This window comes from Actinophytocola sp. (assembly GCF_035942955.1).
In the GTDB taxonomy this organism is placed as follows: domain Bacteria; phylum Actinomycetota; class Actinomycetes; order Mycobacteriales; family Pseudonocardiaceae; genus DASYTH01.
The window spans coordinates 1-55,224 of sequence record NZ_DASZCQ010000042.1 but is presented as its reverse complement, the minus strand read 5'-3'; the positions used below and the strand labels follow the sequence as shown (position 1 = coordinate 55,224).

Below are 55,224 nucleotides of genomic sequence, written 5' to 3'. Positions count from 1 at the left end.
TCAAGGTCGTCGACAACAGCACAACCTCGATCAAGCTGGAGTATCAGACGACGGACACCACCCCGTAGGTGCCTGTCTCATGGTGGCGGTCAAGGTCGTCGGCACGCAGCAGTTCACCGACCTCGCCCACGACTTGAAGCGGCTCGGGCGCCGGGACCTGTTGCGGGAGCTGAGTCGGTCGCTGCGCGCCGGGGCGAAACCGGTCGAGGACGCGATGCGGGCCCGGGTGCAGGGCATGTCCAGCACCGGTTCACGCGGCGGCGCGTCGGCCCGAGCGGCCCGGGCCGCGCAGTTGGTGCGGCGCCGCAAGAACCTCACCGAGAAGGTGAAGCTGGCCGCGCACCGCAGGTCCGGGCTGCGCGCGGCGGTGGCCCGCACGGTGCAGACCCAGGTGCGCACTGCCGGGTCGACGGCGTCGGTGCGGATCCGGTCCAACTCCGCGCTGATGCCCGCCGATCAGCGCAAGCTGCCGCGGCATATGAACAAGGGCCGGTGGCGGCATCCGGTGTTCGGCAACGTCGAGGTGTGGGTGACCCAAACGGTGTCGCCTGATGAGTGGTTCGACCAGCCGGCGCGCCAGGGCGGCCCGGGGGCGCGGGACAAGGCGATCGACACCGTCGGCGACTACGTCGAGAAAACCGTGGGGTAATGCGCATGTCGAAGTTCGTGATGGCCGACGGCCGCGAGTACGAGATCAGCATCCGGCAGATCACCAATCGGGAAGCCGAGCTGCTGGAAACGGTGACCGGCAAGCGGTACCCGCAGCTGAGCGTGGACCTGGTGCAGGGCGGGCCGACCGGCAAGACGGCGTTCCTGTGGCTGGCGATGCGCAAGAGCGGCCGCCACGAGCCGTACGAGGATCTCGAGTTTCCCATGGGGGACACGGTGTTCCACCTGGAGGAAGTGGACCCTACGCAGGCGTCCCCCGCGACGCCGACGGACGCATCGACCTCGCCGGAGTCGACCGGGTCACCGAATGGCCCTCCGTCGCCGCCGAGGTAGCCGCGTACAAACCGCACGCGCTTCGGCTGTGGGGCTGGCATCCATCCGCTGTGGACGACCTGACCCGCGACGACTTCCGGATGGTCAAGGCCGCCATCGACCACGTGCTGGCGAAGGGCCGACAAGGCGGGGGGTGAGATGGCCACCCGCGACCTGATCTTCACCATCCTCGGGATCGACCGCGCCAGCCCCACCTTCGACAAGGTCGGCCGCTCGGTCGACCAGACCGCCAAGAAGCTCGACTCGTTCGGCAAGACCTCGACGGCCGCGCTTGTCGGGACGGTGGGCGCGGCCGCGGCGGCCGGCGCCGGGATTGCCGCGGCCCTGGGTGGGACGGCGCTGCTGGTTGGCGGGCTGGGCGTGGCGGCCGCGGCGTCGAACACCGCGGTGAGCGACTCGTTCACCGACCTGTGGCACAACATCCAGACCGGGACCCGCGAGTCGGCGCAGGTGCTGGTCCCGGGCCTGGTCGGGATCTCCGACCAGCTTGCCGACACCTTCGACGAGGTCCAGCCGCGGCTGGTCGGCATGTTCGCCGACACGATGCCCGGGCTGCAGCACCTGACCGACGGGTTCACCGGGTTCATCCGGGAGACGATGCCCGGGCTGGAGAAGGCGGTCGCCTCGTCCGAGCCGGTGCTGGAGGCCGTCCGGGATGTCGCGATCGACACCGGCAAGGGCGTCACGGACTTCTTCACCGGCGTCTCGAGCGGCTCGGAGTCCTCGGCGCAGATCCTGCGGGTGTTCGGCGGGATCGCCCGCGACGTGCTCGGGTTCACCGGTGACCTGCTGGCCCGGTTGGCCAACGAGGGCGCACCGTCGGTGCAGCGGCTCGGCGAGGTGATCTCCCAGCTGCTCGGTGTCATCACCCAGCTGTCGGCCGGGGCGCTGCCGGTGCTGTTCCAGGCCGCGGGCGCCGGCCTGAACGTGTTCTCCGGCCTGCTGACCATGATCGGCGGGTCGTCGGCCCAGCTCGGTCCGCTCATCGGCCTGGTGATCTCGGCTGGGGTGGCGTTCAAGGCGCTGGACGTGATCACCTTCGGTGGTCTGTCCGCCCAGTTCGGCCGGCTCAAGGCCGAGATCGGCGCCGCGCACACCGTCGGCGGCAAGCTACGCGCCGGTCTGGGTGGCCTGCTGACCGGCATCGGCCCGCTCGGCGTCGCCGCCGGCGGGCTCGGCGTGATGCTCGGCGTGCTCGGTGCGCGCCAGCAGGAGGCCGCGCAGCGGGCCGCCGAGCACCGGGCCCGGATCGAAAGCCTCACCGACGCGCTGGTGGCCAGCGGCGGTGTGATCAACGACAACATCGCGCAGGGCCAGGTCAAGGCGGCGCAGGATGCCGGGCTCTACGAGGTGGTCGGCCGGCTCGGCGTGTCCTCGCGGACCCTGACCGAGGCGCTGCTGGGCAACAAGTCGGCCATCGGCGAGGTCAACGCCGGGTTCGACCGGTTCGGCATCACCATGGGCGGCACCAACCACGTGTTCGCCGAGTCGCTCGACCGGTTCAAGGGCATGAAGGGCCAGGACAGCCTCGGCGGCCTGGCCCGGGTGGCCGTCGAGGCCAAGGGCAAGTTCGGTGAGCTTTCCGGCGGGATGCTGGAGGCCAAGGACGCCGCCGGCGAGATCGCCACCAAGCACCACGAAGCCGCATCCGCCACCGACCGGCACACCGCGGCGATGGCGCGGCTGCAGGAGCAGCTGCTCGGGTTCGTCAACAAGGACCTGGCCTACCGGCAGGCGGTCAACGCCGAGCGGGAGGCGGTCGACCAGGCCGCCGAGGCGGTGCGCAAGAAGGCCGAGGCCGACACGGCGGTCACCGAAACGGTCCGCCAGTACGGCGAGAAGAGTGCCGAGGCCGCCGCGGCGGTCGAGAAGCAGAAGGAGGCGGCCGAGGCGGTCACCGGCGCGAATCTCGGCTGGGAGCAGTCGATGGTCAACACAGTGGCCCGGGCCGGCGAGCTGGCCGAGTCCCAGTACCGCGGGTCGGACGCCGCCGAGGCAGCGCGGCTGCGGGTCGACGCGCAGAACCGGGAGATCATCCGGCTGGCCGAGCTCGCCGGCGACGCCGCGCCACCCGCCCTCCGGCAAATGATCTTGGGGATGGACGCCAGTACCCGGGCTGCGTTGGGTGTCACGTCAACGGTCAACGCCGCCGGCCAGGCCGTGCTGCGGCTGCCCAACGGCAAGGAGATCGTCCTGACCGCCGCCGACCAGGCCACCCCGGTGGTGCGCAACATCAAGACGTCGATGGACCTGATCAAGGACAAGACCGTCACCGTCACGGTGCGGCAGGCCATCCTCAAGGAGGCCCGGTACGGGGGGCTGGAACCCAGCGAGCGCGCCGAAGGTGGCCCGGTCAAGGCGAACCTGCCGTACTGGGTGGGCGAGCGCGGCCCTGAGCTGATCTTCCCGGATCGGGACGGGTTCGTCGCCACCGCGGCGCAGAGCCGGGCGATCGCCGGCGGCCGGGTCGGGTCGGCCGTCGCGGCCGCCGGCGGCGCCACGGTGGTGCTCAACGTGTACGCACCGATCGGATCGCAGCTGGAGCTGCAGAACTGGTTGGCCAGGGGCGTCGACGAGCTCAAGCGGCAGGGCCGGGTCTGATGCTCGCCCCCACCTCGTACAAGGTGCTGGTCGACTGGGACTCCGACGGCGGGCTGCTGCTCGGCGACTGGGAGCGCGACCTCGACGGGTGGACCACCGCGGCCACCGGCACCACGGCGCCGACGGCGGCGCGGTCGACGGTGCGCAGCTACCACGGCTCCGGGTCGCTGCTGGTGACCTGGAGCGCCGGCGGAACCCTCCAACTGGTACAGCCGGCCGTGCTGCCCACGTTCGTCGTCGGCCGCCAGTACACGATGTCGGCGTGGGTGTGGGCGCCGTCATCCGGCGGGATGGGCGCGCTGTGCGCGGTCGCCGGCGTCGCCTCGGGTGTTGCGTCGTCGGCGACCGACCAGTGGACGCAGATCACGCTGACATTCACCGCCACCGCCACCACCCACCAGCTGCAGATCCGGTCGGGCACCACCCCGGCCGGCGGCGAGCAGACCTGGATCGATCACGTCCAGGTCACCGGGCCTGGTGAGGACGTCACCGACCGGGTGCAGTACGGGTCGATCACCATCGAGTACGGCCGCGACCAGGCACGCAGCCTCGCCCCGATCACCCCGGGCCGCGCCCGGTTCGACCTGGACAACAGCTCCCGCGACTACTCGCCGGAGAACGCCTCGTCGCCGCTGGCCGGGCTGCTCGGTCCCGGTCGGGACCTGGTCGTGCAGGCCACACACACCACGCTGCACTCGATGTTCCGCGGCCACATCGACAACTTCGAGATCATCCCCGACCTCGACACCCGGCTAGCCCGGTTCACCGCGCTGGACGGGCTGGCCCGGCTGCGCGACATGCCGGTGTCCACCGCGCTGTACCCGGCGGTGCGCACCGGCGAGGCGGTCGGCCACCTCCTCGACGCGATCGGCTGGCAGGCCGACCGGGACATCGACCCGGGCGCCACCACCATCCGCTGGTGGTGGGAGGAATCCGACGACGCCTACGCCGCCCTGCAGAAGATCGTCGTCGCCGAAGGGCCCGGCGCGTTCGCCCACATCGGCCCCGGCGGCGAGTTCGTCTTCCGCGACCGCCACCACCGGCTCGTGCGCACCGCGTCGACCAGCGTGCAGGCCACGTTCCGCGACACCGGCGCCGCGCCGCTGCACGACCCGCCGCTGTCAGTCGACCTCGGCTGGCGCGACCTGGTCAACCAGGTCACCGGCACGGTCACCGAGCGGGAACCAGCGGGCGAACCGACGTCGGTGTGGACCGACCCGACCGGCTACACCCTCGGTGTCGGACAGTCCCGCACGTTCACCGTCCAGGCCGACAACCCGTTCTGGAACCTGCGCACCCCCACCCAAGGGGGCGTGACCGACACCCCGGCGCCGGACTTCATCCGCACCGGCGGCACCGTCACCGTCACGTTCAACCGCACCTCCGGCCAGGCCGTCGTGATGACCGTGCGCAACGCCGGCGGATCGGCGGTCACCGTGCACTCGATGCGGCTGCGCGCCCACCCGGTCACCACGGTGCGCACCCTGCAGATCAAGGCCGAGGACACCACCAGCATCCAGCGCACCCGCGGGGTCCGGCCGTACCGGCTCGACACGCCGTGGTTGAACCGGGAGGACGCCGCGGCGGTCGCCGACCTGATCCTCGGCCAGCGCGCCGAACGGCTGCCCGTCGTGACGTTCACCGTGGTCAACGCCGACAGCGCCACCCTGACCCAGCAGCTGACCCGCGACCTGTCCGACCGGGTGCACCTCGTCGACGCCGAGACCGGGTTCGACGACGACTGCTACCTCGAGCAGATCAAACACGTGGTGTCCGACCAGGGCGCGCTGGTGACCACCACGCTGTCGTGCGAGAAGGTGCCGACCCTACCCGGCAGCGTGCTCCGCTTCGACGTGGCTGGCGCGGGGTTCGACGACGGGGTGTTCGCCCCCACGGGCATCGACGACCCGACCAAGATCTTCCGGTTCGACACCGCCGGACAAGGGTTCGACCAGGGGCTGTTCGCAACATGACCCGGGGGGAAGGTGATCATGTGGCGACGACGGTGGTGACCGCGGCCGCCCGGGCCTACGTCAACCACGGGCGGTGGCTCGCCGACTGCCCGCGGCCGCACTGCGGCAACGCCATGCTGCTGCAGTTTCAGCCCCGGCAGGAGTTGTTCCACTGCGGCGGGCTGGGCGGCTGCCAGCTGGTCACGCCGGTGGACTGGCCCATCGACGCCGAGGCGATCACCGCCGTGCTCGCGCTGCGCCCGGTTCCGGTCACCCGCAACTGGGCGCCGGCCGGGCACCGCCAGTCGGTCACCACCGGCACGCCGGACGGCCAGACCGTGATCGACCTGCTCGAGGAGAACGTCGAGCACGGCGTGATCTCGTGGGGAGACGAGCGATGACCTGGACCGCTCCCATGACCGCGGTCGCCAACTCGACCCTGACCGCGTCCCAATGGAATATTCACGTCCGGGACAATTTCAACGAAACCGCCCCGGCGAAAGCCACCACCGCCGGCCGCATATTCGTAAGCACCGGGGCGAACGCCATTGCCGAACGGGAACCCATCACCGCGCTCACCGCGGCAAATCAAACCACCACATCGACCAGCTACACCGACCTCGGCGGGACACCCGGCCCGCAAGCGTCCGTGGCGACCGGCACCCGTGCGATGGTGTGGTGGAAAGCCCGCTGCTGGAACAGCACCGCCACCAACTCGGTGCTTATGTCCATCGACGTCTCCGGCGCCAGCACCATCGCCGCGTCCGACACGATCGCCCTGGTGAACACCATCGGCGGCACCGCCCTGGCCGAATCGCAGTGCCAATTCCATTTCTTCGACACGCTCACCGCCGGAACAAACACGTTCACCGCGAAATACCGGGTCGACGCGTCCACCGGGAACTTCATCGACCGGCGGCTCATGGTCATCCCCCTCTGACACACAGCGAGGTGTGAGTGGATGCGGTGCTCACAGCGGCTCTGCAGTCGCTCCCCTCGCTCGGCGTCATGGGTGGCGTCGGATTCGTGCTGCTCCTGCTGCTGCGTCGCGAAGCGTCCACAGAGGAACGGCACACCGCCGAGTTGAAGCGGATCACCGCGGCGCACGACGCCGAGCTGGCCGAACTGAAAGCCGATCTGGCCGATGAGCGCAGGCTGCGCCGCGAGCTGGAAGCCGAGAACCGAGACCTGCGTCGGGGAGGCACCGCGTGACCGATCAGCAGCGCCGCACACTGGTGCGCCGCGTCGGCGAGATCGTGGTCGTGGCCTTGATCGTCTACGTCGCCGTCGACCTGATCGGCGCCCAGTTCCGGGCGGACCGGGCCACCGACGAGAAGACGGTGGCGCAGCGGGACGCCAAGAGCCTGGCCGACCAGGTGGCCGAGGCCTGCGCCAAGGGCGGCTCCACAGCGCTGGAACTCGGCGCGGCCTGCCAGAAAGCGGCCGAGGTGCAGACCGCGATCCCAGGGCCGCCGGGCGAGCCCGGCCAGGCGGGTGCTTCGGGGCCGGCTGGGCCACGCGGTGCACCAGGTCCTCCTGGGCCGATCGGGCCGAAGGGTGACCCCGGCGAGCGGGGCCCGCCGGGCGCACCGGGCACCGATGGGCCGGCGGGTCCGGCAGGCCCACCAGGGGAGGCCGGGCCGCCCGGGCCGCAGGGCGAACCAGGGCCAGCTGGTCCCGCCGGTGAACCAGGCCCGGCCGGCGCCACCGGTCCACCCGGGCCGCCCGGCCCGGCCTGTCCCGACGGCTACGAGCAGCGCGAGGTGCTGCTGATCCCGGCCGACGGTGGGCTGCCGCAGCCGGGCGTCGGCTGCGTACGCACGGAGGAGGGCTGACCCCGATGTTGCTACCCGGCGCCCGATTTGTTGATCTTGGCCCCGACGGCGGCCCGTACGACGACATGCACAACCCCAAGATCTGCTGGCACACCACCGAAGGCACCAGCCTGGCCGGCGCCGAAGCGGCCTACCGCAACTACCCACCGCACCTGGGCTATGACCCGCGGATCCGGGATGTGCGCCAGTACGTCCGGTTGGACCGGCACTCCTACTCGCTGCGCGGCGCGGAGTCCGACGACGAGTACGTCATCCAGATTGAGGTAGTCGGCCGCGCCGCCGAGACACACGCCTGGCCGGACGAGTGGTACCGCAACATCGGCGAGGACCTGATCCGGCCGCTGCGTGACCTGCTCGAAGTGCCGGATGTGCATCTGCGGTTCTACCACGCCGACGAGGGCATCGTGCTCGCCCGGGCCACGTCGCCCATTCGCCTGTCCGACGCCCAACTACGAACCTTCTCCGGGCACATGGGCCACCAGCACGCACCGGCACCCGATGAGCACTGGGATCCGGGCGGGTTCCGCATCGACAAGGCAATCCACTACTCCCAGGAGGATGACATGGGCGGAGAACTCGTCGACGCTGAGGTCAAGTTCGCCGGCGAGCGGCTGGCCGCGGCCGGCGGCGGACGCCTCGCCGACTACTGGTTGGACGCCGCGATCTGGAGTCGGCGCAACAACGTGCTGCTCAACCAGTTGGCCGCTGCGGTCGCTGAGGGCGACCTGGATCCCGACGTGCTCGCCGCCCGGCTCGACACCGCCGTGCGCGAGGCCACCACCACGGCCGTCGTCGAGACGATCCTGCCCGAGGTCCAGCGGATCCGGGCCGCGCTCGAGCAGGACGACACCAGCGAGGCCAAGGCGTTCCTCGACGCACTCGCCGAGCGGCTGCGCCCGGCGGCGTGACCTGAAGGGACAACCGGGGATGTTCACCGCCGTGTTCTGGAAAGACACCGCCGAGCGGGCCCTCAAGACCAGCGCGCAGGTGCTGGCCACCGTGCTCATCGCCGCCGGCACCGGCCTACTCGACACCGACTGGACAGCCGCCCTGTCCACGGCCGGGATGGCCATGGTGCTGTCCGTGCTCACCTCGCTGTGCAGCGAGCTGGTCCATCCCACCGGGACAGCATCACTGCTCATGCTCGGCACCGCCCGGCACAACCGGACAGTGAGAGGAGGACCCACCTGACCGAACCCGATCCCACGCTCGGGCCCCCGGCGACGTCAGTTGACCGACCACTGATCGACCCGCCCACCCTAAGACGCGCGGGGGAGGACGGTGAACATGACGACGAACGCTCCAGCGATCAAGCTGGCAATCCGGTCCGCAGTCTGCTCGCTGCGCGCGACCTGCTCGGCCTGCTGCGCCCGGATCTCCTCCGGAGTCGGTTTCTCGTCTGCCTTGCCAGATACGCTGCGGGTCACGTCGACACCTTCGCGTCGACCTTGGCTAGTTCGGGCTGGTCGTCCAGCGGTACGCCAAATTCCCCGTTCGTGAGGTGGTGCAACTGCGACACGGCCAGCCGACAGGCGTCGTGTCGGCCGCGGTGGTAGGCGTCACCGGTCCGGTCGTATAGCCCCCGATGGTCGTCCCGCTCGGCGACCAGCACCCGCTCTACGGCGGCGGCCATGGCCTGAAATCGGTCGAGCTTGGCCCGCAGGTGTCGTAGCTTGCGCTCGACCGGTTGATCACTCATGCCACTCATGTCATTCCTCCCGCTCGTTTGTTCATCAAGGGGCGGGACAGCTGCCGCCTGAGGCGCCGTCGCTGCCTGGCCATAAGCCGGCGACCAATTCTCTGATGCCGCCGTGCTTCCGGCGTGCCCAGGTCGGATCGGCTCACCAGCTGCTTGAACTCGCGCAGCCGCCGCCACCTACGCCACCACGCGAACAAACCCGTCATCCTCCTGCCAATCGCATGTCTGCGTGGGCTAGCCCATCACGCTCCTATCGGTGCCAGTCCTCAACCATGGTTCCGCAATCGGTACACTTCTGGCCGAACTCATAGAACCCGTCGTCATCCCGCCGATTCACATTGGTGACCTTCTCGTGCGGACAGTCGTCACCCATCCAAACCTTTCTCCAAACTATTGGGTTGATCGACCGAGCTGTCGCTGGAGAACAGCCCTCGGAGTGGGAGTCCGAGGGCTGTCCGGATGCTAGCCATCTGATTTCCGGGGGGAGGGATAGTCCCCATTGTGTGCACTTCACCAAAGGACCCTCGAGTTGAGGGCTCAGATGACTAGCGAAATCGCGCTCCTATGAATGGACCAATGAATCACCTCCCTCACAGCAGAGGCTCGACGACCGTGGGTGTCCATGACACGCCTGAGGTCCGCGCTCTCACGCGGTGATCATTTTCAGGAGCGCGCGTGCCGCGGTCGCCGGAACCAGCAGGACCGGCCGCTCGGTCTCCGGCAATGCGGCGTGTTTAGTGTCTCGGTATCCGACGACCCCCCCGGACGATCCCACCTCCACACAGGCGTCAATCTCGCCGCAACTACAACGTGTTGACCTGCGCCAATTGGTAATCATTGCGTCACCCTCCTCACAGCGATATTTTGATTCCCTTCACGGCCCGCTGGCCGAGAAGTCCCCGCGCACCAGGCGCGACGACGTGCCGGCCGGGCGCAGCGGCTCGGCGTGCGGCTGCACCGGGCTCTCTCCCGGTTGGCCGGGTTGCCGCAGCTCTCCAGCTATCCCCTCGAGCAGGTCCGAAAGCTCGCCGCGCTTCGCATCGCTGAACCGACCGGCCAACCTGTCCTCGGCCGCAGTAATGACACGCAGGACGAGCAATGCCAACACCGCAGCTTCCCGCTCGGCCTCACTGAGTTGATCACCGTTCATCGCCGCGGCCTCACATACTTCGCCCGGCGGGACGACCAGGTGATCTCTTCGCAGTCGTCGCACGTCGTCCACATCACCACCTCCAGGCCCTGCACCGTGACGTGGTTGATGGTGTCGATATGCGGGCACACAACCGGTGGGCGCCGGTAGCTGCCCGGCGGACACAGCGGCTCGGGATTGCCGCCCCCCGCTGTGTCCGCCGAGATCTGGGCGCCGATGGATGCCGCAGCCGCCTGTTGGGCACCCACCGGCGCGAAGGCCGAACCAGAGGAGGACTCGGCTCGGCCCGCCACAGATCGAGCCGGGGGGAGCTCGACTCGACCGGTCATTGGTGGCACCGCATGCGGTGGTTGGCCAGCCGGCCGGCGGCCTCGGTAGCCGTGTCGCCGAACACCGTGGTGTGACACCGCGGTTCCCGGCAGTCCAGCGCCACCCGCTCACGCAGATACACCGGCCGGGCCACCCCCGTGCCCGCCAGGATCACCGCACCATCGCGCCACGCCGCGAACAGATTCTTCGCCAAGCTGCACGTCATGGCCGCCACCGCCTGTGCAGCCGCGAGCCGCGCCACGCCTGAACCCGCTGAACGACACGCCCAGCCGCACATAACACCGGGATGAACAGCACCGCGCCGAGCACCGCGATCACCCGCCACGCCGGGTCCATCTCGATCACGACGTCTCGCCCCCGATGTGCTCACCGGTGATCTTCAATCGCTCGGCCACAGTTTCGCGGATGTTGACGATCAACTGGGTGGCGATCTCATCGGGTAGGAACACTTCATCGCCGTTGCCGATCTTGAGTGCCGCCGGGAGGATGCTGCCGGTGCCGGCCTCGATTAATCCGACCCTGATCGGCACGATGCTGCCGGTGCGGCTGCGGACCTGCACGACGTGTGCTGTTCGCCATCCGGGTGCACTCACGTCGGATCTTCTCCTCACAACACTAGAATCGGCGCTATACGTCTGTAGACGTCATCAGACGTATCGTATCGTTTACGCAGGTCAGACTACGTCTACTGTGCCGGGCATGGGATGGGGCAATCGCGCTGACCGCATCGACCGCGACGGCCCGCAGTTCGTCTGGCAACAGATCGCCGACGACATCACCGCCGAGATCACCGCCGGCGAGCTGCCCGCCGGCAGCAGACTGCCCGCCGAACAAGACCTCGCCGAGATCTATGGCGTCGCCCGCACCACCATCCGCCGTGCGATCGCCGCCCTGGTCGAGCAGGACCTGATCACCGTGCTGCACGGCCGCGGCACATTCGTCTCCGCGCAGCAGTAGCAGGCACGGCCAGCCGGTTGCGGTCACGGCCGGCTCCCGGTGCGCCGTCCCGCCCGATCCGCCGTCACCACCAGACCGACGATGCTGACGGCCAACAAGACCAGGCCGAGCACGGGCCAGAATAGGTCAAACATCTGTCACCTCCTGCACGAGAAGGTGACGGTAAGCCTTAATGCTGTGCAGCCAGTTTGCTAACTGCTAACCCCGCCTATGACCTGGCCTAAGCGGATACTCCAAAGCGGTGACGAAGGCTGCCCAATTCCCACACTCGGGTCCTGAGGCGACCATCCAGTTCGAGCAGAAGCTCCCGGGCAATCGGATCATGGTGCAGTCGTTGCGGCGCGGTGCGCTCGGCAGTGTCGAGGTAGCGGATCGCCTCAAGATCGCAGCGACCATCTTCTTGGGCGTAGGCGCGCGCATGGTCGAAGTGCCAGGCGGCGACCCGGTTGGCGCTATCGAAGACGGTCAGGTCAACGGGTGTGCGGTGTGCGCGCTCGATGGCGGCCGCGCCCTCGCCGAGCTCGACGCCGACTGCGAGCGACCAGGCGGTTACGTTCGTTGGTCCGAAGTGCATCAGCAAGCTGTTCCGCTCGCCGGTCCGGTCGGCGATGCTGCGCGCCTCGGCGACATGGGCCCACGCGTCGTCAGCACGCCCGGACCGGGCGGCCTCGAGCGCCGAGGTGATGTGGAGCAGTCCATAGACCTCGGCGCTGAGCGTCTGGTTCGCGGTCGGATCGGCGACGCTGGCCAGGTCGTCGACCGCGCTGGAAAGGGTGCCGGCGGCGCGGCGGCGGGAGCCGAGGCGCATCAGTGCCAGTGCGTAGTACCAGCGGGCGAATCCGAGGAGGGTTGGATCGCCGAGTCGCCGGGCGGCATCGAGGCCGCGGCGTGCCGCTTCGACGGCCAGCTGCGGGTGACCGAGGTTCTTGGTCATCTCGTAGGCGACGATCCCGGCCTCGACGAGCGCGGTGAGTGCGCGGCGCCGCTCGGATTCATCGCCCGTGGCCGCGGTGATCTGCAGCTCGACGAGCAGCTGGCCAAGCTCGCGGCCGGCGAGCTCGTAGCGCGTGTGGTCGCGGTGTCTGTTGGCGTCGCGAACCGCGAGCTCGAGATCGGCGAGCGGGCGCGGCCGTTGGTCAGGCACGTCGTCGAGGTCGCAGTCCAGCAGCGCGAGCTGGATCGGGGGGATCGTCGCGAGCGCGGTGGCCGAAGGCCCGTCGACTGGGACGTACGGTTCGCCGGTGAGGTCGACGACCGAGCAGCCGAGCGCGGAGGCGATGTCCTCGAGCAGGCCGCGCCTGCTGACCCGGCGCGCACCGGTTTCGATCTGAGACAGGTAGGGCTTGCTGATTCCAGCTAGCCCGGCCGCAGTATCAAGGCTGAGTCCACGGCGACGACGGATCGTGCGAATGCGTCTGCCAATCTCACCATAATCAGGTGCGGGCCTGGCCGTGCGTGGGGACACCTCTACCACCTTCTTCGCCGAGTCTTCCTCTTCGCCGGGCCCCCGGTGGCCAAACCGGGGGCCTTCGCCTCGGCGAAGAAGCGCAAGGTCCAGAGTACGTCCTACTAGACGTACGGTGTCCGCTGAGTCTGATGCGGAATCGGCCGTCTCATGTCGACACTCATTTTTCAGCGTGCTGGGGACACAGCGCGTCGATGGCGAAGAACGTGTAGGTCGCCGAGTGTTCAAGGCCTTCGGCTGTGCCGACCGCAGTCCACAACGCCGGTGTCATGACGCCGCGGTCGAGCTGGGCGCAGAGGGTGTGAGCGGCGGCGATGATGGCCTGCTGCTGCCGCTGGTTGCCGGGCTGGAGTGTGCCGAACGCCTCATGCATGTCGAGCAGACCCTGCTCAGCCTCGGTGGTGGCTAGGGATCCGGGCGGAGCTTGGAACGGCGGCGGCGCGCTGGGCATGCTCGCCAGCACGAGGACTGCGACAACAGCAGCGAAGGCGACGACGGTGCCCGCTATCCACAGCCACGCGGGGATCGTGCGCGAGGGCTCGACCGGTTCGGGTTGGGGGGCGTCGAATCTGGGAACGGGTGGGTATTGGGGATCGGGCAACATGGTGCGCAACTCCTTCGGTCGGGCTACTCATCGTTCGCGATGTCGGGGTTGTGTCATCTGCCGAGCGGTTGTGGTCGGGGTGATGACGCCGGTACGCAGTTGGCAGCAGAGTGCCTTATGGTGTTCCTGTGACTGCTGCAGCGACTCCCGAACCCCGGCGCGGCCGGAGCGGGCCGCCGTTCGCTGACGCGTCCCCGGCCCAGGTGCGCGCCGCCCTCATTCCAGAGGAGGCCGCCGAGTTCGAGCGTGACTGGCGCGCGGCGCTCGCCCGAGCTGCTGAGACACTGGACCTCACCGAGGTGCTGGAGACGCTGGAGTCCTGGCGGCTGGTCGCGCAACTGACGGTCGCGGCCGGCCCGGAGGGTCACCGAGCGATGTACCGCCGAGCAGCCGCCCGGCTGACAGGGGACGATATCCCAGCCGACGAGCCGTTGCCGCGGACTAAGGCCCGGCTGGGCTTGTAGCCGCGCGTGTACGAAGTCACCACCGACGAGCAGTCTCAGGCCCAGATCGACGCCCTTCCGGCTGACGCGCTCGCGCCGTTCGCCGAGGCCCGCGCGGTGCTGGAGCTGGTCCCGTGGAACGGGTTGCCGTATCACCGGCGCCAGCCGGACAGCTCGATGCGGACGCTGACGTTCGGGCCGAGCGGCGAGGGCAAGATCGTGTACTTGATCTTGGAAGATCAGTGCCGGGTCGACCTGCTCGTGGTGCTGTGGCTGGCCTGACTTCAAGGTCGGACCTGCGTCCGTCCTTCCGTCCAGGGTGAGGGCTGGTTGAGGGTGGCCAGCTCGCCGGCGTGCCGGACCGCGGCGAGCTCGGCGAGCATCCGCGCCCGGGCGCCGGCATCGTGGGCGACGTTCGACGCGCGCACGGCGCGGGCCAGGCGGCTGGCCCGCCACGGCACGAACCGGCCGAGCGACAGCTGGGCCACCCGGCGGGCGGCCCGGTCGCGGGTGCGGGCCAGCGCGTCGCGCTCGTCGTCGGCCAACCCCAGCCGCGATAGCAGCCGCTCGCGCAGCTCGCGGCCGACCCGCGCCCAGGTGCCGGCCCGGTGTGCGCGAGCGCGGATCTCGATGCCCAGCGCCAGGTGCAGCATCACCAACCCCAGGCCCGGGCCGAGCGCCACGCGGGCGATGCCGGCGACCGGGCCGGATAGCACCAGCGCCATGTAGCCGGCCAACCCGCACAGCGCCCACACCCAGAACCGGGCCGGGCCCGGGCGGCCGGTGCGCCGCACGCCGGCGCGCATTCCGTACCCGCAGGCGATGAATCCGGCCTCCAGTACGGTGAACATCACGACCCGCTCCGGCAGGTTCGTGATGCCCAGCTCGGCGCCGAAGAACCTCCAGCTCGTGTCGACCGACACGGCCAGGCTCAGCAGGGCGACCAGGTAGAACCCGAACGCGCCGTCCGGCGTCGAACGGACGTCACCAGACGCCGGACGAACCCGTTCGTGGTGTTCGGTGGACACGTCGGCAACGCGTTGGTGGTGTTCGGTGGACGTGTCCGGCTCGGCCGCCGGTGGGCTGGACGGTGCGGACGAATCTCCAAGTTTTGGCGCAGTTTGCACGAGATTGGGAGCAGCAGGTGCGGCGCTGGCCTGGCCGGTTTCGGCGCGCCAGGCGTTCACCGTGGTCGACACGTACGGGCGTTGGGCGTTCCTGGTCGGCACCCCGTGGCCGTCAAGCCACTCCCGGATCATCTCGGTGGTCGCGCCGGGGTTGTGCTCGCAGGCGTAGCGGACCTTGTCGGCCAGGGTGCGGCATCCGGCCAATGCGGCCTGATGGTCGCCGGGGTCGAGGCGGTGGCCGGGGACGTGTCCGTTGCGGCTGGCGGGCGTCGTCGTGGGGCTCATCGCTCGGTAACCTCCTTGGCCGGACGCGGCACCCACGGCTCGCCGCGGACGCGGAACGATGGCGTCCAGGTGTCGCGGGTGGGTGTGTCGGCGCCGGCGATCTTCCGGCCGACGTCGGTGCGGGCGATGCGACTCACCGCCGCCTGCCAGCCGGCGTAGGCGCCCGTGCTCACCCGGGTGCAGCCGAACCGCGCCGCCCGGCCGGTCGAGCTGGGCGACCACGTCAGGTGCCAGCGCCACCCGTCGACCGACCGGCTGACCCACCCGACCAACTGGCCGCGGTAGAGCACCTCGTAGGCGTGCTGGTGGGGCCGCTTGCGCGCCACCACCCATCCGTTGCTGGTGGCGTACTGCGGCTCCGACGGGTAGCCGTACTTGGTGCGGCGAGGTCTGCTGCTCATCGCGGTTCACCGCCGTCCCGGGCAGATCGCTCGAGAGGAGGCTGGTCATCGAGCTGCTGCCCGTACTCGCCGGCCGTGAGGTTGTACAGCGAGTGCAGGGCGAGCCGAAACGCGGAGTGCTGGCCAAGACAGAACTCGAAGCTGCCGCCGCGTGCGTGCATCCTGGCCGCGTCGTCTCGCTGCTCGACGAACTGCTGCTCGAGGAGGACGCACAGCCCCCGGTTGATCGTGATCGTCTCGTCGGTGTTGGCGCGCTGATCCATGCGCCGCAGCGCCTCGTGGATATTCATCGTGGTCCTCCGATGGTGGTGACGGTGGTGGGTGTGCCGGGGTCGGTGGGGATGTGCTGCGGTCGCGGGATCGAGCCCATGAGGTAGCCGAGGAACATGGCGACGAAGGCGGCCGCGCTGAGCAGCAGGACGGCGGCCCGGCCGAGCTTGATCACCGGCGGCCCGTGGTCCTCGTCCAGACGGCGGCGTGACGTGGCGCGATCAGGCGGGGTCAGGTGGATGCGGGCGCTCACCGGGAACCCGCCCGGTGCTGCAGGGTCTTCTCGATCAGGTCAAGCGCGACCCAGCCGACCAGCACGCTGACCAGCCCGAGGATCGGAATGCCCGACCAGACGGCGGCGATCGGGCCGCTGACCATCAACGTGCCGACGAGGGCGTGGCCCCACCACGGCATCCGCCGCCGGCGGGATGGGCGCTGTTCCCGGTGCGTCATCGCGCACCTGCCCGGCGCGAGGAGAAGGGTGCCCGGTCAGACGTGCTGATGACCGGTTCTACCTCGGTGCTTATCCGTCCATAGAGGACTCGGCTTGGGAGAAATCTGGGAGACGATCTTGCTCGTGAGGCCCCGTCAGACCATGGGAGACCAACGCAGACCAACGGCGGGGCGTACCGATATGCCCAGGTCAGAGAGGAAAAGGGAGTAGGACTAGGTGGGCCTAGGAGGACTTGAACCTCCGACCTCTTCGTTATCAGCGAAGCGCTCTAACCGTCTGAGCTATAGGCCCCGGGGTGCGCGGATGAGGGTACCCGACGGGGTCGCGTGGGCCCAAACCAGGACTACTCGCGTTCGGCGAGGGTGACTTCGAGGCCGCCGGCGAGGTCGGCGGAGACGTTGTACACGAAGGCGCCGACGGTGGCGAGGGCGGAGAACAGGACGATGTTGATGGCGCCGACGATGGCGGCGATGCCGAACACGCGGCCGGCGCTGATGAGGGGTTCGGAGTTGGTCTCGTTGCCCTGGAGGAGGTCGGTGGAGATGCCGTTGACCTTGTCCCAGACGCCCATGCCGTCGAGCACCGCGTAGAGGGCGCCGACGGCGACGAGCCAGACGAAGAACAGGGCGACGCCGAGCACCAGGGACAGCTTGAGCACAGACCAGGGGTCGAACCGCTTGATCTGGAGGTTCGCCCGGCGGGGGCCGCGGCCGGGGCGGCGCAGCGCGCTGGGGGTGGCGGCGGTCGCCGGCCGCATGGTGCCGGTGGTGGCGCTGGCGTTCTCGAGGTGGACGGTGGTCCTGGGTGGGCCGGCCGAGTAGCCGCCGGCGTGTGGCGCGGCGTCGCCGTAGAGCCGGGCCGCGGCGGTGCCGGTGACGACGGGTCGCTCGGCCGCGGTCGGGGGGACCGGAACGCTGGCGAGCGGCGGGCGGGGCAGCACTTCGCTGGAGCGGTACTCGGCGGACGTCTCGACCGTCGGCTCCTCGACGGATCCACCCACGCCGGACGCGGCCGGAGCCGGACCCGGCTGGTGCAGGTACACGGCGTCGTTGTTCACCCGCTGCCACGGTGGCGGCACGGTGGCGTGACCGAGCTCGAGCTCGTCCTCCAGGTCGGGACCGGACCGCGTCACCTCGGACCGGCCGTTGGATCCGCTCGTGTCCGGATCCGACGCGGGCTGCTCCGCCTTGGCGTCGTCATCGGTGGCCAGGATCGTGGTCCGTTCGGCCTGCGGGTCCACGCCGCTGTCGGTGCGACTCGGCTTCTCGGATGGTGTCACGAGCGTCCCCTACCCATGTCGCGCTTACTGCGGGGGCTCCGCGGCCCCGCCGTTTCCGTTGCCGTTGGCGTCAGAAGGTTCTTCCGCACTCCGCGCGATTGCCACGAGGGTGGCGCCGGCACCCAGGTTCATCAACCGCACTCCCTTCGTCTGCCTGCCGGCCTTGCGTACCTCCTTGGCCGTGGTCCGGATGACCCCGCCCGTCGAGGTGATGGCGAACAGCTCGTCGTCGATGTCGACGATGAGTGCTCCCACCAGCCTGCCACGCCTGGAGTCATGTTGGATGGTGAGCACGCCCTTGCCACCCCGACCTTGCACGGAGTAGTCCTCCATCGGAGTCCGCTTCGCATAGCCGCCATCCGTCGCGACCAGGACAAACGTGCCCTCGCGCACCACGCCGAGGGTGAGCAGCTCGTCGCCGGCGTTGAACCGCATCCCCAACACGCCCGACGTGGCCCGGCCCATCGGCCGCAGCGCGTCGTCGGTGGCGTGGAACCGGATCGACTGCCCACCGGCGGACACGAGCAACAGGTCGTCATCGGCCGAGCACAGCACGGCGCCGACCAGCTCGTCGTCCTCACGCAGGTTGATACCGATGAGGCCACCGGTTCGGTTGCTGTCGAAGTCGGACAGCCTGCTCTTCTTCACCAGCCCGCTCTTGGTGGCCAGCACCAGGTACGGCGCGGCCTCGTAGTCCTTGATCTGAATGACCTGGGCGATGTGCTCGTCGGGCTGGAACGCCAGCAGGTTCGCCACGTGCTGGCCGCGGGCGTTGCGGTTGGCCTCGGGCAGCTCGTAGGCCTTGGCCCGGTACACCCGCCCCTTGTTGGTGAAGAACAGGATCCAGTCGTGCGTGGAGCACACGAAGAAGTGCGCCACGATGTCGTCCTGCTTGAGCCCCGCGCCCTGCACGCCCTTGCCGCCGCGCTTCTGCGCCCGGTACAGGTCGGTCTTGGTGCGCTTGGCATACCCCGTGCGGGTGATCGTGACGACGACGTCCTCGACGGCGATCAGGTCCTCGACGGACACCTCGCCGTCGTAGGGGATGATCCGGGTGCGCCGCTCGTCGCCGTGCTTGTCGACGATGGCCATCAGCTCGTCGCGGACGATCGTGCGCTGCCGCTCCGGGTTGGCCAGGATGTCCTGCAGGTCGGCGATGACCCGCTCGATCTCGGCCAGCTCGTCGATGATCTTCTGTCGCTCCAGGGCGGCCAGCCGGCGCAGCTGCATCTCCAGGATGGCGTTGGCCTGGATCTCGTCGACGTCGAGCAGCTCGATCAGGCCGGTGCGCGCCACGTCGACCGTGGCCGAGCGCCGGATCAGCGCGATGACCTCGTCCAGCGCGTCGAGCGCCTTGACCAGGCCGCGCAGGATGTGGGCCCGCTCCTCGGCCTTGCGCAGCCGGTACCGGGTGCGCCGGACGATGACCTCGACCTGGTGGCGGACGTAGTGCCGGATCATCTGGTCCAGCCGCAGCGTCCGCGGCACACCGTCGACAAGGGCCAGCATGTTCACGCCGAAGTTGTGCTGCAGCTGGGTGTGCTTGTACAGATTGTTGAGCACGACCTTGGCGACCGCGTCCCGCTTGAGCGTGATCACGATGCGCATTCCGTTGCGCTTGTTGGAATGGTCGTCGACGTTGGCGATGCCGGCGATCTTCCCGTCCCGGACGAGCTGGGCGATGTTCTCGATCAGGTTGTCCGGGTTGACCTGGTAGGGCAGCTCGGTGACGACGAGAATCGTGCGCCCCTTGCCGTCCTCCTCGGCCTCGACCACGGCGCGCATCCGGATCGAGCCGCGGCCGGTGCGGTAGGCGTCCTCGATGCCCTGCGTGCCGAGGATCAGGGCGTGGGTCGGGAAGTCCGGCCCCTTGATCCGCTTCATCAGCGCGGCCAACGTCTCCTCGTCGGAGGCGTCCCAGTTCTCCAGCGCCCAGACCACACCCGAGGCGACCTCGCGCAGGTTGTGCGACGGGATGTTGGTCGCCATCCCCACCGCGATCCCGCCGCTGCCGTTGACCAGCAGGTTGGGGATGCGCGACGGCAGGACCGTTGGCTCCTGGGTCTTGCCGTCGTAGTTGTCGGTGAAGTCGACGGTCTCCTCGTCGATGTCCTGCAGCATCGCCAGCGCGAGGGGCGCCATGCGGGCCTCGGTGTACCGCATGGCCGCCTGCGGGTCGTTGCCCGGCGAGCCGAAGTTGCCCTGCCCGTCGATCAGCGGGTAGCGCATGGACCACGGCTGGGCCAGCCGCACCAGCGCGTCGTAGATCGCCGAGTCGCCGTGCGGGTGGTAGTTGCCCATCACGTCGCCGACGATCCGCGAGCACTTGACGTGGCTGCGGTCGGGCCGAAGACCGGTGTCGTGCATGGAGTACAGCACGCGGCGGTGCACGGGCTTGAGCCCGTCGCGAACGTCCGGCAGGGCGCGGGCGACGATCACGCTCATCGCGTAGTCGATGTAGGAGCGCTGCATCTCCTGCTGGATGTCGACCGGTTCGACGCGATCGCCCTCGGGCGGCACGGTTGTTTCCGTCACGGCGTGGAGGTTCCTTCCGTAACCCAGCTCGCTGGGGTCATCAGATCAGACGTCCAGGAACCGGACGTCCTTGGCATTACGGGTGATGAACGAGCGGCGGGCTTCGACGTCCTCGCCCATGAGCACGCTGAACAGCTCGTCCGCGGTGGCCGCGTCGTCCAGGGTCACCTGCAGCAGCAGCCGGTTGGCCGGGTCCATGGTGGTCTCCCACAGCTCCTCGGCGTTCATCTCGCCCAGACCCTTGTACCGCTGGATGCCGTCGTCCTTGTTGATCTTCTTGCCGGCGGCAAGGCCCTGCTGGAGGAGCCCGTCGCGCTCGCGGTCGGAGTAGGCGTACTCGGGCTCGGCGCGCTGCCACTTGATCTTGTACAGCGGCGGCTGCGCGAGGTACACGTGACCGTGCTCGACCAGTGGGCGCATGAACCGGAACAGCAGGGTGAGCAGCAGGGTGCGGATGTGCTGGCCGTCGACGTCGGCGTCGGCCATCAGCACGATCTTGTGGTACCGCAGCTTGGTCAGGTCGAACTCGTCGTGGATCCCGGTGCCAAGCGCGGTGATCAGGCTCTGCACCTCGGTGTTCTTGAGCACCCGGTCGATCCGGGCCTTCTCCACATTGATGATCTTGCCGCGGATCGGCAGGATCGCCTGGAACAGCGACTCCCGGCCCTCCTTGGCCGAGCCGCCGGCCGAGTCACCCTCGACGATGTAGAGCTCGCACTCCTCGGGGTTGGTCGAACGGCAGTCCTTGAGCTTTCCGGGCAGCCCGCCGATGTCCAGCGCGCCCTTGCGCCGCACCAGCTCCTTGGCCTTGCGGGCGGCGATCCGGGCCTGCGCCGAGGACACCGACTTGGACACGATCGCCCTTGCGTCGGTCGGGTTGCGCTCGAACCAGTCGGCCAGCCACTCGTTGCAGGTGGTCTGGACGAACGTCTTCGCCTCGGTGTTGCCCAGCTTCTGCTTGGTCTGCCCCTCGAACTGCGGCTCGGCCAGCTTCACCGACACGATCGCGGCGAGGCCCTCGCGCACGTCGTCGCCGGTGAGGTTGGCGTCCTTCTCCTTGAGCAGCTTCTTGTCCCGCGCGTACACGTTGACCACGCGGGTCAGCGCGGCCCGGAAGCCCTCCTCGTGGGTGCCCCCCTCGGCGGTGTTGATCGTGTTGGCGAAGGTGTACACCGACTCGCTGTAGCCGGTGTTCCACTGCATCGCCACCTCGACCTCGAGCCCGTCCCCCTTGGCCTCGAAGGAGATCACCTTCTTGTGGATGGGCTCGCGGGTGTGGTTGATGTGCTTGACGAAGTCCTCGAGGCCGCCCGGGTAGTGGTAGACGCGCTCCTTGACCCTTGCCGCCTGCCCGCTGGCATCGGCCTCGGTCTCCTCGTCGGACACCCGCTCGTCGCGCAGCACGATGGTCAGCCCCTTGTTCAGGAACGCCATCTCCTGCAGCCGGCGCGCGACGGTCTCGGCGTTGTATTCGGTGGTCTCGAAGATGGTCGGGTCGGCCCAGTAGGTGACCGACGTGCCGGTCCGGTTGGTCGCCGGGCCCTTGCGCAGCGGATGCACCGGCTGCGAGTTCTCGTAGCGCTGGGTCCACACGTGGCCCTCGCGGTGGATCTCCACCTCGAGCGCGCTGGACAGCGCGTTGACCACCGAGACGCCGACGCCGTGCAGACCGCCGGAGACGGCGTAGGACTCGCCGTCGAACTTGCCGCCCGCGTGCAGCGTGGTCATCACGACCTCGACCGCCGGCCGCTGCTCCACCGGGTGCAGGTCGACCGGGATGCCGCGGCCGTCGTCGACCACCCGCACCCCGCCGTCGGCCAGCAGGGTGACCTCCACCGTGGTGGCGTGCCCGGCCATGGCCTCGTCGACGGCGTTGTCGACGACCTCCCAGACCAGGTGGTGCAGCCCGCGCTCACCGGTGGAGCCGATGTACATGCCGGGACGCTTGCGTACTGCCTCCAGACCCTCGAGCACGGTGATTGACTGCGCGGTGTAGTCGTTCTTCTTGGCTGCCACGGGCCTGGTGTCTCCTCGTGCTCAGGACAGTGCTGCTGACGGTGCAGCGGCGGTCGCAGACGGGGGTCTGAAGAACCCTCACGACTCCCCCTCTACATAGTACTGGTGCGGTCCCCCAGAACGGGGCCAAGGACACCCCTAGCGTGGTCTCAGACGCACGGACGTGAGCAGGGTTGAGTCGGGACCCTCACGAGCACCATTCGTCGCGGGATTTTCAGCCGTATGTGTCACGCGGCCCACGCCCTGAGACATGCCTGGGGCCGTGCCGCCAGCTCGGCGCCGCCGGCCCCTGGACCTTCAGCTTGGTGACCACCCCCGGGCCCACCCCGGCGGCGATCTTGGCCAGCAGCTGCCGCTGCAGCAACCGTAGCTGGGTGGCCCACGCGGTGGACGCCGCCCGCACGGTCAGCACGCCGTCCTGCAGCGACACCGGCGTGGCGTGCTCGGCCACGTCGTCGCCGACGATCCCGGCCCACCGGCCGAACACGTTGCCCCCGGCAAGGCGCGCGCTCCAGCCCCGGTCGGCGGCCAGCCGGGCGGCGAGCCGGCCGAGGGGCTGCGGATCACGCTCATCGGGTCCGGCCGCCGACCAGCGACGACGCCGGCGCGAGCCGCCGGACATGCCGGAGACCGCACGCCGCCGGGTGGCGCCGGGCTTCGCGGTAGGGGCCGTCTTGGCCGCCTCCTGGGCGGCCCGCAGCGCGGCCCGGGCGATGTCCGACCCGCGCGGCTGTGGACGGTCACGCTCCGTCGCATCGTCGTCGATCTCGGTTTGATCAACATCCGGCCGGGTGTTCAGATCACCGGAAACGGCCGAGGTAGCCGGACCAATCGGACGCAAGGTGACAGCGTTATCCACACTATCCACAGGGTTGTCCCCAGATGTGGGATCTTCACGATCACTTACCGTAACTCTGGGGACGAAGAAGAAGTGGGCGGTTGGGGACGGGCCTCCGCCCCTGCCGCCCGCTGGGCGGAGGGGGTGGGGATAGAACTGTTCAGGCACGCCGCACCTCCCCGTCGGACACGATGTAGCGAACGGTGCTCAGCTCGTCCGGCACATCCTCCTCCACCGCGGCCGTGACGATGACCTGTTCGGCCCCGGACGCCACCTCGGCGAGTCGCCGCCGGCGGCGGGTGTCCAGCTCGGCGAACACGTCGTCGAGCACCAGCACCGGCTCGCCGGCCTCGGCCCGAAGCAGCTCGTAGGACCCCAGCCGCAACGCCAGCGCGAACGACCAGGACTCGCCGTGGCTGGCGTAGCCCTTGGCCGGCACACCGTCGAGCACCAGCTCGAGCTCGTCGCGGTGCGGCCCGACCAGGCTGATCCCGCGCTCCAGCTCGGCGTCCCGGCCGGCCACCAGCGCGGCCAGCAGCGCGTCGGTGAGCACGTCGACGTCGGCCCTTGCGGCGGTTGACGTCCCGTACTCCGGCGGGATGCTCTGCGCGATCGACGACCGGTAGCCGATCTCCGCCGGCTTGGACTCCGGGGCGATCCCCGCGTAGCACGCGGCGACGTGCGGGGCGAGGTCGGCGACCAGGTCCAGCCGGGCGGCAAGCAGCTCGGCCCCGTGGCTGGCCAGGTGCCCGTCCCAGACGTCCAGCGTGGAGATGTCCCCCTTCGACCCCGCCCGCCGGGCCGCGCCGGAGGTCTTGAGCAGCGCGTTGCGCTGGCGTAGCACCCGGTCGTAGTCGGCCCGCACGGCGGCGTACCGGGGGGCGCGCAACACCAGCAGATCGTCGAGGAACCGGCGCCGCTCGGCGGGGTCGCCGCGGACAAGGGCCAGGTCCTCCGGCGCGAACAGCACCGTGCGCACGATGCCAAGCACGTCGCGCGGGCGGGGCACCGGGCCGCGGTTCACCCGCGCCCGGTTCGCCTTGCCGGCGGTGATCTCCAGCTCGACGGTGAGCTCCCGGCCGGCGTTGACCACGGCCGTGCGCACGATCGCGCGCGTGCAGCCGTGCCGGATCAGCGGCGCGTCGGTGGCCACCCGGTGCGAGCCGAGGGTGGCGACATAGCCGATCGCCTCAACCAGGTTGGTCTTGCCCTGACCATTCTGTCCGATGAGGACAGACGGTCCCGGCTCGAGCTCCAGGTCGGCGTGCGCCCACGACCGGAAGTCGGTGACCTGGAGGTGTCTTACGTACACACCTACTTCACTTCGCCCGCGCCCGACGTCGGACCGGCCTTGTGCACCGCGTGCCCGCCGAACTGGGCGCGCAGCGCGGCCACCGCGCGCATCGCCGGCGAGTCCTCCTGCCGCGAGGCGAACCGGGCGAACAGCGCGGCCGAGATCACCGGCGCCGGCACCGCGAGGTTGATCGCCTCCTCGACGGTCCACCGCCCCTCGCCCGAGTCCTCGACGTAGCCACGCAGATCATCCAGCTCGGGGTCGGACTCCAGCGCGCGGACGAGCAGGTCGAGCAGCCACGACCGGACGACGGTGCCGCGCTGCCACGCCTTGATCGTGGCCGGCACGTCCTCGACGATCTTCGCCGCGTCGAGCAGCTCGAAACCCTCGGCGTAGGCCTGCATCAGCCCGTACTCGATGCCGTTGTGCACCATCTTGGCGAAGTGCCCGGCGCCCACCGCGCCGGCGTGCGCGAAACCCTCCTCCCGAGGGCCTTCCGGGCGCAGCGCGTCAAAGATCGGCATGGCCCGCTCGACGTGCTCGGCGTCCCCGCCGACCATCAGGGCGTAGCCGACCTCCAATCCCCAGATGCCGCCGGACACCCCGCAGTCCAGATAGCCGATCCCGTGCTCATCGAGGAGCGCAGAATTGATCTTGTCATCGGTGTAGCGGGAGTTGCCGCCGTCGATGACAAGATCGCCGGCGGTCAGCAGCTCGGCGAGCTCGGCGATGGTCTGCTGGGTCGGGTCGCCGGCCGGCACCATCACCCAGACCACTCGCGGGGCCTTGAGCTTGTCGACCAGATCGGCCAGCGAAGCGCTGTCGCTGACGTCCGGGTTGCGGTCGTAGCCGACCACCTCGTGGCCGGCCTTGCGCAACCGCTCCCGCATGTTGAAGCCCATCCGGCCGAGGCCGACGAGTCCGAGCTGCACGGTCCCTCCCGTCACCCAGGCAGCCGCACCGGCATCAACAGATACAGATAACCGGCCTGCACCGTTCCATCCTCGCCGACTCCCTTGATCAGCGCTGGCCGGTTGGGGATGGTGAACGACAGCTCGGCCCGGTCGGCGTGCAACGCCCCGAGGCCCTCCTGCAGGAAGCTGGGGTTGAACGCGATCGTGATCGGGTCGCCGGTGAACTCGACGGCCAGCTCCTCCTCGGCGCTGCCCTCGTCCTCGCCGCCGGCCGACAGCCGCAGCCCGCCGTCGGCGAACTCCAGCCGCACCTGGGTGCCCCGCTCGGCGACCAGCGACACGCGCTTGATCGCCTCGAGGAACGGGCCCACCTCCACGATCGCGCTGGACATCTGCTCGCTCGGCAGCAGCTGGCGGTAGCGCGGGAACTCCGCGTCGAGCAACCGGGTCGTGGTGCGCCGGCCGGACCCGGCCAGCCCGAGCAGCCCGTCGCCGGCGGCCAGCGCCAGCTCGACCGTGCTGCCCGCGGTGCCCAGCGACTTGGCCGCGTCGTTGAGGGTGCGGGCCGGCACCAGCACCGCGACCTCGCCGGCCGCGGCCATGGAGTCGTCCGGCTGCCAGGTGAACTCCCGCATGGCGAGGCGGAACCGGTCGGTGGCGACCATGGTCAGCTTGTCGCCGTTGATCTCCAGCCGCACCCCGGTGAGCATCGGGAGGGTGTCGTCGCGGCCGGCGGCGACGGCCACCTGGGCCACCGCCTGACCGAACACCTCACCCGCCAGCTGTCCGGCGTGCGGCGGCATGGCCGGCAGCTGCGGGTAGTCCTCGACCGGCATGGTCGGCAGGCTGAACCGGGCGTTGCCGCACGTGATCATGACGCGGGCGCCGTCGACGAAGATCTCGACCGGCTGCGCGGGCAGCGCCCGGGTGATCTCGGCCAGCAGCCGGCCGGACACCAGCGTGCGGCCGCCGTCGGCGATCGTGGCCGGAACCCCGACCGTGGCGGAGACCTCGTAGTCGAACCCCGAGATGGTCAGCGCGTCCGAACCGTCCGCGGACGTTCCCCCGGCGTCGAGGAGTATGCCGCCCAGAACGGGCACGGGGGGTCGGGACGGGAGGCTGCGCGCGACCCAGGCGACGGCGTCGGCGAGACCGTCGCGCTCGACGCGGATCTTCATGGGAGTCCTTTCCTGGCTCTGGATCATCGCGATGGCGTGCCTGTCTCAGACACCCACGCGGTAGACCGCCAACCGTAGCTTGGGCGGGCCTGATGGATTCAACACCCTGACCCTCGGCCGCGTCACGCCGGCCGGACGGGTCCGTAGCCTCCGTCGCCGGCATCGCCAAGTTGTCCACCGCGCTGTCCGTCTTTTCTTGTGGACTCATTGAAAAGATCAAAACAGCCGCAGTAGTAGGGGCTGTGGGTTGTGTGGACAGCCGGCGTCCGCGCAGGCCGCGGCGGCCGCGTTGCTGTGGAGGACCGAGGGATGCGAGCGGTGGACAGCTGGCCGCACCGGTGGACGGACGAGCCACGTGGACGATTGCTCCACAACCAAGCCAAGTTATCCACAGTTCCCTCCCCAACCGCTTGTGCGTTCATGCACAAGGTGCACGAGCAAAGAGTTCACCCGGGCGGGGCGTGCGCGCGTCGATCCGCTGCGGGACCCGATGCCTTGGGAGAGGGGAGTTTGCGTCAGCCGCGGGCGCGCTGCTTGATGCGCGAGGTGAGTTCCTGCACCTGCTCGTAGATCCGGCGCCGCTCGGCCATCTCCTTGCGGATCTTCTTGTCCGCGTGCATGACCGTCGTGTGGTCCCGGTTGCCGAACGTCTGCCCGATCTTCGGCAGCGACAGGTCGGTCAGCTCCCGGCACAGGTACATGGAGATCTGCCGGGCCTGCGCGAGCGCCTTGGTCTTCCCCGGCCCACACAGGTCGTCGATCGTCACGCCGAAGAATTCCGCGGTGACCGCCATGATCGTCGCGGCGGTGATCTCCGGGATCTGCGAGTCGGGAATCAGGTCCCGCAACACGATCTCGGCCAGACCGATGTCGACCGGTTGCTGGTTCAGCGAGGCGAACGCGGTGACCCGGATCAGCGCGCCCTCGAGCTCGCGGATGTTGTGCTCGATGCGGTCGGCGATGAACTCCAGCACCTCGGCCGGTGCGGCGAGCCGGTCCTGCGCGGCCTTCTTGCGCAGGATGGCGATCCGCGTCTCCAGCTCGGGCGGCTGGATGTCGGTGATCAGACCCCACTCGAACCGCGTGCGCAGCCGGTCTTCCAGTGTTTCCAAGCGCTTCGGCGGTCGGTCGGACGACACCACGATCTGCTTGTTGGCGTTGTGCAACGTGTTGAAGGTGTGGAAGAACTCCTCCTGGGTTCCTTCCTTGCCTTCCAGGAACTGGATGTCGTCGACGAGCAGGATGTCGATGTCCCGGTATCGCCGCTGGAACGCCACCTTCCGGTCGTCCCGCAGCGAGTTGATGAAGTCGTTGGTGAACTCCTCTGTGGACACATAACGCACGCGCATGCCGGGGAACAGCCGTTGCGCATAGTGCCCGACCGCGTGCAGCAGGTGTGTCTTGCCCAGCCCGGACTCGCCCCAGATGAACAGCGGGTTGTACGCCCGCGCGGGGGCTTCGGCAACGGCCACCGCCGCGGCGTGCGCGAAGCGGTTGGAGGCGCCGATGACGAACGTGTCGAACGTGTACTTCTCGTTGAGCCGGGTCTTGGAGGTCTGCGGCTGGGCCGGCGCGGTGAACGGCTGCCCGGCGTTGGTCTGGGATCCGGTGAACGTCGGCCAGATCTCGTGCACGGTGGCGAGGGCCTCGCCCTCCTCGTCCACCTCGTCGGCGTCCTGGTCCGAGGATTCCGCTTCCGCCCCAAGGGGAAGCTGGGTGCCGGGCGCGACCTCGTGCACCTCCATGCCGGTGCCGATCGGATCGCGGGTGCCGCCCCCGTTGGTCCGGGAGGCGCCCGCGGGCGGCGGCGGGGTGACCGGATCGACCTTGACGGCCAGCGACACCTCCCGTCCCAACCGGCGGGACAGCGCGTCGGTGATCGGCTCGCGCAGCGCCCGTTCGATGGCGTCCTTGGCGAAGTCGCTCGGAGCGGCCAGCAACGCCGTGCCGTCGAGGAGACCGATCGGTCTGGTCACTCGCATCCATGCGCGCTGCTGAGGGGAGAGCGTTCCGGCGGACAGCTCCCGCACGACCTGCTCCCAGACCACACCGAGGTTCAACTGATGGTCGGACACCTAACTGGCTCCCCTCCCCCCGTCGGCGTTGCGTCGCACCATGTCGGGTCTCCAAGTGTCGGCGCGCCCGGACGGGATGCCAACTCGGCATCCACAGAGTTGTCCACAACTGTGCACGAAAGTGCGGCGAACCGGGGCGGCAGAGGTTCAACCTACTTCAGTAGCGCAGCAGGGACTCCCACTCCCGTCTGGCCACACCAAGAGATGGCACGCTAACAAGGGTCGGGCCATGCCACAAGACGTCCCTCATGGCAAACATCCGAACGGGGCCGGCGTGTCGTTCACCGGTACCACGGAGTGAGAGTTTGATCTCCGCCGACCGCCGAGCCCGTACCCGGATTTGGTCACCGGTCGGCGGGTGCGTAACCTCGTATGGTCCCCGTGAGCGGTGGGCGTGTTTCGTGTGCCCTTCGACAGGTGCCTCGAGCGCGCGCTGGCCCCGCGGCGCGACCTACACATGGACCTGACCAGCACCGGGAGATCCGACCGTGAGCAAGCGCACTTTCCAGCCGAACAATCGCCGCCGGGCGCGGACCCACGGCTTCCGCCTGCGCATGCGGACCCGTGCCGGCCGGGCGATCCTCGCGGCACGCCGGCGCAAGGGCCGCTCCCGCCTGTCCGCCTGACCCGTCCGTTGTCGACGGACGAGGATGAGGGGCAGGCAGACGGGTAGAGCACTGTGCTTCCGGCGACGGCGCGGTTGACCCGCAGCGAGGACTTCCGGTCGGTGACCCGCAGGGGCCGCCGAGCCGGGGGTTCGCGGATCGTCGTGCACGCGCTGGCCGAAGAGGTCCAGACCAGTGCGAGCCCGCGGGTCGGCTTCGTGGTCAGCAGGGCGGTCGGCAACTCGGTGGTCCGGCACCGGGTCGTCCGCCGGCTCCGGCATGTCGTGCGGGACCGCCTCGGAACTCTGCCCGCCGGAAGCTCGTTGATCGTTCGAGCGTTGCCCTCGGCCGCCGAGGCGTCGAGCGCCGAGCTCCGGCAGGACTTCGATGCCGCGCTGCGCCGGCTGCGGCTGCGGGCGAACAACGATGGCGGTGAGTCGTGAAGGGGTCGGGGACCGTCACCCCAGCCGGGCCCGGCGAGGCCGCCCGGCCGGGCCCGGTTGCCCGCGTGCTGCTGCTTCCGGTGCGCTTCTACCGCACCTGGATCTCCCCCGTCCTGCCGCCGAGCTGCCGGTTCGAGCCGAGCTGCAGTGCATACGCCGTCGAGGCCCTGACCGTGCACGGCGCCCTGCGCGGCTGCTTGTTGACGCTGCGCCGGCTGCTGCGCTGCGGCCCCTGGCACCCTGGGGGCTGGGACCCGGTTCCGCCGAGACGGGAGAAGGTGCCAACCGATGCCGCGGCAATCGAGGCGACCACCGAGCGCGCTCCGGCCGAAGTTCGCGCAAAGCCGTGGAGAGCTCAGCGCACCCGCAATCGTCCCGACGAGTCGAGGTCGATGAACCTGGCTCGCCCGTCCGCTGCCGAGGAGTAGCTTCGTGCTCAACTTCATCTATTACCCGGTGTCGTTCATCCTCTGGTGCTGGCACTGGGTTTTCGGACACGTGTTCGGCGAGTCGAGCGCAGTCTCCTGGGTGCTGGCGATCATGTTCCTGGTCTTCACCCTGCGCGCGCTGATGTTCCGGCTGTTCGTCAAGCAGGTCCGCTCGATGCGGCAGATGCAGGAGCTGGCGCCGGAGATCAAGAAGATCCAGCAGAAGTACAAGAACGACCGGCAGAAGCAGACCATGGAGATGCAGAAGCTCCAGCGCGAGCACGGGTTCAACCCGCTCGGCGGCTGCCTGCCGATGCTGCTGCAGATCCCGGTGTTCATCGGTCTGTTCCACGTCCTGCGCGAGTTCAAGCCCGGCAAGACCGAGAACTACTTCTTCGACGCCCAGGGCGTGCAGTCCTACGTGGACGCCAACCTGTTCGGCGCCCGGCTGTCCAACTGGATCACCCAGCCGATCCAGGACATCACGTCGCTCGGCGCCAACCGCCCCGCCGTGATCGCGGTGGCGCTGCCGCTGGCCATCCTCGCCGGCTTCCTCACGCACCTGACCAGCCGGCACTCGATCGCCCGGCAGAACGCCGCCGCCGCGACGCCGCAGACCGCGATCATGAACAAGGTCATGCTGTACCTGTTCCCGATCGGCATCCCGATCGGCGCGGCGATCTTCCCGTTCCCGATCGGCCTGCTGATCTACTGGCTGGCCAACAACTCGTGGACGCTGATGCAGCAGGCGGTGGTGTACCGCAAGATCGACCGCGAGGACGAGGAGAAGAAGGTCGCGGCCAAGGAGAAGCGCACCGCGCTCGGCCCGAAGCCCGGGCAGAAGCCCGCCCAGGCGAAGAAGCGCCCGGCGGCCGCGGCCGGCTCGGCCAAGGCCATGGACGGCTCCGAGGAGCAGGCCGACACCCCCGCCAAGGACGGCGCCGGTTCGGGTGACGGCGCGCCGGCGGTCAAGAAGCCACCGGCCGCCAAGAAGCCCGCGACGGGCGCGAAGCCCGCGACGGGCGCGAAACCCCAACCTGGGGCGAAGCCGCAATCCGGCGCGAAACCGCGAGCCAGGCAGCAGCCGGGCGCGAAGCCGGTGAACAACAAGCCGACCGAGGGCGGCACCGAGATTCCCGGTCTGATCTCAGGCCGATCCCGTAGCAGGAAGTCAGGTCGGAAGAACCGCTAGGCGGACGTCGGCCTGGAGAGGAGAGTGCCGTGCCGGAAACGGTGCAGGAGTCGGACGTCGAGCTGGAGGCGGCGGCGAACGGCGAGGGCGAAGGAGAACCGGGGTCCGACGACCAGGACCCCACCCCCGGCGCGAACGAGGATCTGCTCGTTCGGGAGGGCGACATCGCGGGTGACTACCTCGAGCGGCTTCTCGACCTGCTCGACTACGACGGCGACATCGACCTGGACGTCGAGGCCGGCCGAGCGGTGGTGAGCATCGACGGCGGCGACGACCTGGAGAAGCTCGTCGGCCCGCGCGGAAACGTGCTCGAGGCGCTGCAGGAGCTGACTCGGCTGGCGGTCCAACAGGAGACCGGCGCCCGGAGCCGGCTGATGCTCGACATCGCGGGCTGGCGGGCGGACCGCCGGCGCGAGCTGACCGAGCTCGGCAGGACGACCGCAGAGAAGGTGCTGTCCAGTGGCGAGCGGATCCGGCTTCAGCCGATGACGCCGTTCGAGCGCAAGGTCGTGCACGACGCGGTCGCCCCCATCCAGGGCGTGCACAGCGAGAGCGAGGGCGAGGACCCGCGGCGGCGCGTCGTGGTCTTCCCCCAGCCGTGACCCGTTGCGGGAACAGAACGCGGTCCGCTTCGGCGGGCCGCGTTTCTGTGTGAGGTTATCGGGAAGAATCTGACTGAGCGGTTTCACGTGAAACGTCGGGAGCGGATCGGTGGGCGGCGAGAGAGCAGTGCGCATGGCTGAGCGGGTGCCGCCGGCCGCGGAGGCGTTGTTCGGCGCCGACCTGCCGCGCGCCGTCGCGTACGCCGAGCTGCTCGCGGAGCATGGAATTGAGCGGGGACTGATCGGCCCGCGTGAGGTCGAGCGGCTCTGGGATCGGCACCTGCTCAACTCGGCGGTCATCGGTGAGCGGGTGCCGCACACCGCCCGGGTGGTCGATCTGGGTTCTGGGGCCGGGCTCCCGGGCATCCCCCTCGCGATCGCCCGACCGGATCTGGCGATCACACTTCTGGAGTCGATGGCCCGTAGGGTTGAATGGCTCGAGCATGTCGCACGGGTCCTCGAGTTGGGTGTGGCCGTGGTTCGCGGTCGCGCCGAGGAGCCGGCCATCAAGCGACGGATCGGTGGTGCCGATGTCGTCATCGCGCGCGCGGTCGCTCCACTGGCCAAGCTGTGTGAGTGGAGCCTCCCGCTGCTGCGGCCGGGCGGCGTGCTCATCGCCATGAAGGGGGCAAGCGCGGCGGAGGAGCTGGCCCGCGACCGCCAGGCGGTGACTCGCGCCGGCGGTGGCGAGCCGCGGATAGAGAGCTGTGGAGTGGGAGTGCTGGACGATCCGGCGACGGTCGTGATCGTTGCCAACCGGCGGACGAGGAAGGACCGGTAAGGATGTTTCACGTGAAACGCTCGACGGAGCGGGGGTGTGCTGGCCGATGACCGGTTGGACCCCCATCGCCGAGGAGGCCGAGCGCGCGACCCGGGTGCTGCACCCGAGCGCCCCGTTCCCCCGGCCCACCCGCCGGCGCATGCTCACCGTCGCCAACCAGAAGGGCGGCGTCGGCAAGACCACCAGCGCGGTCAACCTGGCCGCCGCCATGGCGCTGAACGGTCTGCGGGTACTCGTCATCGACCTCGACCCCCAGGGCAATGCGAGCACGGCGCTGGGCGTGGAGCACCGGTCCGGAACGCCGTCGATCTACGAGGCCCTGCTGGGCGAGGTGTCGCTGGCCGACGCCGCCGTGGTGAGCGACCAGTCGCACAACCTCTACTGCGTGCCCGCGACCATCGACCTCGCCGGCGCCGAGATCGAGCTCGTGTCGATGACCGCGCGCGAGGCCCGGCTGAAGGAGGCGCTCACCGCGGAGGCGCTCGACCAGATCAGTCCGGACTACGTGTTCATCGACTGCCCGCCGTCGCTCGGCCTGCTCACGGTGAACGCGATGGTGGCGGCCGAGGAGGTCTTCATCCCGATCCAGTGTGAGTACTACGCGCTGGAGGGGCTCAGCCAGCTGCTGAACAACATCGAGCTCGTTCAGGGCCATCTCAACCGGAACCTGTGGGTGTCGACCATCCTGCTGACGATGTACGACGGCCGAACCAAGCTGGCCGACCAGGTGACCGCGGAGGTTCGCCGGCACTTCGGTGACACCGTGCTGAAGACCGTGATCCCGCGCAGCGTGAAGGTGTCGGAGGCGCCCGGTTTCGGGCAGACCGTGCTCGCCTACGACCCCGGCTCGCGCGGCGCGTTGAGCTACCTCGACGCGGCCCGTGAGATGGCCGAGCGCGGTGCGGCAAAGGAGGAAGTTGCCAAATGACGTCGTGGCCGTCAAGGCGACCACAGAGTGCGCCCCTGGGCCGAAGGCCCGCAATCGCGGTGGCAGGGCCCAATCGGCCTACCCGCGCGGCTGAGGGCGAGGCCCTGCAGGCGGGATACCGCCGCGCGCAAGGTCGCGAAAAGGAGGTCGTCGCCAAGTGAGTGCCGAGCGCAAGGGCGGCCTTGGTCGCGGGCTGGCCGCGTTGATCACGGCCGGGCCCGAGGGCACGGTCCGGTTGCCGACGCCGCAGGGGCCGGCGAACGGAGCGGCCGAGCCGGGTTCGCCGAGCGGGTCGGTCGCCGGGGCGGTCTACCGTGAGGTACCGACCGACTCGGTCAGGTCCAACCCCAAGCAGCCGCGCCAGGTCTTCGACGAGGAGGCGCTCGCCGAGCTGGAGCACTCGATCCGCGAGTTCGGCCTCATGCAGCCGATCGTGGTGCGCGAGCTGGACGGCGACCGTTACGAGCTCGTCATGGGCGAGCGCCGGCTGCGGGCCGCCCAGCGGGCAGGGCTCACGGTGATCCCGGCAATCGTCCGGCAGACCGCCGACGACGCCATGCTGCGCGACGCCCTGCTGGAGAACATCCACCGGGTGCAGCTGAACCCGCTGGAGGAGGCGGCCGCGTACCAGCAGCTGCTCGGCGAGTTCAACGTGACCCACGAGCAGCTCGCCGACCGCATCGGCCGCAGCCGCCCGGTGATCACCAACACCATCCGGCTGCTCAAGCTCCCCCTGCCGGTGCAGCGTCGGGTCGCCGCCGGCGTGCTCTCGGCCGGGCACGCCCGCGCCCTGCTCGCGCTAGAGGACCCGGACACCCAGGAGGAGCTCGCCGGCCGAATCGTGGCCGAGGGGCTGTCCGTCCGGGCCACCGAGGAGGCGGTCACCCTCGCCAAGAACGCGCCGTCCGCCAAGCCCAAGCCCCCGGCCCGCAAGCCGATCCAGGCACCCGGCCTGCAGGACGTCGCCGAGCGGCTGTCGGACACGTTCGACACCCGGGTGAAGGTCGAGCTGGGTCGCCGCAAGGGCCGGATCGTGGTCGAGTTCGGCTCGGTCGAGGACCTGGAGCGGATCGTGGACCTCATGACCAGTCCGCCTCCCCGGAATTAACTGATCCGCCTCTCCGAATTTCACTGCTGTCGTTGCCGTCCAGCCGATAGTGCGGATGTCAGGTTGAATGTGGCTGGGTGCCGTCACGGTCCCCTGAGGTGCGCTTGGCAGGCCCCAAGACCGCCACAGGTTTACCTAGGGTCGTTTCGTCACGGTGACGGTGCTGAGCTGCGGGCGCGGGCGATGGCGCGCTCGACGAGGGCTGCGTAGATGTCGCCGAGTGACTTGCCGGCCGCCTCGATCGCCATGGGCAGCAGCGAGGTCTCGGTGAGGCCGGGCGAGGAGTTGGCCTCCAGGAAGTAGACCGTCCCGTCCTCGGCCACGATCGCGTCCGTCCGGGACACGTCGCGCAGGCCGAGCAGCCGGTGGGCGGCGACGGCGAGCTCGGCCACCGCGGTCGCCGCGGCGGAGGTGAGCCGGGCCGGCGTGTGGAAGTCGGTCAGCCCGGCGGTGTACCGGGCCGTGTAGTCGTAGACCCCGCTCTCCGGAACGATCTCCACCGCGGGCAGCGCCACCGGCCCGTCCTCGTCCTCGATCACGGCGACCGCCACCTCGGCGCCCGCCACGAACCGCTCGGCGAGCACCGTGTTCCCGTACGCCAGGCAGTCGACCATCGCCGCGGGCAGCTCGGTGGCGTGCCGGACCAGCTGGGCGCCCAGCGCCGATCCGCTCTGGTCCGGCTTGAGCATCATCGGCAGGCCGAGCCGGTCGACCATGGCGGCAAGTACGGCCTGCGCGCCGAGCTCGCGGAACGTGCTCTGCGGCAGCACCACCCAGTCCGGCGTGGCCAGTCCGGCGCGGGCCAGTTCGGCCTTCGCGGTCGGCTTGTCCCACGCCCGGCGGCAGGCGTGCGAGTCGGCCCCGACGAACGGCACCCCGACCAGCTCCAGCACGGTCTGGATCGAACCGCCCTCGCCCTGGTCGCCGTGCAGGGCGATCACGACGGCGTCGGGCCGCCGCTCGTGCAGCCGCGACATGAGCGAGGAGTCCGCGTCCCACTCCTCCACGGTGATCCCGGCCGTGCGCAGCGCGGCGGACAGCCGCCGGCCGGACCGGAGTGAGACATCGCGCTCGTGGGTCAGTCCCCCGGCGAGCACCGCCACGAAACGATCGGACATCCTGGCCTCTCCGAAGTGTCCGTACACAGCGGACGGATAGATTTTCCTTGCAAGGTAAGAGATCTATGCGGTGTCCGGTGCCGGCACTTGTGGACCGGACCCGGCTCGCAGCGCCGCTGGCCCGAACGTGTCGAACAGCTCGAGCTCCTCGGCGAGCACGGTGGCGAGCCGGCGGACGCCCTCCCGGATGCGCTCCGGCGTCGGGTAGCAAAAGGACAGTCGCATTTGGCGGCTGCCCAACCCATCGGCGTAGAAACCCGTTCCGGACACGTAAGCGACCCTTGCGGTGACCGCTCGGGGCAACATTGCTTTGGTGTCAACGCCTTCCGGGACGGTCATCCAGACGAAGAAGCCGCCGTCCGGTCTGGTCCAGGTGCAGCCGGCCGGCATGTGCTGCTCGAGCGCGGCCAGCATCGCGTCCCGCCGTTCCCGGTAGGCCTGCTGGAAGGACTTGATCTGTCCCTTCCAGTCATGGGTGGTCAGGTACCGCGAGACGATCATCTGGTTGAGCGTCGGGGGGCACAGCGTCGCGGCCTCGGCGGCCAGCATGAGCTTCTCCCGGACCGCGTGCGGCGCCAGTACCCAGCCGACCCGCAGGCCCGGGGCGAAGGTCTTGGAGAACGAGCCCAGGTACACCACGTTGTCGGCGTCCATCGAGCGCAGCGCCGGATACGTCTGCCCGTCGAAGCCGAGCAGGCCGTACGGGTTGTCCTCGACCACCAGCACCCCGTGCCGGGCGCAGATGTCGAGCACCTCGGCCCGCCTGCGCACGGCCAGCGTGGTGCCGGCCGGATTGTGGAAGTTCGGGATCGTGTACAGGAACTTGACCCGGCGCCCGTTCGCCTCGGCCGCGGCCAGCGCGGCCCGCAGCGCCTCCGGCGCCAGCCCCTCGTCGTCCATCTCGACGTGCAGCACGTTCGTCTGGTAGGCCGCGAAGCTGCCCAACGCGCCGACGTAGGACGGCCCCTCGGCGAGCACCACGTCGCCGGGGTCGCAGAAGATCCGGGTCACCATGTCCAGCCCCATCTGCGAGCCGACCGTGACCACCAGGTCGTCCGGGTGCCCCGTCACCCCTTCCAGCGCCATGACCTCGCTGATCTGCTCGCGCAGCTCGGGCAGGCCGTGCGCAGAGCCGTACTGCAGCGCCACCTGCCCGTCCCGGCTGATCGAGCCGGCCACCTCGGCGGCGATCGAGTCCAGCGGGAGGGCGGCCAGGTTGGGCATGCCGCCGGCCAGCGACACCACCTCGGGCCGGCTGGCCACCGCGAACAGCGCCCGCACCTCGGAGGCGGTCATGCCCGCGGCCCTGGCCGCGTACCGGTGCAGATGTGGGTCGAGGCTGCGCGCCCCCAGCCTTTCGGGTGGCCATCCGGGTGTGCTCATACCGGCTCCGTGGCGAATGTCCTGGCAATTGCTCCCACCTTAACTGGATGGGGTATCCGCCTCCGGGTAGTTCCGGTTGAGTCCACTCGGGCATATCCTGTCTTGCGGAAAGCGCGCGTCTCCTGCTGCCAGCGCGCGATCGAATTGCACGCGAGGCGCGGTCGGATGCGGTTCGGGGAGGTCATGTGTCGCGACGCGTGGTTGGCGTCACGCTGGACAACCTCGAGGATCTGCCCAAGCACTGCCGGTCGTGCGTGTTCTGGGAGCTCGCCCCGCACCTAAAGGAGCAGGCCGAGGAGTTCGGCACCACCGAGCTGGAGAAGGAGGCCTGGGTCTCCAGCGTCCTGCTCGAATGGGGCTCCTGCGGCCGCGTGGTCTACAGCGACAAGCTCCCGGTGGGATTCGTCCTCTACGCCCCACCCAACGCCGTACCGCGCGCCTCGGCGTTCCCCACGTCCCCGGTCAGCCCGGACGCCGTCGTGCTCACCGGCTTCCACGTCCTGCCCGAGTTCCGCGGCGGCGGGCTCGGCCGCATGCTCGTCCAGGCCGTCGCCAAGGACCTCACCCGGCGCGGCGTCAAAGCCATCGAGGCCTTCGGCGACGCCCAGCCCGCCGAGGCTTCCTCCTCCTGCGTGGTCCCCGCCGACTTCCTGCTGCGGGTCGGCTTCAAGACCGTTCGCCCGCACGCCCGCTGGCCCCGGCTGCGCCTTGAGCTACGCACCGCGCTGTCCTGGAAGGAAGACGTCGAGGCCGCCCTCGAGCGCCTACTCGGCACCGTGACGGTGAGCACGGCCTCCCCCGCGCTGCAGCGCTGAGCCGGCGGCTACTCCGCCTTGGCCAGCTCGTGGCGCAGCACGTCGGCGAAGGTGAACGTGCCGGTGGGCTGGTCGTTCTCGCCGAGCAGGTAGAGCCGCTTGACCGCCACCAGGATGCCCTCGGCGACGACATCGCGGAACGCGGCGTCGGCAAGGCGCCTGCGGTCGTCGGGGTTGGTCAGGTAGCCGATCTCGACGCGCACGGCCGGGCAGCGGGTGAGGCGCAGGGTGTCCCAGGTCTTCGGGTGGGTCCGGCAGTCCAGCAGGCCCGTGCGCACGGCCAGCTCGCGCTGAATGAAGCCGGCCAGCGTCTCGCCGAGGGTCGACGTGTTCCCGCCGACCGTGCCGAAATGGAAGCTGGCCACGCCCTGTGCGAGCGGGGACCGGTTCGAGTCGGTGTGCAGGGACAGGAACAGGTCGGCGCCCTCGTCGTTGGCGAAGTGGGCGCGCTCGGCCTCGTCCGGGCACTGGTTCGGGCCGCGGGTCAGCAGGGCCTCCATGCCGGTGGCGACCATCCGGCCCTCGAGGCGGCGGGCCAGGTCCCACATCAGGTCGGCCTCGCGGAGGCCGGCGACCGACGAGCCGGGGTCCGGGCCGCCGTGGCCGGGGTCGATCACGATCCGCTTGCCGCGCAGCCGCGGGCCGGCCCGCCGGACCCGCTCCTGCTCGCGGAGCAGCACCGGCCGGCCGCCGCGGGTGCGGGGGGACAGCTGGCGCAGCGCGCGGACCGTCTCGGCGCCGCAGATGCCGTCGACGGTCAGGCCGTAGTCGCGCTGGAAGTTGCGCAGCGCCTGCTCGGTCTGGGCCCCGAAGATGCCGTTCGGGCGGCCGGCGTCGTAGCCCAGCTCGAGCAGCTTGTTCTGCAGGTCGAGCACGTCGTCGCCGCTCACCGGGGTGGAGATGAGGAACGCCAGCGGGCGGGCGCCGAGCTGGTAGGTGGCGTCGCGCAGCGCCCGGTACGTGGTGGGGCCGACGACGCCGTCGGTGATCAGCCCGCGCTGCTGCTGGAAGGCGCGCACCGCGTGCTCCATGGCGGGGTCGAACTCGTGCCCGGTCCCGTTTCCGTTCGCCGGCGGTAACAACCCGAGCGCCGCGAGTGTCGACCGAACCTCGGCAACGGCTGGCCCCCCATCGCCGCGGCGCAGTACCCGCATGCACCCTCGCTCCGATCGGGCACCGACGGTGAGCGCCGGCGCGGTTGGTGACGCCCCATTGTGCCTTGCCGATCTGCTCGGGTGTCGCAGGGTCACGTGGTGCGTCTACACGGTGACCCAGCACACAGTCCCGATGCTCGATCTGCTGAACAGACGTGGGGCCACCGGCCGAGGGTTGCCCGGAATCAGCCCAAGTAATCCGCCAGGTCGGCGAGCAGCGCGGCCTTCGGCTTGGCGCCGACGATCTGCTTGACCGGCTCGCCACCCTTGAAAAGGATCATGGTGGGGATGGACATGACCTGGAAGTCGCGCGCCGTGGCGGGGTTCTCGTCGATGTCGAGCTTGGCGACGGTGATCGTGTCCGCGTGCTCGGCGGCGATCTCCTCGAGCACCGGGGCCACCATGCGGCACGGCCCGCACCACGTCGCCCAGAAGTCGACGAGCACCAGCTTCTCGCTGTTGAGGACGTCGCTGGCGAACGAGCTGTCGGTCACTTTGATCGTGTTGCCGGCCATGATTCTCCTTGTGGGGTTGATGATGTCGAGGTCGGGTGCGGCTCAGCCGGTCGTCGGCGCGTAACCGCCGCCGACAAGCTCGGGAGCCAGGCGGGCCTCGTCCGTCGCGGCGTGCTCGGCGAGCCAACGCTCGGCGTCGATGGCGGCCGCGCAGCCCGTGCCGGCCGCGGTCACCGCTTGACGATAGGTCCGGTCGACCAGATCGCCGGCGGCGAACACGCCGTCCAACTTGGTGTATGTGGAACCGCCCCGTTCGGGGTAGGTGAGCACGTAGCCGTCGTCGTCCAGATCCACCTGGTCGCGGACCAGCCCGCTGCGCGGGTCGTGGCCGATGGCGACGAACACGCCGGTGACCGGCAGCGTCGACTCCGCGCCGGTCTTCGTGTCGCGCACCCGGACGCCGGTCACGCTGCCGTCGCCGAGCACCTCCTCGACGACCGTGTTGAGCCGCCAGCGGATCTTGTCGTTGGCCCTGGCTCGCTCCAGCATGATCTTCGAGGCGCGGAACTCCTCCCGGCGGTGAACGATCGTCACCGACCTGGCGAACTTGGTCAGGAAGATGGCCTCCTCCATGGCCGAGTCGCCGCCGCCGATCACCACGATGTCGTGGTCGCGGAAGAAGAACCCGTCGCACGTCGCGCACGCGGACACGCCGTGGCCGAGCAGCTCCTGCTCACCCGGCACGTGCAGGTAGCGCGCGGCGGCGCCCATGGCCAGCACGACCGCCCTTGCCGCGTAGCGGACGCCGTTGGCCGTCACGTACTTCACCGGCCCGGTCAGCTCCAGCGACTCGACGTCCTCGGTCCGGATGTCCGCGCCGAACCGCTCGGCCTGGTCGCGCATCTGCTCCATCAGGTCGGGGCCCATGATCCCGTCGCGGAAGCCCGGGTAGTTCTCGACCTCCGTGGTGGTCATCAGCGCGCCGCCGTACTGGGTTCCCTCGAACACCAGCGGCTGGAGCTGGGCGCGCGCGGCGTACACGGCTGCGGTGTACCCGGCCGGCCCGGAACCCACGATGATCAAGTTACGGATCTCGTCGGCTTCCTGGGACATTTGTCCTCCGTACTCGTGCGGGACGCATGGGTGTCAACGCGATCGTAGGTGCCGGTTGTTCCATGCCCGCACATGACGGGGCGCACCGCGCTAGCGGGGGAAGACGGTGTTGGCCAGGGTTCCCGGCTTGCCGGGGCCGCATGTCGGCTCGACAATGAGCAGCCGGAACTGGCCCGGTTTACCGGTCGTGAGCAGGGCATATATGCCCGGCTTACCGTCCATCATGACCTGGCGGACACCGATCGTCTGGAAGGTCGCCGGGTCGAGATCGTTGGCCCGAATGCACTCGTCGAGCCTCTGCTGGTTCTCTAGCGGTCCGTAGTCCCGCTCGTTGCGCACCGACCCGATGGCGGCCGACGGGTTGTCCATGTCGACCTGAAGTGGCGGCCGGGCCGCGACCGCGTTCCCGCCCGTCGAGTCCGCGCCCGGAAACAACACGATCGCCACGGCGACGGCCGCCGCGGCCGCGGTGAGCACACCGACGCCCCACGCCATGACCCGCTTGCGCCGGCGACGCGCCGCGGCCAGGTCGATCACCGGGGCGGCGGGCGGCGGCTGGGGTGGCCGGACCGCCCGGGGAGCGACGGATCCCCGGCGCGCGGCCGCCTCCGCCTCGATCGCCGCGTCGAGCCGGGCGGCGTAGTGGGCGGGCATCGGCTCGGGCGCCGCCCTGCCGAGCTGACCGAGCTCGACCTTGATCACGTCCAGCGCCTCGATCACCGACCGGGCCTCGGGGTCGGCGTTCACCCGGGGCCACAGCTGGGCGGACAGCTCGGGGTCGAGAGCGCCGGCGTGCAGGTCGGCGAGGACGTCGACAGACCACGGCGGCCCGGAGGGGCCGCTACTCGTGCTGTCCGTCATCGTCCCTCCCAGTGGCGCCTGATGGGCACGTCTCGCCGATCAACTGCGTCACCTGGGACGTTCGCATCTGCATCGGGGTTCCGCAGATGCCCGAGAACTTTGGCCAGTTTGGCGCGGCCCCGGGCACACCGGCTCTTCACCGTTCCCTCGGCGATGCCGAGCATCTTGGCCGTCTCCGCCACCGAGTAACCCTCGACATCCACCATGATGATCGGCAGCCGTTGCTCCTCCGACAGCTCCGCGAGCGCCCGCTGTACGACGAGCCTGGTCTCCCGTTCGGACATCGCGTCCCGCGGGGAGGCCGGCTCCCCCGGCCCGGTCTCCGGCAGCGGCACGGTCGGCCGGGCCTGCCGGCGGCGTACCCGGTCGAGGCAGGCGTTAACCACGATCCGGTGCAGCCAGGTGGTCACCTGTGACTCCGCCCGGAACGAGCCGGCCGCGCGGAAGGCCGAGATGAACGCCTCCTGCAGCGCGTCGGACGCCTCCTCGGGATCACGCAACGTGCGCAGGGCGACCGCCCACATCCGGTCCCGGTGCCGGCGGACCAGCTCGGCGAACGCGCGCGGATCGCCCGCAGCATGGGCCGCGATGAGAGCGGCGTCCGAGCTGGCGGCGGCGGTCACGCCGATGAGGATATCGGTACCGGGCGTAACGGCTCAGACCGCGCTTACTGAGCGCGCACGAATCCCAGCTCGGTGATCTCGGAGACGTTGCCATCGGCCAGTTGCGTGATCCAGATGATCACCCACTGGGTCGGCTCGGCCTTCTCGAGCTGGATCTCGGTGCGGCCCTCCTCGAGGGTGGCCTCCCCGATCACCTTGGTCTCGTCGAGATCCGGGCTGTCCGACGGCGCGGTGCGGATCTGGACCACGGTGCCCGCGCTCGGCGACTCGATCACGATGGTGGCGAGCTGGACGGACTCGGCGAACGACGCGATCAGGCCGACGCCCGGTTTGAACGACGGGAACTGCTGCTTGTACTTGGAGGTCTTCCACGCCGTCCGCGGGTTGTCGTCCGCGGCGTTGTTGGCCCGCTTGGCGTTGTCCGGGTCGCCCTTGACGTTGTAGACCTCGACGCCCGCCGGGCGGATCGGTCCGGCCGGCTGCGGCGCGTTGTTCTGCGAGTTGCCCGGGTCGGCCGGCTGCGTCTGGTTGCTGTCCAGCGGTGGCCCGCCCGCGGTCGAGGTGTCGTCGCTGAAGAAGCCGACCAGCAGCGTGCCGATCCAGATCAGCACCCCGAGCGTGGCCACGCCGAGGGCGGCAACCCCGATGGCCAGCTTGCGGGTGCGGGCCTTGTCGCGCACCGGCGGGCGGGTGGTCCAGACCGTGGTCTCGTCCTCGGCGCCGGGAACGACGCTGCCGACCGGACTGAGGAACTCCGTCGGCTCCTCCACCTCGGCGACCCGGTCCAGCACGCCGATCAGCGTGGTGCTGGTGCGGATGCCGCCGACCGAGGTGTCCTCCAGGCTGCGCACCGCCGCCGCCGACAGCTCCTCGGGAACGTGCGGGCGCAGCGCGCTCGGCGGGATCACCGCGCCGTTGGGCCCCGTGGTCGCCTGCAGAAGACCGTCGGGGCCGCCGGGCAACGCCCAGGTGCCGGTGAGCATCAGGTACAGGATCGCGCCGAGGCCCTTGATGTCGTCGCGCAGCGTGGCGTCCGGCAGCGGGCCGGGGAAGGCCAGCCGCAGCGCGCCCTCCGGGGTGACCCGGAGCCGCTGCGGATGGTCGACGCCGAGCACCAGTCCGGCGTGGTGCGCCGCCTCGACCGCGGAGGCCAGCGGCTCGAGCAGCCGCGCGGCGGTGCCGCCGGGCAGCGGATGCTCGGAGATCAGGTCGATCAGGTCGGTGCCCGGCGTCCAGTCGGCCACGATCATGCCGAGCATGCCCTCGGTGGAGCCGACCCCGTTGCCGAGGCTGAGCACGTCGAGCACCCTGGCCATGCCGGGATGGCTGAGCCGGGCGGCGTGCGCGGCCCGTTCGAGCGTGCGGCGCGCGCCCTGGGCGGCCTCGGCGTCGCTGGGATCGCCGACCAGCGCGGTGAGCGCGACGTCGCGGCGGAGCTGGCCGTCGCGGGCCCGCCAGAGTTGGGCCGGCATCCGTTGGTCCACACCGAACTGGGCGAGCAGCCGGTACCGGCCCTCGCCGACGACGGCGCCGGGCACGAGGAGATCGGTAGCCGGCAGCGCCGGCTTACCCTCGCCGCCCGGGTACTCGGTCCGCCTCGTGGTCACCACACTCTCCGCGCTCCGCGTTGCCCACGAGCGTACGTGAAACCAGGGTCGACGTGCCGGTCTTCGCGGCTAGCGGCGGCGCACCAGACGGGTGATTCGGTCCGTCACGGCGCCGGCCTCCCGCACGCGGAGGAGGGTCATCAGCCCGAACATGACCAGCCCGCCGGCCAGCGTGCCGAGGATCAGGGACAACCACGCCCCGGCGGCCGACTGCGGACCGAGGCCGGCGCGGAACAGCAGCGCGAGCGCCAGCGCCACCCCGGCCCCCCAGGTGGCGGCCACCAGGGTCTTGATCAGCGTGCGCAGCACCGTGCCGGTGCCCAGCCGGCCGAGCCGGGAGCGCAGCCAGAGCTCGCCGACGATCATCCCGACGACGTACGTCAGCGAGTTGACGAACGTAAGGCCGTAGACCACCGCCCGGGGCTCGAGCACCTGCGGGCACAGGTAGGTCAGCGGGACCTTGACCGCCATCATGATCACCATGATCAGCGTCGGGGTGCGGGCGTCCTTCATCGCGTAGAAGACCCGCAGCTGCAGCATGACGATCGCGTACGGCAGCACGCCGAACGCCGACGCGGTGATCGCCAGGCCGAGCCGGGTGGCGTCCGGGCCGGCGTTTCCGATGGAGTACAGCGCGATGCCGATCTGCGGGCCGAGCACGGTCATCAGCGCGCACAGCGGACCGAGCAGCACGATCGACAGCCGGCTGCCAAGCGACAAGTCGTCGATCACGCCGCGGTAGTCGCCGTCGGCGGCGGCCGCGCTCATCCTCGGCATGATCACGGTCAGCAGCGAGACACCGATGACGCCGTACGGAAACTGCAGCAGCAGCCAGGCGCTGGAGTAGATCGCGGCGCCGCCGGCCGCGCCGGAGGTGGCGGCGTTGGTCACCGCGGACAGGCCGAGCTGGCCCAGCAGCGTGTAGGCCACCACCCACAGCGCCAGGCCGCCGAACTCGGCCAGCCGGCGGTCCCAGCCCCAGCGCCAGCGGAACCGGAACCCGGACCGGCGCAGCGCCGGCACCAGCACCAGCAGCTGCGACGCGATGCCGACCGGGAAGCCAAGGCCAAGCACAAGCAGCTTGGCGTCGCCCATCCGCACCGGGTCGAGCGTGATGTCACCGGGCATGGCCGCGTACAGGCCGATCACGACGAACATGACGACGTTGTTGAGCACCGGCGCCCAGCCCGTGGCCGCGAACCGCTGCTTGGAGTTGAGGATCGCCATCAGCATCGCGCTCAGCCCGAGGAACACGATGGCCGGCAGCATCAGGTAGGTGAACGCGGTGGTCAGGGCGGGGTTGGCGGACTCGGAGTCGCTGGTGTAGGCGGCGGTGAGCAGCGGCGCGCAGAAGATCGCGATCACGGTGCCGGTCAGCAGCACGACGAAGCCGACCGTGAGCAGGCGCTGGGTGTAGGCCTGGCCGCCGTCGGGGTCCTCCTTCTGCGCCCGGACCAGCAGCGGCACCACGACACTGGTCAGCACGCCGCCCAGCAGCAGCTCGTTGATGATCGTGGGGAAGTTCGACGCCACCGTGAACGAGTCGTTGACCACCGAGAAGCCGACGACCCAGGCCAGCACGACCTTCCAGCCGAACCCGGTGATCCGGCTGACCAGCGTCGCGATCGCCAGCGAGCCGCTGGATCGGGCGAGCGAGGGCCCGCTGTCGGTGCGGGCGCCGCGGGTCACGGGAGGAGATTGTCCGGGGTGCAGAGGGGGGCGCCCACCCCCCGCCGTACGCATCGTCCTCGCCGCGCTCAGTCGGCACGCTCCTCGATCGGCTGCCCGCCGGCGCTTGCCAGCCGGACCCGGCGGTAGATGCGCAGCCCGACGAGCAGGAACAGGGCGGCGGCCGCGGTGCCGGTGAGGATCAGGGTCACCGCGCCGTACGCCGTCGAGCTCAGCTCCAGCCGGGCCGGCGTGCCGAGCTCGGTGCCGCCGGGGGTGGACAGCGACACGTCGATGGTGAACCGGCCGGCCCTGGTCACCTCGGCCGGCAGGTAGCGGTTGACCGATAGGCGGGCCGGGATGACCACGTCCGGGATGGGCTCGGGACGCAGCCCCGGGGTCTCGCCGAGGCTGATCCGCACGATCACCGACACCGGCAGCGCGTTGCTGATCAGCACCGGGATCGGGCTGTTGCCGGACGCCAGGGTGAGCGGGCGGCCCGGGTTGGCCACGGTGACCTGGCCGCGCAGCGCGTCGAGCTGGCCGGCGACGGCGGCGACCGCGCGGTCGGCCTGGTCGCCCTGCCCACGCCAGGCGGTGGAGGTGGCCCGCAGCAGCCCGTACTGGATCGGGCTCACCATGGTCTGCGGGTCGACCTTGGTGGTGTCGTCGACCTGCATCGCGCGGGCCAGATCGCGCTGCGCGTTGTTGATCCGGACCACCTCGGCGGTGGCCGACGGGGTGATCTCCGCCGAGGAATCCTGGGCGCCGTAGTCCAGCCCGCTCGCGGTGCCGCCGGGGGCGCCGGACACCACCTGCGCGAGCCGCTGCGGCTCGGCCAGCCGGGCGGCGAACACCTGCCGCAGGGTGTCCAGCAGCACGCCGAGCTCGCTGGCCGGCGCGGCCCACCGGCGCGGCGGCGCGATCAGCAGCGTGCCGCCGCGCGCCCCGGCGAAGGCCGCCCGGAAGGTGAGCGCGGCCAGGCCGTTCTGCACGGACACCGGGCGCTCCTCCGCCGGGGTGGCCGGCTGGCTGGTGACGCCGGTGAGGGCGTTCGGCCCGTCGTCGAGGAACGACGAGACCAGCGTGTCGATCGGCACCGCCCTGGTCCCGGCCCCGGCCGACTCGCCGACCAGGTACGGCGCTTTGCCCTGCTGGTGGCGCAGGTGCGCGGGGTCGGCCAGCACCGTTGTCGTGCCGGTATCGGCGAGGTCGAGCAGGGTGCGCTGGTCGATCGCGCCGTTGACCGGCCAGAGCACGCCGGGCAGCGGACGCGCCGGGCTGAGCTCGGAGCCCACGATCGTCGCGCTGGTCACCGCCAGCTTCGCCAGGTCGACCGCGCCCGCCCGGGACAGCGCGACCACGTCGGCGTCGGCGAACGGCACCGCGACCACGCACTGGTCGGCGGTCAGCGCGCGCACCCGCTCGATCCAGGTCTTCGCCTCGGGGGCGCCCCGGCCGTTGGAGCGCGCCAGCGTGATGACGTTCTGCAGCAGGTCCGGGTCGACGGCGAAGCACAGCGCGTCGAGCAGGTCGGGCGCGCCGGCCGCCGCCCGCTCCACGCTGTTTACCAGCCCGTGGAGCCGGCCGCCGGGCGCGACCGAGTCGGCAAGGCCCTCGTCGGCCGGCAGCCGCGGGCGGTCGTCGATCAGCGGCCAGAGCATGGCCAGCCGCGTCGGGTCGGCCGGGGGCGACACGGTGGGGCCGCCCGGGATGGCCAGGGCCGGCAGCAGCACGGACACCGCGGCGAGCCGGGCCTGGCCGCCGAACTCGGGCGCGCCGTTGACGTTGACCAGCAGCGGGTACACCCCGGGCTCGTTGATGCGCAGCGAGCGCTCGGTCCCGCGGACGTCGACGGTGAGGCTGACCGGCGCGCTCTGCCCCCGCTCGAGCGACCTGCTGACCTCGACGAACGGCGACACGGCGGAGTCGGTCAGCTGGTTGCGGGCGTCCCGCAGCTCCTGCTCGGTGGTCAGCGGCTCGCCCCGGCGCAGCTGCACCTTCACGTTGTCGATGCGCCGGTCGCCGGTGTTGGTGACCTTGCCGGTGACGGTGACGGTCGGGGTGCCCGCGGTGATCACCCTCGGGCTCAGCGTGTCGATCTCCAGCCGCATCCGGCTCGGCGACTCGGGCACCGGCTGGGGCTGGCCGGCGGCCAGGCCGACCGGGTTGACCACGGCCAGCGCGACCGCGGCGATCGCCATCACGACGCGGCTGCGGGTCAGGCTCATGCGGTGTCCTCGTGGTCCTTCGGTCCGGTCGCTTCGACGGCCAGCAGCTCGCGCGCCTTGCGGACCAGCCGGCGCTCGTCGGCGTAGGCCAGGCGCCCGTCCAGCTCGTCGAGGGCCACCCAGGCCACCTCGGTGACCTCGATGTCGGCGTCGGACAGCTCGCCGGCGGTGGCCTGCATGAGGAAGTGGTGGACGGTCTTGTGGATGCGCCGGTTGTCCGCGACGAACCAGTAGTCGATGGTGCCAAGCGGGCGCAGCACCTCGCTGGAGATTCCGGTCTCCTCGGCCACCTCGCGCACCGCGGTCTGCTCGGGTGTCTCGCCCTCCTCGATGTGCCCCTTGGGCAGCGACCACAGCAGCCGGCCGCGCCGGTCCAGGCGGCCGATCAGGGCGACGTTGGCCTTCTGGGCGTCCAGCACGACGCCGCCGGCCGACGTCTCGTCCACCGCGGCGACCCGGCGGCCGCGGCGGCGGCTTCGCCGCCCGGAGCGGGCACCGCGAGATCGGCCGGACGAGGTGGGCATATCCGCGATCGTAGTGTCACCAATGGCGGGCGGACCGTGCACGGAGGTGTGCCGGCAAACGGGGGGACGGGGCGGATACGCTCGATTCCTATGTCCCAGTCCCGCGCCGTCACGGTGGAACCGTTGCGTATCTCGCCCGTCGCGACCGAGCTGGCCGGCCGGTTCGCCGAGGCCGGTCATCGGCTCTACCTGGTCGGCGGGAGCGTCCGCGACGCGCTGCTCGGCCGGCTCGGGACCGACCTGGACTTCACCACGGACGCGCGGCCGGACGAGATCATGCGGATCCTGTCCGGCTGGACCGACGCCGTCTGGGACATCGGGATCGCGTTCGGCACGGTCGGGGCCAGCAAGCGCGGCATCACCTGCGAGGTGACCACGTTCCGGTCGGACACCTACGACCGGGTGGGCCGCAACCCGGAGGTCCGGTTCGGCGACTCGATCACCGACGACCTGGTGCGCAGGGACTTCACGGTCAACGCGATGGCGATCGACTTGTCGACAAAGCGGTTCATCGATCCGTATGGCGGGCTGACCGCGCTGACCGAGCGCCGGCTGGACACCCCGGCGACGCCCGAGGAGTCGTTCGCCGACGACCCGCTGCGGCTGATGCGAGCCGCCCGGTTCGTCAGCCAGCTCGGCTTCCGGCCGGTCTCCCGGGTGGTGGCGGCGATGACCGCGATGAGCGGCCAGATCACCCGGATCACCGTCGAGCGGATCCAGGCCGAGCTGACCAAGCTGATCTGCGGCACGGCGCCGCGGGCCGGCGTCGAGCTGATGGTCGACACCGGGCTGGCCCACCACGTGCTGCCCGAGGTGCCGGCCATGCGGCTGGAGATCGACGAGCACCATCAACACAAGGACGTCTACCAGCACTCGCTGGTTGTGCTCGACCAGGCGGTGGCGCTCGAGGAGCCGGGCAGCGAGCCCGACCTCGTGCTGCGGCTTGCCGCGCTGCTGCACGACATCGGCAAGCCGGACACCCGCCGGCACCTGCCAGGCGGCGGGGTCAGCTTCCACCACCACGAGGTGGTCGGGGCCAAGCTGGCGCGCAGGCGGCTGCGGGAACTGCGGTACGCCAAGGAGATCATCGACGACGTCAGCCAGCTGGTCTTCCTGCACCTGCGGTTCCACGGCTACGGCCGGGGCGAGTGGACCGACTCCGCGGTGCGCCGCTACGTCACCGACGCCGGGCCGCTGCTGCCCCGGCTGCACAAGCTGGTCCGGGCCGACTGCACCACGCGCAACCGGCGCAAGGCCATGGCGCTGCAGCGGACCTACGACGAGCTCGAGGCCCGGATCGCCCGGATCGCCGCCGAGGAGGACCTGGCGAAGGTCCGCCCGGACCTGGACGGCAACGAGATCATGCGGCTGCTCGGCATCCCGCCGGGGCCGCTGGTCGGCAAGGCGTGGACGCACCTCAAGGAGCTGCGGCTGGACCGCGGGCCGCTCGAGCACGACGAGGCGGTCGCCGAGCTGTTGCGCTGGGCGCGCGCGCAGGGGCTCAGCGTGCCGGGCGACGGCTGAGCAGCAGGAAACCGGCCAGGCCAAGCAGGTACAGCGCGGTGGCCACGATGATCAGGTCGGGCGCCCGGCCGTCGAGCGGCACCGCCGTGGCGGCCAGCGTCACGGCGACCACCTGGGTGATGTTGAACAGCGTGTCGTACAGCGCGAACACCCGGCCCCTTGCCTCGTCGCCGACGTCGCGCTGCACGGCGGCGTCCACGCACAGCTTGATCACCTGGCCGGCGTAGATGATCAGGAACGTGGCCAGGATGACCGTGGGCAGCAGCATCGGCAGCCCGAGCCCGGCCTGGGTCGCCGCGGCGACCATCAGCGCCAGGATGATCGTCCGGCGCCGGCCGAGCCGCGCCACGATCCGCGCGGTGGTCAACCCGGCGACCAGCACGCCGAGCGCGCCCGCCGCCAGGATCTGCCCCAACCCCGGCATCCCGGCCCGGAGCACGCCCATGTCGGTGAAGCTGTAGCGCATCAGCAGCACGGCGATCAGCAGCGAGATGCTCACCGCCGCGCGGTGCGCGAACAGCGCCACGAACCCGGCGGTCACGGTCGGCGCGCGCAGCGCGGCCCGGCCGCCGTCGAACAGACCCCTTGCGACGGCGAGCATGGCCACGGCGGGCTCGTCGACCTCGTCCGGCCCGAGCGCGCCGCGGGCGAACCGGACCGCGAACGTGGCGGCCAGCACCGAGCCGAGGACGGCGATCCCGATGGTCAGCCCGGAGCCCACGTTGCCCGCGCCGAACAACCCGCGGAGGAACACCGCGCAGATCCCGCCGATCACCGCGGTGATCGCGCCGAGCGTCGCGGCAAGGGCGTTGGCCTCGACGAGGTTGCGCACCGGCACCACGTGCGGCAGGGACGCGGACAGGCCGGACAGCACGAACCGGCTGACGCCGACCGCGACCAGCGCGAGCACCAGCAGTGCCGCGCCACCGACGCCCAGCGCGACGCACGCCGCGGAGATCAGGATCAGGGCGCCGCGCAGCAGGTTCGCCCCGACCAGCACCCGCCGGCGGTCCCAGCGGTCCAGCAGCGCGCCGGCGAACGGGCCGACGATCGAGTACGGCAGCAGCAGCACGGTGAACCCGGCGGCGATGTCCAGCGGGGAGGCGCCGCGCTCGGGATTGAACACCACGGCTCCGGCCAGCCCGGCCTGGAACAGGCCGTCGCCCCACTGCGCGGCGAACCGGCTGTACAGCAGCCGCCGGAACCCGGGGAAGGCGAGCAGCCGGCGCGGGCCGATCCGGTCGTGGTGGTGGCCGTGCTCATCCACCGACGGCGACGGGATCGCCGCCGAGGCGGGTGATGGCGCCGAGGTACTCACGGGCTCTCAGCCTACGACCTCAACCGTGTGGCGGGGATGATCCGAAACCCTGCCACCTCGTTCCTCGGTGGCAGGGGAGTGTTCGATGGTTCGCTCCGCAAGCTCCGCTCACATGGCCAGGGCGGCCCCGCGAAACGGGGCCGCCCGGCAGACCGACGCCCGGTCGCCTCTCGGCGAAAATGCGCATCGTGGCTCCAGCCGGACGGTATTCCACGACGGCGGTTACTGGTTGGGCCCGGGGGACTCGGTGGCGCCGACCAACACTCCAACGACCCGGACCTACAGGTTGTTCCCGAGGCCCGCGCGGATGTAATCATGTCCGGCGTGCACCCGGACGCCGAGGTCGAGCCCGGCACCCTGCTCGTTGCGGCGCCCAGCCTGCTCGACGCCAACTTCCGGCGGACCGTGGTGTTCATCATCGACCACCGGGGCGAGGGCACGCTCGGCGTGGTGCTGAACCGGCCGAGCGACGTTCCGGTCGACGACGTGCTGCCTACCTGGGGACCGCACGTCAGCCGGCCGGGGTCGGTGTTCGTCGGCGGCCCGGTGGAGCAGAAGACCGCGATCTGCCTTGCCGCCATGCGCACCGGTGAGGACGCGGCGGCGGTGACCGGGCTGATCGGAGTGCGTGGCCCGGTCGCCCTCGTGGACCTCGACTCCGATCCGACCATGCTGGTGCCGAAGGTCCGAGGCTTACGGGTGTTCGCCGGGTACGCCGGCTGGGACGTGGGTCAGCTGGCCGGCGAGATCTCCCGGGGTGACTGGATCGTGGTGCCGGCGTTACCCAACGACGTGCTCGCCCCGCCGGAGGAGGACCTGTGGGGGCGGGTACTGCGCCGCCAGGGAATGCCGCTCGCTCTGCTCGCCACCCATCCCGGCGACGTCCGGACCAACTGATCGCCCATCGGCTCCGAACTCCCGTCGTATGGCGGGTGTGAGGGGGCGACGGTGGGCCAACACGAGCTGCGGGTGCCGGGCGGCGGGCTCGGCGACTTCGCGCGCGGGCTGCGGGAGCTCCGCCGCCGCGCGGGAAATCCGAGCTTTGCGGCGTTGGCCGGCGAGACCGGCTACTCCGCCGCCATCCTGGCCGCCGCCGTGGTGGGAGATCAGCTGCCGCCGCTGACGGTGACCCTGGCCTACGTCAGCGCGTGCGGCGGGGACGTGGCGGACTGGGCAGACCGCTGGCGGGCCCTGTCCGAGGGCCGGCCGGTTGCCCGGCCGCGCCGGCGGCGACCGCGTCTGGTGCTGGTGGCCACGGGCCTCGTCGTGCTCGCCGGCGCCGGGGTGATCCTGGTGAAGGGCACGCCGTCGGTCCCGCAGCACCATCCGGTGGCCTGGACTCCGGCGCCGACCACGATCCCGACCGGGCGGCCGCCGGAGTTCCTGGCCACCGCGGGGCCGGGCTGCGGCATGGACTTCACCCGGCAGACGCGGATCGTCGACGCGCCCGGCGACGACGGCTGGCGCGCGGCCCGCGACGGCGCGTCGGCCGTGGCCGGGTGCGACGACCGGGTGCTGTACTCCAGCCACCCGCAGAACTCGTTCCAATGGCGTTTCATGCTCGACGGGCGCGCCGCCCGGCGGTGTGCCGTCGACGTGTTCGTGCCGAACTCACCGGACGCGTCCGGGCTGGTGTGGTACGACGTCGCCGACCGGTTCGAGCACCCCGGCGACGGCGTCGGGCGGTTCTCCGTCGATCAACCGGCCAACCGGGGGCGCTGGGTCGACGCGGTCGCGGTGGAGGTGGGCAGCGCCGAGGTGATGATCCAGATGACCGGCAGCGGGGCGGCCGGCCCGATGCGGCTCAGTTGCTCGCGGAGGTGATCACGCACTTCCCGCAGGCGCAGCCGCCACATCCGGCCGGCGCCTCGGGTGTGGGCTCGGGCAGGGCCAGCGCGGCCCGGTGGCCGAGCACGCCGCCCCCGATGGCGATGGCGAGCATGCCGACCAACCCGAGCGCGGCGATCAGCGCGCCGGCCGAGTAGCCGGCGAGCCCGGCAAGCACGGCGACCAGCCCGCCGGCCACGCCGGGCAGCCCGGCGATCCTGTTGGCCAGCCGGAAGGTCTCCTCGTCGCGCAGCGTCGCCGCGGTGCGCACCCCGAAGAACCGGTTGCGGGGCAGGCGTTCGCGCAGGCCGAGCACGCCAACGGTGGCGACGACCAACCCGGCGAGCACGGCGACGGTGGCAAGGATGAGCACGCCTCGATGCTAAGCGGCTTGTGCCAGGGCGCTACCCTTAGGTCATGAGCACGGCACGCCTGCTCCTTATCACGCCGCGCTGACCGACCGACGTGGTCAGCGCGGCAGCCCCTCACGCCCGTCGCGGGCGGAGGGGTTTTGTTCTGTTCGCCGACCGGCATCGGGAGGACCGCGATGACTGACGCCGCCGAGGCGGTACCGGCCCACCGGTACACCGCCGCGCTGGCCGGCGAGATCGAGCGCCGCTGGCAGCGGTACTGGGAGGAGCACGGCAGCTTCTACGCGCCGAACCCGGTGGGGCCGCTTGCCGGACCGCTGCCAAAGGACAAGCTGTTCGTGCAGGACATGTTCCCGTACCCGTCGGGCGCCGGCCTGCACGTGGGACACCCGCTTGGGTTCATCGGCACCGACGTGTTCGCCCGATTCCACCGGATGTGCGGGCGCAACGTGCTGCACACCATGGGTTTCGACGCGTTCGGGCTGCCGGCCGAGCAGTACGCCGTGCAGACCGGCCAGCATCCGCGCAAGACCACCGAGGACAACATCCAGACCTACCTGCGGCAGATCCGCCGGCTGGGGCTTGGGCACGACGAGCGCCGCCGGATCTCCACGATCGACCCGGAGTACTACCGCTGGACGCAGTGGATCTTCCTGCAGATCTTCAACTCCTGGTACGACGAGAAGGCCGGCAAGGCGCGGTCCATCGTCGAGCTGGAGGCGGAGTTCGCGCAGGGCAAGCGGTCCACACCGGACGGTCGGGGCTGGTGCGAGCTGACCGTGGCCGAGCAGCGGGAGATCATCAACTCCTACCGGCTGGCCTACCTGTCCGACGCGCCGGTGAACTGGGTGCCCGGCCTGGGCACCGTGGTGTCCAACGAGGAGGTCACCGCGGACGGTCGCAGCGAGCGCGGCGACTTCCCGGTGTTCCGCAAGAACCTGCGCCAGTGGATGATGCGGATCACCGCCTACGCCGACCGGCTGATCGACGACCTGGACCGGCTGGACTGGCCGGAGAAGATCAAGACCATGCAGCGCAACTGGATCGGGCGCTCGCACGGCGCCCGGATCCGGTTCCCCGCCGCGGACACCGCGATCGAGGTGTTCACCACCCGGCCGGACACGGTCTTCGGCGCCACGTACATGGTGCTGGCGCCCGAGCACCCGCTGGTGGACACGCTGACCGCCGAGGCCTGGCCGTCCGATGTGGACAGTAGATGGACCGGCGGCGCGGCAACCCCGGCCGATGCGGTGGCCGCCTACCGCCGCGCCACGTCGATGAAGTCCGACCTGGACCGTCAGGAGAACCGGGACAAGACCGGTGTGTTCGTCGGCAGCTACGCCGTGAACCCGGCCAACGACACCAGGATCCCGGTGTTCATCGCCGACTACGTGCTGATGGGCTACGGCACCGGCGCGATCATGGCCGTCCCCGCCGGCGACCAGCGCGACTTCGAGTTCGCCCGCGCCTTCGACCTGCCGATCCGGGTCGTCGTCCAGCCCAAGGGCGAACCGGACCTCGACCCGGCGACGATGACCGAGGCCTACCCCGGCCCCGGCATCCTCGTGAACTCCGGCCCGATGGACGGCAAGCGGATGCCGGAGCAACTGCCGGACGTCATCGCCTACCTGGAGGAAACGGGCCGCGGCCGCTTCGAGGTCAACTACCGGCTGCGCGACTGGCTGATCTCCCGCCAGCGCTACTGGGGCACGCCCATCCCGATGCTGTACTGCGAGAAAGACGGGATCGTGCCGGTTCCCGACGATCAGCTTCCGGTGGAGCTCCCGAAGGTCGCGCAGTTCACCGGCCGCGGCGATTCGCCGCTCGCGCAGGTGCCGGAG

General features: G+C 70.5%; 62 protein-coding genes and 1 tRNA gene (1 of these 63 only partly in view). 27 read left to right on the top strand and 36 right to left on the bottom strand.

Annotated features, from left to right (window positions below):
- The 11 genes from VGX25_RS04020 to VGX25_RS03970 all read left to right on the top strand — a co-directional run.
- Positions 1–68: the 3' portion of a phage tail tube protein gene (locus tag VGX25_RS04020; protein WP_326916205.1), read on the top strand. 904 nt of this gene lie to the left of the window's left edge; the window shows 68 of its 972 coding nt (coding positions 905–972); its start codon lies beyond the left edge, outside the window; it ends in the stop codon at positions 66–68.
- Positions 69–79: 11 nt separating this feature from the next.
- Complete coding sequence (locus VGX25_RS04015) at positions 80–649, top strand: hypothetical protein (protein WP_326916204.1); 570 nt, start codon at positions 80–82, stop codon at positions 647–649.
- Positions 650–654: 5 nt separating this feature from the next.
- Positions 655–1,002, top strand: coding sequence for a hypothetical protein (locus VGX25_RS04010; RefSeq protein ID WP_326916203.1), 348 nt, complete (start codon positions 655–657; stop codon positions 1,000–1,002).
- 138 nt (positions 1,003–1,140) lie between these two features.
- Positions 1,141–3,603, top strand: a complete 2,463-nt coding sequence (locus VGX25_RS04005) for a hypothetical protein (protein ID WP_326916202.1) — start codon at positions 1,141–1,143, stop codon at positions 3,601–3,603.
- Positions 3,603–5,576 carry a hypothetical protein gene (locus VGX25_RS04000; RefSeq protein ID WP_326916201.1) on the top strand — a complete coding sequence of 658 codons (1,974 nt, stop codon included), beginning with the start codon at positions 3,603–3,605 and terminating at the stop codon, positions 5,574–5,576. The genes VGX25_RS04005 and VGX25_RS04000 overlap by 1 nt, the downstream gene beginning before the upstream one ends.
- Positions 5,577–5,596: 20 nt before the next feature.
- The gene (locus VGX25_RS03995) at positions 5,597–5,956 is read left to right on the top strand and encodes a hypothetical protein (RefSeq protein ID WP_326916200.1); all 360 of its coding nucleotides are present in this window, start codon (positions 5,597–5,599) and stop codon (positions 5,954–5,956) included.
- Positions 5,953–6,495, top strand: a complete 543-nt coding sequence (locus tag VGX25_RS03990; protein WP_326916199.1) for a hypothetical protein — start codon at positions 5,953–5,955, stop codon at positions 6,493–6,495. The genes VGX25_RS03995 and VGX25_RS03990 overlap by 4 nt, the downstream gene beginning before the upstream one ends.
- Before the next feature lie 17 nt (positions 6,496–6,512).
- On the top strand, positions 6,513–6,767 hold the full coding sequence (locus VGX25_RS03985; protein ID WP_326916198.1) for a hypothetical protein: 255 nt from the start codon (positions 6,513–6,515) through the stop codon (positions 6,765–6,767).
- A complete protein-coding gene (locus VGX25_RS03980) occupies positions 6,764–7,390 on the top strand; it encodes a hypothetical protein (protein WP_326916197.1) in 627 nt (208 codons plus the stop codon). The genes VGX25_RS03985 and VGX25_RS03980 overlap by 4 nt, the downstream gene beginning before the upstream one ends.
- Positions 7,391–7,395: 5 nt before the next feature.
- Positions 7,396–8,298, top strand: coding sequence for a hypothetical protein (locus VGX25_RS03975; RefSeq protein WP_326916196.1), 903 nt, complete (start codon positions 7,396–7,398; stop codon positions 8,296–8,298).
- A gap of 19 nt (positions 8,299–8,317) precedes the next feature.
- Entirely contained in the window at positions 8,318–8,581 is a 264-nt protein-coding gene (locus VGX25_RS03970; RefSeq protein WP_326916195.1) for a holin, read from the top strand.
- A gap of 68 nt (positions 8,582–8,649) precedes the next feature.
- Here the strand turns inward: VGX25_RS03970 and VGX25_RS03965 are convergent, their stop codons facing one another.
- From VGX25_RS03965 to VGX25_RS03935, 7 genes are all read right to left on the bottom strand, one after another.
- A complete protein-coding gene (locus VGX25_RS03965) occupies positions 8,650–8,817 on the bottom strand; it encodes a hypothetical protein (RefSeq protein ID WP_326916194.1) in 168 nt (55 codons plus the stop codon).
- On the bottom strand, positions 8,814–9,089 hold the full coding sequence (locus tag VGX25_RS03960) for a hypothetical protein (protein ID WP_326916193.1): 276 nt from the start codon (positions 9,087–9,089) through the stop codon (positions 8,814–8,816). The genes VGX25_RS03965 and VGX25_RS03960 overlap by 4 nt, the downstream gene beginning before the upstream one ends.
- A gap of 646 nt (positions 9,090–9,735) precedes the next feature.
- Positions 9,736–9,927, bottom strand: coding sequence for a DUF397 domain-containing protein (locus tag VGX25_RS03955; protein ID WP_326916192.1), 192 nt, complete (start codon positions 9,925–9,927; stop codon positions 9,736–9,738).
- A gap of 36 nt (positions 9,928–9,963) precedes the next feature.
- Positions 9,964–10,311 (bottom strand): hypothetical protein, encoded by a 348-nt coding sequence (locus tag VGX25_RS03950; protein ID WP_326916191.1) that lies wholly within the window; start codon positions 10,309–10,311, stop codon positions 9,964–9,966.
- A gap of 253 nt (positions 10,312–10,564) precedes the next feature.
- Positions 10,565–10,774: a hypothetical protein gene (locus VGX25_RS03945; protein ID WP_326916190.1), complete on the bottom strand. Its 210-nt coding sequence runs from the start codon at positions 10,772–10,774 to the stop codon at positions 10,565–10,567.
- Positions 10,771–10,914, bottom strand: a complete 144-nt coding sequence (locus tag VGX25_RS03940; protein WP_326916189.1) for a hypothetical protein — start codon at positions 10,912–10,914, stop codon at positions 10,771–10,773. Before VGX25_RS03940 ends, VGX25_RS03945 begins: the two co-directional genes overlap by 4 nt.
- Positions 10,911–11,162 carry a hypothetical protein gene (locus tag VGX25_RS03935; protein WP_326916188.1) on the bottom strand — a complete coding sequence of 84 codons (252 nt, stop codon included), beginning with the start codon at positions 11,160–11,162 and terminating at the stop codon, positions 10,911–10,913. Before VGX25_RS03935 ends, VGX25_RS03940 begins: the two co-directional genes overlap by 4 nt.
- A gap of 106 nt (positions 11,163–11,268) precedes the next feature.
- Here VGX25_RS03935 and VGX25_RS03930 point away from each other — a divergent pair, with 106 nt between their 5' ends.
- Positions 11,269–11,526 (top strand): GntR family transcriptional regulator, encoded by a 258-nt coding sequence (locus VGX25_RS03930; protein WP_326916187.1) that lies wholly within the window; start codon positions 11,269–11,271, stop codon positions 11,524–11,526.
- A gap of 220 nt (positions 11,527–11,746) precedes the next feature.
- On the opposite strand, the gene VGX25_RS03925 is transcribed toward VGX25_RS03930, so the two are convergent.
- The gene (locus VGX25_RS03925; protein ID WP_326916186.1) at positions 11,747–12,991 is read right to left on the bottom strand and encodes a helix-turn-helix domain-containing protein; all 1,245 of its coding nucleotides are present in this window, start codon (positions 12,989–12,991) and stop codon (positions 11,747–11,749) included.
- Positions 12,992–13,151: 160 nt separating this feature from the next.
- Positions 13,152–13,595: a DUF732 domain-containing protein gene (locus VGX25_RS03920; protein WP_326916185.1), complete on the bottom strand. Its 444-nt coding sequence runs from the start codon at positions 13,593–13,595 to the stop codon at positions 13,152–13,154.
- Positions 13,596–13,723: 128 nt separating this feature from the next.
- On the opposite strand from VGX25_RS03920, the gene VGX25_RS03915 reads away from it, so the two are divergent.
- Both VGX25_RS03915 and VGX25_RS03910 read left to right on the top strand, forming a co-directional pair.
- Positions 13,724–14,059: a DUF6247 family protein gene (locus tag VGX25_RS03915; protein WP_326916184.1), complete on the top strand. Its 336-nt coding sequence runs from the start codon at positions 13,724–13,726 to the stop codon at positions 14,057–14,059.
- Between the two features lie 6 nt (positions 14,060–14,065).
- A complete protein-coding gene (locus tag VGX25_RS03910; RefSeq protein ID WP_326916183.1) occupies positions 14,066–14,320 on the top strand; it encodes a hypothetical protein in 255 nt (84 codons plus the stop codon).
- A 2-nt stretch (positions 14,321–14,322) separates the two neighbouring features.
- Here the strand turns inward: VGX25_RS03910 and VGX25_RS03905 are convergent, their stop codons facing one another.
- From VGX25_RS03905 to dnaA, 14 genes are all read right to left on the bottom strand, one after another.
- A complete protein-coding gene (locus VGX25_RS03905) occupies positions 14,323–15,450 on the bottom strand; it encodes a hypothetical protein (protein ID WP_326916182.1) in 1,128 nt (375 codons plus the stop codon).
- Positions 15,447–15,851 (bottom strand): hypothetical protein, encoded by a 405-nt coding sequence (locus VGX25_RS03900; RefSeq protein ID WP_326916181.1) that lies wholly within the window; start codon positions 15,849–15,851, stop codon positions 15,447–15,449. Before VGX25_RS03900 ends, VGX25_RS03905 begins: the two co-directional genes overlap by 4 nt.
- A complete protein-coding gene (locus tag VGX25_RS03895) occupies positions 15,848–16,141 on the bottom strand; it encodes a hypothetical protein (protein WP_326916180.1) in 294 nt (97 codons plus the stop codon). Before VGX25_RS03895 ends, VGX25_RS03900 begins: the two co-directional genes overlap by 4 nt.
- On the bottom strand, positions 16,138–16,374 hold the full coding sequence (locus VGX25_RS03890) for a hypothetical protein (protein WP_326916179.1): 237 nt from the start codon (positions 16,372–16,374) through the stop codon (positions 16,138–16,140). The genes VGX25_RS03895 and VGX25_RS03890 overlap by 4 nt, the downstream gene beginning before the upstream one ends.
- Positions 16,371–16,574 (bottom strand): hypothetical protein, encoded by a 204-nt coding sequence (locus tag VGX25_RS03885; protein WP_326916178.1) that lies wholly within the window; start codon positions 16,572–16,574, stop codon positions 16,371–16,373. The genes VGX25_RS03890 and VGX25_RS03885 overlap by 4 nt, the downstream gene beginning before the upstream one ends.
- 218 nt (positions 16,575–16,792) lie before the next feature.
- A tRNA-Ile gene (locus VGX25_RS03880) sits at positions 16,793–16,866 on the bottom strand.
- A 52-nt stretch (positions 16,867–16,918) separates the two neighbouring features.
- Positions 16,919–17,707 (bottom strand): DUF3566 domain-containing protein, encoded by a 789-nt coding sequence (locus VGX25_RS03875; RefSeq protein WP_414635711.1) that lies wholly within the window; start codon positions 17,705–17,707, stop codon positions 16,919–16,921.
- Positions 17,708–17,878: 171 nt separating this feature from the next.
- Complete coding sequence (gene gyrA / locus VGX25_RS03870; protein WP_326916176.1) at positions 17,879–20,389, bottom strand: DNA gyrase subunit A; 2,511 nt, start codon at positions 20,387–20,389, stop codon at positions 17,879–17,881.
- A gap of 45 nt (positions 20,390–20,434) precedes the next feature.
- On the bottom strand, positions 20,435–22,405 hold the full coding sequence (gyrB, locus tag VGX25_RS03865) for a DNA topoisomerase (ATP-hydrolyzing) subunit B (RefSeq protein WP_326916175.1): 1,971 nt from the start codon (positions 22,403–22,405) through the stop codon (positions 20,435–20,437).
- 214 nt (positions 22,406–22,619) lie between these two features.
- Positions 22,620–23,171 carry a DUF721 domain-containing protein gene (locus VGX25_RS03860; RefSeq protein WP_326916233.1) on the bottom strand — a complete coding sequence of 184 codons (552 nt, stop codon included), beginning with the start codon at positions 23,169–23,171 and terminating at the stop codon, positions 22,620–22,622.
- A gap of 232 nt (positions 23,172–23,403) precedes the next feature.
- Positions 23,404–24,555 (bottom strand): DNA replication/repair protein RecF, encoded by a 1,152-nt coding sequence (recF, locus tag VGX25_RS03855; RefSeq protein WP_326916174.1) that lies wholly within the window; start codon positions 24,553–24,555, stop codon positions 23,404–23,406.
- Positions 24,556–24,557: 2 nt separating this feature from the next.
- Positions 24,558–25,469 (bottom strand): phosphogluconate dehydrogenase (NAD(+)-dependent, decarboxylating), encoded by a 912-nt coding sequence (gene gnd / locus VGX25_RS03850; protein ID WP_326916173.1) that lies wholly within the window; start codon positions 25,467–25,469, stop codon positions 24,558–24,560.
- Positions 25,470–25,480: 11 nt separating this feature from the next.
- A complete protein-coding gene (gene dnaN / locus VGX25_RS03845; RefSeq protein ID WP_326916172.1) occupies positions 25,481–26,629 on the bottom strand; it encodes a DNA polymerase III subunit beta in 1,149 nt (382 codons plus the stop codon).
- A gap of 515 nt (positions 26,630–27,144) precedes the next feature.
- Positions 27,145–28,704 (bottom strand): chromosomal replication initiator protein DnaA, encoded by a 1,560-nt coding sequence (gene dnaA / locus VGX25_RS03840; protein WP_326916171.1) that lies wholly within the window; start codon positions 28,702–28,704, stop codon positions 27,145–27,147.
- Positions 28,705–29,192: 488 nt separating this feature from the next.
- Between dnaA and rpmH the strand changes: the two genes are divergently transcribed.
- The 8 genes from rpmH to VGX25_RS03800 all read left to right on the top strand — a co-directional run bounded on the left by rpmH (position 29,193) and on the right by VGX25_RS03800 (position 34,791).
- Positions 29,193–29,330: a 50S ribosomal protein L34 gene (gene rpmH, locus VGX25_RS03835; RefSeq protein WP_326916170.1), complete on the top strand. Its 138-nt coding sequence runs from the start codon at positions 29,193–29,195 to the stop codon at positions 29,328–29,330.
- Positions 29,331–29,383: 53 nt separating this feature from the next.
- Positions 29,384–29,752, top strand: a complete 369-nt coding sequence (gene rnpA, locus VGX25_RS03830) for a ribonuclease P protein component (protein ID WP_326916169.1) — start codon at positions 29,384–29,386, stop codon at positions 29,750–29,752.
- On the top strand, positions 29,749–30,180 hold the full coding sequence (yidD, locus tag VGX25_RS35600) for a membrane protein insertion efficiency factor YidD (protein WP_414635710.1): 432 nt from the start codon (positions 29,749–29,751) through the stop codon (positions 30,178–30,180). The genes rnpA and yidD overlap by 4 nt, the downstream gene beginning before the upstream one ends.
- Positions 30,181–30,184: 4 nt before the next feature.
- Positions 30,185–31,372, top strand: coding sequence for a membrane protein insertase YidC (gene yidC / locus VGX25_RS03820; RefSeq protein ID WP_326916168.1), 1,188 nt, complete (start codon positions 30,185–30,187; stop codon positions 31,370–31,372).
- A gap of 29 nt (positions 31,373–31,401) precedes the next feature.
- Positions 31,402–31,974 (top strand): protein jag, encoded by a 573-nt coding sequence (locus VGX25_RS03815; RefSeq protein ID WP_326916167.1) that lies wholly within the window; start codon positions 31,402–31,404, stop codon positions 31,972–31,974.
- 133 nt (positions 31,975–32,107) lie between these two features.
- Positions 32,108–32,755 carry a 16S rRNA (guanine(527)-N(7))-methyltransferase RsmG gene (rsmG, locus tag VGX25_RS03810; protein WP_326916166.1) on the top strand — a complete coding sequence of 216 codons (648 nt, stop codon included), beginning with the start codon at positions 32,108–32,110 and terminating at the stop codon, positions 32,753–32,755.
- Positions 32,756–32,801: 46 nt separating this feature from the next.
- Positions 32,802–33,683: a ParA family protein gene (locus VGX25_RS03805; protein ID WP_326916165.1), complete on the top strand. Its 882-nt coding sequence runs from the start codon at positions 32,802–32,804 to the stop codon at positions 33,681–33,683.
- A 157-nt stretch (positions 33,684–33,840) separates the two neighbouring features.
- Entirely contained in the window at positions 33,841–34,791 is a 951-nt protein-coding gene (locus VGX25_RS03800; protein WP_326916164.1) for a ParB/RepB/Spo0J family partition protein, read from the top strand.
- Positions 34,792–34,940: 149 nt separating this feature from the next.
- Here the strand turns inward: VGX25_RS03800 and VGX25_RS03795 are convergent, their stop codons facing one another.
- Complete coding sequence (locus VGX25_RS03795) at positions 34,941–35,909, bottom strand: D-alanine--D-alanine ligase (RefSeq protein WP_326916163.1); 969 nt, start codon at positions 35,907–35,909, stop codon at positions 34,941–34,943.
- 63 nt (positions 35,910–35,972) lie between these two features.
- A complete protein-coding gene (locus tag VGX25_RS03790; RefSeq protein WP_326916162.1) occupies positions 35,973–37,292 on the bottom strand; it encodes a PLP-dependent aminotransferase family protein in 1,320 nt (439 codons plus the stop codon).
- Positions 37,293–37,477: 185 nt separating this feature from the next.
- On the opposite strand from VGX25_RS03790, the gene VGX25_RS03785 reads away from it, so the two are divergent.
- A complete protein-coding gene (locus VGX25_RS03785) occupies positions 37,478–38,107 on the top strand; it encodes a GNAT family N-acetyltransferase (RefSeq protein ID WP_326916161.1) in 630 nt (209 codons plus the stop codon).
- An 8-nt stretch (positions 38,108–38,115) separates the two neighbouring features.
- On the opposite strand, the gene VGX25_RS03780 is transcribed toward VGX25_RS03785, so the two are convergent.
- The 9 genes from VGX25_RS03780 to VGX25_RS03740 all read right to left on the bottom strand — a co-directional run bounded on the left by VGX25_RS03780 (position 38,116) and on the right by VGX25_RS03740 (position 48,343).
- A complete protein-coding gene (locus tag VGX25_RS03780) occupies positions 38,116–39,261 on the bottom strand; it encodes an N-acetylmuramoyl-L-alanine amidase (RefSeq protein ID WP_326916160.1) in 1,146 nt (381 codons plus the stop codon).
- 185 nt (positions 39,262–39,446) lie between these two features.
- A complete protein-coding gene (gene trxA / locus VGX25_RS03775; protein WP_326916159.1) occupies positions 39,447–39,776 on the bottom strand; it encodes a thioredoxin in 330 nt (109 codons plus the stop codon).
- A 42-nt stretch (positions 39,777–39,818) separates the two neighbouring features.
- The gene (trxB, locus tag VGX25_RS03770) at positions 39,819–40,829 is read right to left on the bottom strand and encodes a thioredoxin-disulfide reductase (RefSeq protein ID WP_326916158.1); all 1,011 of its coding nucleotides are present in this window, start codon (positions 40,827–40,829) and stop codon (positions 39,819–39,821) included.
- 90 nt (positions 40,830–40,919) lie between these two features.
- Positions 40,920–41,690: a hypothetical protein gene (locus tag VGX25_RS03765; RefSeq protein WP_326916157.1), complete on the bottom strand. Its 771-nt coding sequence runs from the start codon at positions 41,688–41,690 to the stop codon at positions 40,920–40,922.
- Positions 41,687–42,313: an RNA polymerase sigma factor SigM gene (sigM, locus tag VGX25_RS03760; protein ID WP_326916156.1), complete on the bottom strand. Its 627-nt coding sequence runs from the start codon at positions 42,311–42,313 to the stop codon at positions 41,687–41,689. The genes VGX25_RS03765 and sigM overlap by 4 nt, the downstream gene beginning before the upstream one ends.
- A gap of 44 nt (positions 42,314–42,357) precedes the next feature.
- Positions 42,358–43,920 (bottom strand): protein kinase family protein, encoded by a 1,563-nt coding sequence (locus VGX25_RS03755; RefSeq protein ID WP_326916155.1) that lies wholly within the window; start codon positions 43,918–43,920, stop codon positions 42,358–42,360.
- A 69-nt stretch (positions 43,921–43,989) separates the two neighbouring features.
- Positions 43,990–45,609: a murein biosynthesis integral membrane protein MurJ gene (gene murJ, locus VGX25_RS03750; RefSeq protein ID WP_326916154.1), complete on the bottom strand. Its 1,620-nt coding sequence runs from the start codon at positions 45,607–45,609 to the stop codon at positions 43,990–43,992.
- A gap of 68 nt (positions 45,610–45,677) precedes the next feature.
- Positions 45,678–47,819, bottom strand: a complete 2,142-nt coding sequence (locus VGX25_RS03745; RefSeq protein ID WP_326916153.1) for a DUF6049 family protein — start codon at positions 47,817–47,819, stop codon at positions 45,678–45,680.
- Positions 47,816–48,343 (bottom strand): NUDIX hydrolase, encoded by a 528-nt coding sequence (locus VGX25_RS03740; protein WP_326916152.1) that lies wholly within the window; start codon positions 48,341–48,343, stop codon positions 47,816–47,818. The genes VGX25_RS03745 and VGX25_RS03740 overlap by 4 nt, the downstream gene beginning before the upstream one ends.
- Positions 48,344–48,433: 90 nt before the next feature.
- Here VGX25_RS03740 and VGX25_RS03735 point away from each other — a divergent pair, with 90 nt between their 5' ends.
- Positions 48,434–49,867, top strand: coding sequence for a CCA tRNA nucleotidyltransferase (locus tag VGX25_RS03735; protein WP_326916151.1), 1,434 nt, complete (start codon positions 48,434–48,436; stop codon positions 49,865–49,867).
- Here the strand turns inward: VGX25_RS03735 and VGX25_RS03730 are convergent.
- On the bottom strand, positions 49,845–51,104 hold the full coding sequence (locus VGX25_RS03730) for an MFS transporter (RefSeq protein ID WP_326916232.1): 1,260 nt from the start codon (positions 51,102–51,104) through the stop codon (positions 49,845–49,847). The two genes, VGX25_RS03735 and VGX25_RS03730, sit on opposite strands and share 23 nt — an antisense overlap.
- A gap of 396 nt (positions 51,105–51,500) precedes the next feature.
- On the opposite strand from VGX25_RS03730, the gene VGX25_RS03725 reads away from it, so the two are divergent.
- Positions 51,501–52,082, top strand: coding sequence for a YqgE/AlgH family protein (locus tag VGX25_RS03725; protein WP_326916150.1), 582 nt, complete (start codon positions 51,501–51,503; stop codon positions 52,080–52,082).
- Positions 52,083–52,133: 51 nt separating this feature from the next.
- Positions 52,134–53,009, top strand: a complete 876-nt coding sequence (locus tag VGX25_RS03720) for a hypothetical protein (RefSeq protein ID WP_326916149.1) — start codon at positions 52,134–52,136, stop codon at positions 53,007–53,009.
- Here the strand turns inward: VGX25_RS03720 and VGX25_RS03715 are convergent.
- Positions 52,990–53,385 (bottom strand): SdpI family protein, encoded by a 396-nt coding sequence (locus VGX25_RS03715; protein WP_326916148.1) that lies wholly within the window; start codon positions 53,383–53,385, stop codon positions 52,990–52,992. The two genes, VGX25_RS03720 and VGX25_RS03715, sit on opposite strands and share 20 nt — an antisense overlap.
- Before the next feature lie 174 nt (positions 53,386–53,559).
- Between VGX25_RS03715 and VGX25_RS03710 the strand changes: the two genes are divergently transcribed.
- Positions 53,560–55,224, top strand: a 1,665-nt coding sequence (locus tag VGX25_RS03710) for a class I tRNA ligase family protein (protein WP_326916147.1), incomplete at its 3' end; no start/stop codon positions are given.

What these genes read in the sequence shown, in the direction of transcription:
- VGX25_RS04015 (WP_326916204.1), top strand. Translation starts at nt 80, where the DNA reads ATGGTGGCGGTCAAGGTCGTCGGCACGCAGCAGTTCACCGACCTCGCC.
- VGX25_RS04010 (WP_326916203.1), top strand. Translation starts at nt 655, where the DNA reads ATGTCGAAGTTCGTGATGGCCGACGGCCGCGAGTACGAGATCAGCATC.
- VGX25_RS04005 (WP_326916202.1), top strand. Translation starts at nt 1,141, where the DNA reads ATGGCCACCCGCGACCTGATCTTCACCATCCTCGGGATCGACCGCGCC.
- VGX25_RS04000 (WP_326916201.1), top strand. Translation starts at nt 3,603, where the DNA reads ATGCTCGCCCCCACCTCGTACAAGGTGCTGGTCGACTGGGACTCCGAC.
- VGX25_RS03990 (WP_326916199.1), top strand. Translation starts at nt 5,953, where the DNA reads ATGACCTGGACCGCTCCCATGACCGCGGTCGCCAACTCGACCCTGACC.
- VGX25_RS03975 (WP_326916196.1), top strand. Translation starts at nt 7,396, where the DNA reads ATGTTGCTACCCGGCGCCCGATTTGTTGATCTTGGCCCCGACGGCGGC.
- VGX25_RS03970 (WP_326916195.1), top strand. Translation starts at nt 8,318, where the DNA reads ATGTTCACCGCCGTGTTCTGGAAAGACACCGCCGAGCGGGCCCTCAAG.
- VGX25_RS03960 (WP_326916193.1), bottom strand. Translation starts at nt 9,089, where the DNA reads ATGAGTGATCAACCGGTCGAGCGCAAGCTACGACACCTGCGGGCCAAG.
- VGX25_RS03955 (WP_326916192.1), bottom strand. Translation starts at nt 9,927, where the DNA reads ATGATTACCAATTGGCGCAGGTCAACACGTTGTAGTTGCGGCGAGATT.
- VGX25_RS03945 (WP_326916190.1), bottom strand. Translation starts at nt 10,774, where the DNA reads ATGACGTGCAGCTTGGCGAAGAATCTGTTCGCGGCGTGGCGCGATGGT.
- VGX25_RS03930 (WP_326916187.1), top strand. Translation starts at nt 11,269, where the DNA reads ATGGGATGGGGCAATCGCGCTGACCGCATCGACCGCGACGGCCCGCAG.
- VGX25_RS03920 (WP_326916185.1), bottom strand. Translation starts at nt 13,595, where the DNA reads ATGTTGCCCGATCCCCAATACCCACCCGTTCCCAGATTCGACGCCCCC.
- VGX25_RS03905 (WP_326916182.1), bottom strand. Translation starts at nt 15,450, where the DNA reads ATGAGCCCCACGACGACGCCCGCCAGCCGCAACGGACACGTCCCCGGC.
- VGX25_RS03900 (WP_326916181.1), bottom strand. Translation starts at nt 15,851, where the DNA reads ATGAGCAGCAGACCTCGCCGCACCAAGTACGGCTACCCGTCGGAGCCG.
- VGX25_RS03895 (WP_326916180.1), bottom strand. Translation starts at nt 16,141, where the DNA reads ATGAATATCCACGAGGCGCTGCGGCGCATGGATCAGCGCGCCAACACC.
- VGX25_RS03885 (WP_326916178.1), bottom strand. Translation starts at nt 16,574, where the DNA reads ATGACGCACCGGGAACAGCGCCCATCCCGCCGGCGGCGGATGCCGTGG.
- dnaN (WP_326916172.1), bottom strand. Translation starts at nt 26,629, where the DNA reads ATGAAGATCCGCGTCGAGCGCGACGGTCTCGCCGACGCCGTCGCCTGG.
- rsmG (WP_326916166.1), top strand. Translation starts at nt 32,108, where the DNA reads ATGGCTGAGCGGGTGCCGCCGGCCGCGGAGGCGTTGTTCGGCGCCGAC.
- VGX25_RS03805 (WP_326916165.1), top strand. Translation starts at nt 32,802, where the DNA reads ATGACCGGTTGGACCCCCATCGCCGAGGAGGCCGAGCGCGCGACCCGG.
- VGX25_RS03795 (WP_326916163.1), bottom strand. Translation starts at nt 35,909, where the DNA reads ATGTCCGATCGTTTCGTGGCGGTGCTCGCCGGGGGACTGACCCACGAG.
- VGX25_RS03790 (WP_326916162.1), bottom strand. Translation starts at nt 37,292, where the DNA reads ATGAGCACACCCGGATGGCCACCCGAAAGGCTGGGGGCGCGCAGCCTC.
- VGX25_RS03780 (WP_326916160.1), bottom strand. Translation starts at nt 39,261, where the DNA reads ATGCGGGTACTGCGCCGCGGCGATGGGGGGCCAGCCGTTGCCGAGGTT.
- trxA (WP_326916159.1), bottom strand. Translation starts at nt 39,776, where the DNA reads ATGGCCGGCAACACGATCAAAGTGACCGACAGCTCGTTCGCCAGCGAC.
- trxB (WP_326916158.1), bottom strand. Translation starts at nt 40,829, where the DNA reads ATGTCCCAGGAAGCCGACGAGATCCGTAACTTGATCATCGTGGGTTCC.
- VGX25_RS03765 (WP_326916157.1), bottom strand. Translation starts at nt 41,690, where the DNA reads ATGACGGACAGCACGAGTAGCGGCCCCTCCGGGCCGCCGTGGTCTGTC.
- VGX25_RS03745 (WP_326916153.1), bottom strand. Translation starts at nt 47,819, where the DNA reads ATGAGCCTGACCCGCAGCCGCGTCGTGATGGCGATCGCCGCGGTCGCG.
- VGX25_RS03740 (WP_326916152.1), bottom strand. Translation starts at nt 48,343, where the DNA reads ATGCCCACCTCGTCCGGCCGATCTCGCGGTGCCCGCTCCGGGCGGCGA.
- VGX25_RS03735 (WP_326916151.1), top strand. Translation starts at nt 48,434, where the DNA reads ATGTCCCAGTCCCGCGCCGTCACGGTGGAACCGTTGCGTATCTCGCCC.
- VGX25_RS03725 (WP_326916150.1), top strand. Translation starts at nt 51,501, where the DNA reads ATGTCCGGCGTGCACCCGGACGCCGAGGTCGAGCCCGGCACCCTGCTC.